Below are 57,671 nucleotides of genomic sequence, written 5' to 3' on the forward strand. Positions count from 1 at the left end.
ACAGGACACCGACACCAACGACCTACCAGCGCTCAGCGCCTAACAACAACGAGGAATCACGCTCAACCGCAAACACCACGTCCAAGGACTTGACCGTCTCCGGGACTCGTCACCGGTTCCCTTCACTCAACCAGTGGGTGACGCGCGGGGCGGGCGTGGGCTTCGGGCCGGCTGACTTTCCGCCCCGCCGCCGAAGGCGGGCGGGGCGGCGGCTCCGCAGGAGCCGGTTACCGCGCCCGGCCCGCGCCGCGCGGAGCGCGCTTGATCCTAAAGAGAGTATTTCGGCAACGTGGTGCCAAGCGGGGCGATCGGCTCCTACGGGCTGGCGTCGATCGTGCGGCGGAGGCGTTCGACTGCTGCGTAGATGGCCTGTTCGGGGCCGGGCCGGCTGGGACGCCATTCCATGATGACCGGGCGGACAACGTCGGCCAGGGTGGCGGCGGCTTCCTCGGTGTCCGGGTTGGCAAGTCGCCCGAGGTCATCGATCGCGCCAAGGGTCGTTGCGTAGCGGTGGCTGTTGGCTGGGGTGTTGCGCCAAGCGGGGTTGTTGCGCCACTCCTGCACGCGCTCGCGCACCTCTGCGGCGGCGGTTCGAATCAGGTCGGCCCGCTGCTGGGGTGTGAGTGCTACTGAATGTGGTCGGTCATCGGTGGGTTCTTGCGGCGGCGTGTCGGCGTCGCGCATGGCGGCGATCGTACCGGCGCCCGGTTAGACAGCTCCGCGCCCGGATGCTCGGGCGGGGTCACGTGGTGACGGGGGTCCACTCCTGGGCGAGGATGGAGTAGAGCAGGGAGTCGCGCCATGCGCCGTTGGTGTGGACGTGGTCGCGTAGCCGACCCTCGTACTGCATGCCGAGCCTTTCGGCAACGGCGATGGACGCGCGGTTGTCGGGGCCGATGGCTGCGGTGATGCGATGAAGCCCCAGCTCCCGGAAGCCGAAGTCAACGATGGCGCCGGCGGCGTCGGTGGCGTAGCCGTGGCCCCAGTGGTCGGCGCTGATGGCGTAACCGAGCTTGGCTGCCTGGTGGCCGGTAAGGCCGAGCCGGGCGAATCCGACCATGCGGTCCGTGGCGTCGGCGACGGCTAGGTAGTACTCGGTGCGGGGAGTGTGCTGGGCACGTTCGATGGTGCCCTCGACCATGGCGACGGCGGCGGCTTGGTCCCGGCTGTCGAAGGAGAGCCATTGGGTGACGCGGTCGTCGCCGACGATTGCCCACGCGTCGGCCGCGTCATCGGAGCGCATGTCGCGCAGGGTGATGACGCGGCCGGGGATGGTGATGGGGTGCATGCCCAGATGGTGCCCTATCGAGGCAGGGCGTTGGCCGGGGTGTGGGTGAAGTGTTCGATGCCGTCGATGAGGTCGCGGGCGTCGCCTGCGTGGCCGGCGCGGGTGATGGCCTGGTGGACGCGACGCACCGAGTGAATGATGCCGTTGATGCGCTGGTCGGCGGGAAGGTCGAGCACCGGGGCCAGCGCATCCGCTGCCGCCTCCAGCTCGCCACCGGCAACCCGAGCGATGGCCAGGTTGGCGTGTGAGCCGGCCTGGTCGCCGAACGCCCATGCGGGGTCGTTGGGGTCGGCGTATGCCTGGGCGGCGCGGAGGGCGTATCGCTCGGTGGTGGTGGCCTCGCCGGGGAGCCAGGCGAGGGCATCGCTGGCGTAGTAGAGGGTGCGGGGCTGGTTGAAGGTGCAGATGCCGCCCATCTCGTCCATCTCGTCGGGGCGTACGCGGGACCAGGCGTCCTCGGCCTCGGCGATGGCGGCCTTGGCCTGTTCGGCGTTGCCGAGGGCGGCGTAGGCGCGGGCGGCGCTGGCGGGCAGCCAGACGGCGGAGGTGCCGCCGGCCTGGGTGGCGTACTGGCGGCCGGCCTCGGCGTAGCGGACCGCCTCGGCGTGACGGCCGGCCCAGTAGGCGACGAGGGATTGCAGGCCGCGCAGCCACGCCTGTAGTCCGGGGTGGCCGGCCTGCTCGGCGCAGAGGACGGCGGTGCGGGCCTGGAGCATGGCCGAGTGCGGGTCGGCCATGTCGTGGGAGACCTTGGCGAGCAGGCCGCTGGTGATGCCGGCGAGGAAGTGCAGGTCCCTGGACTGGTTCGGGGCCTGGCGGCGTTCGAGCAGGGTGAACAGGGTGTCCTGTGTCTCGACCAGGTCGGGCAGGACGTGGCTGACCGGACGCTGAGGATAGGCCAGCGCGAGGCGCTGCACGTCCTCGGCGAGCTGTTCGATGGCCGCCGGGCTGGTGGACTCGGCGGCGAGCATGGCGTATTGGCGGGCGCGTTGTGCGGCCATGGCGAGGAGGTTCCTTTCCGGGCCGGCGCCGGTGGGGTCGACAACAAGGTGTCGCACCGGCGCAGGGATCAACTGGTGGGGAGCCCAGGGGCGTTGCAATTCGTCGATTGACTTGCTGAACATGACCTGTAGTGCCCGCCGGGTTGCGGGAGTCGAGGAGGCCAGGTCCCGTTCGCCGCGTGCCAACCGCCCGAGATGCCGGGCGCTGATCGCCGCCCGGGGATCCATCCGGGAGAACTCGTCGGCCAGTTCCTCGTACGTGCGGTCACTCTGCTGGATCAGGTACTCCAGCAACGTGCGAGGTTCGCGGCGTTCTCGTGCCATCCGTCGCTGCCTTCCTGATGGGCTGTCTCCACGCTCACCCGGATGAGGTCCTTCGGACAATGCAGGTCCTCATGGTGTCCGCTCGATGTCCGCCAGAGGTGTAGTCACGGGTCCTCGATCGGTCCCGCAGGTCCCGGGCAACCTCTCCTACATGGACGGCTCACCCACCGCAATTGTGCATGTGCACCCCGTTGATGCACATGGGCAACCGCGTCGGCACGGACAACGCGAATTCGGCTCAGTGATGGGGGGCACTGAGTCGACCGGAGTCCGGGTCGTGCGCTGTGTGAATGGGTCGCTCCCGCAGCGGGGGTCACACCGGTCCTCGCCGTCGACGCCGGTTGCGTGTCCCGCGTGCGAGGGGCGGGGCTGGAAGATGGCCAGCCCTCGGCGCTCGCTCCGGGCACCGGGTGACCCGAACCGGCTGCAACGGCGCGACTGTCCCGACTGCGCAGGCACCGGCACACATGGACAGCGGGCGGGGCTGGCGGCTGTCGCCTTGAGGTGACGGCCACCGCCCTCCGACTACAACGCGGCCTCGCGGCTGCGTCCCGCGAGGGCCCGGGGCGGCTGACGGTGACTTCGGTGTCGGCCGTGATCGTGAACCCGCCCGTCCCGGTGCCATCTCATTCGACGTACGGAAGGCAGGCGTCCGTGGTGCCAGAGCCGGGAGACGTGCTGTACGTCAATCGGGATGCGTCGGTGCAGTTCAGCGGCGATCGCGCGTTGATCTTCCGGGTCATCAAGGTCTCTGATCAGCCCACCTACCACGGCTGGGTCTGGCTCACGGGCTACGTGCTCGACCAGACGGGGAACGCTCTGGATCGCCGAGAGATCTACGTCCGGAAAACGGGCCTCCGGAAAGCGGCCAGACCGCCAGCGATGGTCCGACAACCCAAACCAGCGGCTCGTAAAGCGGCCAGGAACGCACTACGACGGTGAGTACGTGCGGCGGCTCGATTGGAGGGTTCGATGGCAGTGGCAATCGTTCGATCGGCCTCACGGATGGCCCCGCTGATCCCCGACCAGGTACGGCGCCTGCGGTTCCGGCGTACCCGGTTCGGCCGACGTGGGCTGGCCGAGGAACCCGTCTACGCCTTCCTGCACCGCGTCGTTGACGAGCTGACCGCGAGGGACGCCGTCGAGGCCAGCCTCAGGGAAGAAAACGCCCGGCTGAAGAACACTCTCCGTGAATGGCAAGGCCAGTTCACGCCGAAGCCTGGTCACTGAGCCGACAGCGCCTGGACAGGTGATCAGCAGCGAAGATAGCCTGTTGACAAGCCGAGTTGTCGTCTGGAGTGAAACGGTGCCGATCGAGGTTGCGCCGCCCAAGTACGTGGTGATCGTCAACGCGGTCCAACAGGGCATCGAGGATGGCACCTACCCGCCGGGCTCGATGCTGCCCAGCGAAACCGAATTCATCCGCAAGTTCGGCGCGTCCCGACCGGTCGTGGTCAGGGCGTTGGATCTGCTGCGGCAGGGCGGCTGGATCGAGAGTCGCCAGGGCAAGGGCCGCTTCGTCCTCGGCCGTCCAGGCGGCACCGAGCAGCGCTCCCGGGAACGCAGGTACGCCTTGCTTGACGATGACGAGCGAGCCGGATCAACTGTGCTGGCGGCTGGCACCGTTGCCGCTCCACCGCGAGCGGCTGTCGCCCTGGGCCTGGAGCCGGGAACCCCGGTCGTGGCACGTCGGCGCCTCATCACCGTGGACGGGATCGGCCCGGTAGAACTGGGCACTGCGTTCCTGCCCGTCAAGCTTGCCGAGGGCACCAGCGTGGGCACCAAGGACGTGATGCCGGAAGGGCTGCTACGGCATGTCGCTGCCCGGAAGCTACTGAAGTTCGACCATGTGAGCGAACGAATCTCGGCACGGCTGCCCAGCAAGGAAGAGGCCGAACTGTTGCAGGTCCGCGAGAGCGATCCCCTGCTGACGGTGCTCCTGGTCATCTGCGATCGGAGCGCCACGCCACTACTGGTGGTGGACGCCCTCCTTCCCGCCGCTCGTCACGATCTGGAAGACGTGTACCCGGTCGACTGACCTAAGTGGATCCATTACTTGACAAGTCGAGTTCGCAGTGTCTACCTTCGATTTGACTTAACAAGTCGACTGGTTGAGTTGTTTTGTGGATCTGGAGGTCTCTCGTGATTCCGATGACGTTGAAAGTGCCGGTCCCGGTCGTCGGGTGACTGCCGGTCCCGGATGGCGTACTCGCTCCGGCGACCGCGATCCGTCCGGCGTCGGCCGTTCCCGGTGTGGTGGCGGCCTGACCGCTGCTGGTGCTTGGCGCGCGGGGCGGGTCGTTTCCCCGCCAAGAGTCCCGACCCGTCCCGCGCTCTCCCATCCCTCATCTGGTGAAGGAGGGCGTGATGCCCACCGTAGTTCCCCCTACCCTGATCGCCGCTGTGCCCCTACTCGTCGGCGCGGCCCTGCTACTCACCCGCGCCCGCCTGGCCGGCTTGCGCCACGCCTACCGGGAGACGGAGGCCGTCCTCCGGTCGGCGCTGCGGTTGCCACCGGCTGCGGCCCGGGTGTCCACGATCCGCTGCCCGTACTGCTGCCGGTGGGTGAAGCCGCGTCGGTTCGACCTGCGACGGATGTCGTGCCGGGCGTGCATTGCGACTCTGGGTCGTCCGAGGCGGGGTGGTGACCTGTGCCTCTGATCAACATGACCCCGGGAAAAGATCCCTCACTGGACGGACGGGGTGCCGGTCAGCGTGGTGCGGAGGGTGGCCGGGCACGAGAAGGCGTCGACGACGCTGGACCGGTACACGCACACGCCTGAGGACTACGCCGACCGGGTCCGGCTGGCCTTCCCTGACGATTCGCCGACTTTCCGGCTGTCACCCCGGCCAGCCGAGCCGGAAGACGTGCCTTCACCCTGGCCGGGAGCGCTCCACCGGAAAAGGGACGACCCCCGTCGGGGGGAGACGGGGGTCGTCGTGAGGTTCGGCTCCGGGGGGGTTGAGCCGAACCCGCTCGGCGGCCACGGGGGGTGCGACCGCCGAGGGTCTATCAGCTTTCCGGGACGTGAATGCTTGTCTTGCGGACAAGTCTGCCCGAGCGGAGTGTTCACGTCGAGTGGTGTCGACCCCACTCCCTGCGAAATTGTGATCGCTTCGTGTGACCGCCATCACGTTGAGTTCCGGTCTTGGGAGTGCTCCCGCAGGTCGAGTGGGGTGTTGACCCCGGGCACCCGCCGACCCTAGACCATCGGACTAGACTTTCGCGCCGTGGGCCGAAGTGCCGCTTTCTTCGATCTGGACAAGACCGTCATCGCCAAGTCGAGCGCCTTGGCATTCGGTCGGCCGTTCTACCGGGACGGGCTGATCACCCGACGGGACGTCGTCAAGTCGGCGTACGCGCAGCTGATGTTCCGGCTGGGCGGCACCGACGAGCAGACCATGGCCAGGACCAGGGACTATCTGGCCGCGCTCTGCAAGGGTTGGCAGGTGGAGCAGGTCCGCCAGATCGTCGCGGAGACACTGCACGAGCTGATCAACCCCTACGTGTACGCCGAGGCCGCCGCGCTGATCGAGGAGCACCAGGCCGCCGGGCGGGACGTCGTGCTGGTCTCCGCCTCCGGCGAGGAGATGGTCCGCCCGATCGGTGATCTGCTCGGGGTGACCGACGTGATCGCCACCCGGATGACCGTCGAGGACGGCCGCTACAGCGGCGAGGTGGAGTTCTACGCGGCCGGGCCGAGCAAGGTCGACGCGGTCAGCGAACTGGCCGCCGCCCGGGGCTACGACCTGGGTGACTGCTACGCGTACTCCGACTCGTACAGCGACCGGCCGCTGCTGGAGTGCGTCGGGCACCCGTCCGTGGTCAACCCGGACCGGACGCTGCGCAAGCTGGCGGTGGAGAACGCCTGGCCGGTGCTGGAGTTCCGGCACCCGATCCCGCTGGGTCGCCGGCTCCGGGGGCGGCCCGCCGTCCCGGTGGCCGCTGCCGCGCTCGGCGTCGGCGTCGGCGTGGCGATCGGCATCGCCTGGTACGGCCGGCACCGCCGGACCCGCTCCACCCAGATCGCCTGACCGACACCACAGGGGCCACCCGGCGGCGGCGTGCCCGTTGATCAGACACCCCTGGCCGCCCCCTGGCTCGCGGCGCGCTGACCCCGAGCGCCGGCCGGCGCGGCTCGGCCCACCCCCTGACCGACCCCTCATCCGTGGCCGCCGCGCACCACACTCCGTCGGCGGCCGGCATCCACCCCTGACTTTCCCGGTCGGACGCGAGCCCCCTTCCTGATGCGCGGCGACGTGCCGCACCGACGTGGTCGAGACGACAGCCGCACCGCCGGCCGGCGACGCCCACCAGCCCCAACCACAGCGACGCCCCCAGCACCGGCTGGAGCACCGACCGCAGCGCCGATCGGTGTTTGAGCAATCGCTCAAACGGGCCTATGCTCCCACTTGAGCAGACGCTCAAAATCGGGGAGGCGGGCATGTCGGAGCAGGACCAACAACGACCTAGGCGGACCACCGCCAACTGGGTGCTGGCCGGGCTGATCACGCTCTTCGGCCTGGTGGTCTTCACCGTGACGGTGCGCGATGGGCGGGCGGACAGCGCCCTGCTCTTCGTGGCCCTCCCGGTGATCCTCGCGGCGGCCCTCGCTCTCACGCCCGGCCGTACGACGCACGGCCGGGTCTTCGTGGTCACCACGATCGCCCTGCTGCTCGCGGCGGTGGCGCTGCACGAAGGGGCGGTCTGCGTCATCCTCGCCGCTCCGCTGGTCTACGCGGTGGCCCACGGGACCACCGCGCTGATCCGCGCGCTGCGCGACGCCTCCCGCGCGTACGCCGTGTTCGCGGTGCCGCTGCTGCTCCTGCCCGGCCTGGAGGGCAGCGGAATCGGGCCACGGGTCGCACCGGACCACTCCGTCGAGGTGGTCCGGGTGGTGGCCCTCCCCGCCGACCAGGTGGCCGCCCGGCTCGCCGCCGGCCCCCACCCGGTCACGGTCCGGTCCGTGCCGCTGCGGGTGCTCGGCGTACCCACCCCGGGTCAGGTCAGCGGGGACGGGCTCGACCCGGGCGACCGCTGGATGTTCGGCTACCACGGCAGCGCGCACGGGCCGGGCGGGCACCTGCTCGCGGAGGTGGCGACCGTCGCGCCGCAGCGGGTGGGATTCCGGTTCGTCGAGGACAGCTCGATCACCGCGCGCTGGTTCCGTTGGCGGCACGCCGACCTGCGCTGGCGGGCGCTCGACGCGGGGCACACCGAGGTCCGGGTCACCGTGGACTACACCCGGGGGCTCGACCCGTCCTGGTACTTCGGGCCGGTGCAGCAGGTGCTGCTCGGCGCGGGGGTCGGGCACCTGTTGGACATGATGACGCTGCGATGACCACGGCGCGCTACCTCAGCCTGGCGGTACCGCTGCTGGCCGTCCTCGCCGCCGCCCGGACGGACCGGGGTCGCACCGCCCGGGCGGCGGCGCTGCTGGCCTTCGTGGCGACCGGGATCGGCATCGCCGCCCTCCACGAGGTGGCCCGGCGGACCTGCTGGTACACCTTCGCGCAGGTAAACGGGACGTACCGGGGGATGCCGGTCGACCTCTGGCTCGGCTGGGCGGCGTGGTGGGGGCCACTGCCGGTGCTGCTACGCCGGGTGTTGCCCCTGCCAGTGGCACTGGGCCTGCTGCTCTGGGTCGACGTGGTGGCGATGCCGGCGCTGCACCCGCTGGTCCGGCTCGGGCCGGACTGGCTGGTCGGGGAGTTCGTCGGACTGCTCGGGGTGGCCCTCCCGGCCCAGTTGCTCGGTCGCTGGTGCGCCGACCGGCGGCACCTGGTGGCGCGGACGCTGCTCCAGGTCGGGGTCTTCGCCGCCCTGCTGCTGTGGTTCGTGCCCACCCTGGCCTTCGAGGTCGGCGACGGGTCGTGGACCGGGGTCACCACGCTGACCGGAGCTGGACTGCTGATCCTCGCCCAGGTGGCGCTGCCGGTGGCGGCCCTCACCCTCGGCGCGGTGCGGGAGTTCGTCGTCCGGGGCGGCGGAACGCCGTACCCGTGGGACCCGCCGGGCCGGCTGGTCAGCACCGGGCCGTACGCCTATCTGGCCAACCCGATGCAGGTCGGCGCGGTGATCCTGGTGATGCTCGCCGCCGCCGTCACCCGCAGCGGGACGCTGGTCCTGGCGGCCGTGGTGGTGGTCGCCTTCGGCGCCGCGGTGGCCCGGCCCCACGAGGAGCACGACCTCGCCGGCCGGTACGGCGAGCCGTGGCGGGCCTACCGCCGCCGGGTACGGGACTGGTGGCCCCGGTGGCGACCGCACCACCCGGGACCACCCGCCGTCCTGCTGCTCGACGACGACTGCGGGCCATGCGCGGCGACCTGGCGCTTCCTCGCCCACCGGCGGCCGGTGGGCCTGCGGATCCGTCCCGCCGGGGAGCACCACCGGGTGCTGTGGCGGGCGGAGTACGTGGGCGGCGACGGTCACACCGAACGGGGGGTGGCCGCCGTCGCCCGCGCACTCGAACACGTCCACCTCGGCTGGGCTCTGGTCGGCTGGACGCTGCGGCTACCCGGGGTCACCTGGCTCGCCCGGCTGGTGACCGATGCGATGATCGCACCGCCGCACCCGGCGCAGCCGCGAGGAGGACGATGTCCGACACCAAGCAACGTCTCCTGGACGGCGCGCTGGCCGCCGTCCACGAGCACGGCATCGCCGGGGTCTCCGCCCGCACCATCGCCGCCGCCGCCGGGGTGAACCAGGCGCTGGTCTTCTACCACTTCGGCACGGTCGACGACCTGCTCACCGCGGCCTGCCGGGCCAGCACCGCCGAACGGGTCGGGCAGTGGTCGGAGCGGCTGGCCGGGGTGGGCTCGCTGCGTGAACTGCTCGCCGTCGGGCGCGCCCTGCACGAGGAGGAACGCGAGCTGGGCAACGTCTCCTTCCTGGCCCAGATGCTCGCCGGGGCGCAGACCGACGAACGGCTGGCCACGCCGACCGCCGCCGCGCTGCAACTCTGGGTGGACGAGATCGAGTCGGTGCTGGGCCGGCTGCTGGCCGGCTCGCCCTTCGCCGAGATCGCGGACGTGCCCGGCCTGGCCCGGGCGGTCTCCGCCGCGTTCGTCGGGCTGGAGCTCTACGACGGGGTGGACCGGGCCGGCGCCGAGCGGGCGATGTCCGCGCTGGACCAGCTCGCCGTGCTCATCGAGATCGTGGACGACCTCGGCCCGATCGCCCGCCGCGCCCTCCGGTCCCGGGTCAACCGGGCCGTCCGGCGGGACTGACCGTGTTCAGGAGGCGGCGAGGATCTCGTCGCCGATGACGGTGAGCTGGTCGGCGCCGACCTCGACGGCCGCCAGGTAGTGCCGCAGCCAGGAGCGCAGCCCGTCCGGGGTGCCGGTGGCGAAGGCCCCGGCCGCGCCGACGTACTCCGGCTCGCGCTCCCGGTGCCCGACGTCGACGGCGACCAGCCCGCGCGGGTCGAGGCCACGGGACATCAGGACGAGCCGCGCGGCGGCCCGGGCCACCACCCCGGACGGCCCGGCGAACGGCCGCAGGTTCAGCAGCTCACCGTGCACCACGGCGGCGAGCACCAGCGGGGAGACCGTCGTCCCGCCGGCGACCAGGCCGGCCAGGCCGTCCAGCCGGGCGGCGACCACCGGGTCGCTGACCGGGCGGCCCAGCTCGGCCTCGGTCAGCACGTCCCGGGCGGCGAGCACGTGCAGCCGGGCCAGCGCCTGCCGGGGGGCCTTCGGCCAGAGTTCGGTCAGGCCGGGCAGCGCCCCGGCCACCCGCAGCGCACCCTGGAGCACCGGTTCGGTGACGGTGCCGGCGCGGACCGCCTCGCGCTCGTGGTCGTACCCCTCCAGGGCGGCGCTGGCCACCGCGCTGCGGAGGCTGACCTCGGCCGCGACCTGGCCACCCTGCCGGCGCAGGGCGCGGTGCCGCATCGCCAGGTCGACCCGCTCGCGGGCCCGCTCGACGGCGGGGGCGATGTCGGCGAGCGCGAGCAGCGGGGCGAGCGGGTCGGAGGTCACCCCGCCACGCTAGCGACCCCGCCACCCGAGCCGGGCGTCACCCGCCCGGAACGCCATCCCGTACCGGGGGCGGAGCGCCGCCGGGCGCGCGGCGGAGGCCGCTGAGCGCGTCAGCCGGTACCGAGTTGTCGCGGCCGTCACCTGCCCCGACTAACCTCACCCGGGTAGGAGACGCAGGTCACCCCGACGAAGGAGTCACCGCATGAGCGAGGCCTTGGCCAACCTGCTGAACGAGACGCGCCAGTTCCCGCCGCCGGCCGCACTCGCCGCGGAGGCCAACGTCACCGCCGACGCGTACGACGAGGCCGCCGCCGACCGGCTCGCCTTCTGGGAGCGGCAGGCCGGGCGGCTGACCTGGGCGAAGCCGTGGGACGAGGTGCTGGACTGGTCGAACCCGCCGTTCGCGAAGTGGTTCGTCGGCGGCCAGCTCAACGTGGCGTACAACTGCCTGGACCGGCACGTGGCGGCCGGCCGGGGCGACAAGGTGGCGATCCACTGGGAGGGCGAGCCGGGTGACACCCGCACCCTGACCTACGCCGACCTGCACGAGCTGACCTGCCAGGCGGCGAACGCGCTGACCGGGCTGGGCGTGACCGCCGGCGACCGGGTGGCGATCTACCTGCCGATGATCCCCGAGGCGGCGGTGGCGATGCTGGCCTGCGCCCGGATCGGCGCCACCCACAGCGTGGTCTTCGGCGGCTTCTCCGCCGACGCGCTGACCAACCGGATCCAGGACGCCAGCGCCAAGGTGGTGATCACCGCCGACGGCGGCTACCGCCGGGGCAAGCCGTCGGCGCTGAAGCCCACCGTGGACGAGGCGGTGGCGAACTGCCCGTCGGTGGAGCACGTGCTGGTGGTCCGCCGCACCGGCGAGGACGTCGCCTGGTCGGCGAAGGACCACTGGTGGCACGAGACGGTGGAGACGGCGTCGGCGGAGCACGTCGCGCAGCCGTTCGACGCCGAGCACCCGCTGTTCATCCTCTACACCAGCGGCACCACGGCCCGGCCGAAGGGCATCCTGCACACCACCGGTGGCTACCTCACCCAGGCGTCGTGGACGGCGCACGCGGTCTTCGACCTGAAGCCGGAGACCGACGTCTACTGGTGCACCGCCGACATCGGCTGGGTGACCGGGCACTCCTACATCGTGTACGGCCCGCTGGCCAACGGCGTCACCCAGGTCATGTACGAGGGCACCCCGGACACCCCGCACAAGGGCCGGTTCTGGGAGATCGTCGACCGGTACCGGGTCAGCATCCTGTACACCGCGCCGACCCTGATCCGCACCATGATGAAGTGGGGCGAGGACATCCCCGCCGGCTTCGACCTGTCGTCGTTGCGGCTGCTCGGCAGCGTCGGTGAGCCGATCAACCCGGAGGCGTGGATGTGGTACCGCGAACACGTCGGCAAGGGTGAGCTGCCCATCGTCGACACCTGGTGGCAGACCGAGACCGGCGCGATCATGATCTCCCCGCTGCCCGGCGTCACCGCGGCGAAGCCGGGTTCGGCGATGACCCCGCTGCCCGGCGTGGTCGCCGACGTGGTGGACGACCAGGGCCGGTCGGTGCCGAACGGCGGCGGTGGCTACCTGGTGCTGCGCGAGCCGTGGCCGTCGATGCTGCGCACCATCTGGGGCGACGACAGCCGGTTCGTCGAGACGTACTGGTCCCGGTTCGAGGGGATGTACTTCGCCGGGGACGGGGCCAAGAAGGACGACGACGGGCACATCTGGCTGCTCGGCCGGGTCGACGACGTGATGCTGGTGTCCGGGCACAACATCTCCACCACCGAGGTCGAGTCGGCGTTGGTGTCGCATCCGGCGGTGGCCGAGGCGGCGGTGGTCGGCGCGACCGACCCGACCACCGGCCAGGCGATCGTCGCGTTCGCGATTCCGCGCGGCACGGCCGACACCGCGGGCGAGGCGGGCGAGCGGCTCATCACCGAGCTGCGCAACCACGTCGCGAAGACGCTCGGCCCGATCGCCAAGCCCCGCCAGATCATGCTGGTGCCGGAGCTGCCGAAGACCCGGTCCGGCAAGATCATGCGCCGGCTGCTGCGCGACGTGGCGGAGAACCGGTCGCTGGGGGACGTGACCACGCTCCAGGACTCCTCGGTGATGGAGCTGATCTCCTCCGGGCTCAGTGGCGGCAAGTCCGACGAGGACTGACCACCGGCGTGCCCCCGTCGGTGGGTGGCGGTCCACCCGGGCCGTCGCCCACCGACGTCGTGTTTGCGGATGGAATCGGTCGGTCGGTGGAGACGGGTCGAGCTGAACGGGCAAAGGCGTTCGGTACCCCTGTCGGACCGGAACCTTTCTCATTTAGGTTCAGCCACATCGACCGGACTCGACGTACGGCACGCCGTACGTCCGGCGACTCCTCTCCCATGCCCGAGAAACGGAGCGGCATGAACACATTTCCGCAATCCGGGGCACGCCGACGCCTACTCGTCGCGCTGCCCGCCATCGCCCTGGTCGCCACGTCACTGACCGTGACAGGCAGCGCGGCGGCCCAGACGGCCGGTCCGGCACCCGCCCGGATCGGGTCCGACGAGTTCTACATCAACTACGCGGAACCGGAGGTACAGCCGGACACCGCCGGCAAGGAGGTCAAGGGAGCCGACGGGATCCTGACCCCGGCGGCGGACGAGGCCCGGGCGTACGACCGCAAGTTCGCCGGCGGCAACCCGCTGGCCGCCCGGGAGCTGGCCCGCAACGAGGCCAAGGCGATCCGGACCGGGCTGAGCCCGCGCAAGTTCAAGAAGGCCAAGAGCACCCAGACCGCCAAGCTGCTCACCCTACTGGTGGAGTTCAACGACCAGGCCAACGACGACTTCACCAACGTGATGGTCCCGCAGACGGTCTTCGAGGACCGGAGCTGCGTGCCCGGCACCGTGCAGAACGGGCCGAAGCACAACAACATCCCGAACCCGGCGACCCTGCCGCACAAGGACAACAACTCGATGTGGGTGCCGGACTTCTCGCCCGCGCACTTCGACAAGATGCTCTACACCAAGAAGGGCATCACCGAGCGGGTCCGCAAGGACCTCAAGGGACCGGACGGCCGGGCCGGCATCGACCTGTCGGGCCGCACCATGCACAACATGTACCTGGAGATGTCGAAGGGCGCGTACACGGTGGACGGGCAGGCCAGCCCGTGGATCACCGTGCCGCACTCGGAGGGGTGGTACGCGGCCTCGCGCTGCTTCCAGGACGAGAACGGCAACTGGGTCGCCGGCCGCCAGCAGTCCATGAACGGCCACCCGGACAACCCGCAGGGCGCGGGCCGGCTCGCCACCGACGCGATCGACGCGCTGGCGGCGGCGGACCCGAACTTCCCGTGGGCCGACTACGACATCGAGGACCAGGGCGACCGGGACGGCGACGGCAACGTCAACGAGCCGGACGGGGTGATCGACCACCTGGTGCTGGTGCACGCCGGGCAGGGCAAGTCCCGCGGCGGCGGTGACCAGGGCGTGTACGCCGTCTGGGCGCACTCCTCCACGGTCGCCGGTGGTTACACCATCCCGGGCACCAACCTGAGGGTGTCCAACTACATCGTCCAGCCGGAGGACGCCGGGGTCGGGGTCTTCGCCCACGAGTTCGGTCACGACCTGGGCCTGCCCGACCTCTACGACACCTCGGGCAACGCCGACTCGGACGTCGACTTCTGGGACCTGATGGCGTCGGGCTCGCACAACGGCGAGATCTTCCAGGCGTTGCCGACGCACATGGGCATCTGGGACAAGTGGGTGCTCGGCTGGGCCGACCCGCTGACTCTCGCCCCGGGCGCGAACGCGCGGACGGTGCAGCTCGGCCAGACCTCCCGTACGCCGGTGGGCACCCAGGACGGCATCAAGATCGACCTGCCGAACAAGGTGATCACCCTGGCGCAGCCGCACAGCGGCAGCAACATGTGGTACAGCGGGGCCGACCAGAACTGGGCGGACGTCAAGCTCAGCCGGGAGGTGGCCGTCCCGGCCGCCGCCGACGCGAAGTTCTGGATGTGGAACAACTTCGTCATCGAGGAGGACTGGGACTACGGCTTCGTCGAGGTCTCCACGAACGGCGGCACCACCTGGACCGAGCAGAAGGTCTACAACGCGGCCGGGGCGCTGGTCTCCACGAACGACGGCTACGCCGACCCGAACGGCCGGATGGTCGACTACGGCAACAAGAAGTACGGCCTGACCGGCAGCACCGGCGGCTGGCGGCACGACTGGATCGACCTGTCGCCGTACGCGGGGACGACCGTCCAGGTGCGACTGCGCTACGCCACCGACGAGGCGTTCGTGGAGCGGGGCTGGTTCGCCGACGACCTGTCGGTGACCGGCGGCGGCGTCACCACCTTCAGTGACGACGTGGAGAGCGGTGCCAACGGCTGGACCCGGACCGGTGGCACGTTCACCGACACCACCGGCGCCGGCTGGTACACCGACGCGGGCACCCAGTCCAAGGCGCAGTACTACCTCGCCGAGTGGCGGAACTTCGACGGCTTCGACAAGGGCCTGAAGTACGCCTACGACACCATCTACTCGCACGAGGCGTGGAAGGTCGACCGGATCTCGTACAACGCGCCGGGCATGCTGGTCTGGTACCGGGACACGGTGCTGGGCGACGTCAACCACGTCACCGCGCAGATGACCGCGCTGCCGAGCTACGGCGCCAAGGGCGGTCTGCTGATCGTCGACTCGCACTACGACCCGTACCGCCGGCAGGGCGAGGCGGCGACGAAGGACCCGTCGGTGCTGGACAACCTGCCGAGCCGGCCGCAGTCGGCCAACGCGGCGTTCTCGCTGGGCAAGACGTACCCGTTCAAGGAGTGCCTGGAGGCGGCGGACGAGCCGTACAGCGAGTACTGCACCAGCTTCGGCGCCCAGGCCCCGGTGTCCACCTTCACGGACGCCAAGGGCTGGTACCCGGGCATCGAGATGCGCGACGGCGCGGCGTACGCCCGGGACAACGACGCCTCGGTGGTCGTCCCGTCGAAGGACAACGCCCGGTACACCACCCGAGTGGTCAACCCGGACGGCAGCCCGGCGACCGCCTACTACGGCGGGACGCTGGGCGGCGGGGCGATCGTGCTGGGCACGGGCAACCCGGGTGACCAGGGAGTCCGCTACGGCGTCTCGATCAGCATCCTGCGGGCCGCGGGGGACAACTCGTACGCCACGGTCCGGGTGACCCCGGCGACGAACTGATCCGGCCGGGGCACCGTCTCGGCGATGCGGTGGTAAAGGTCAGCTACTGACCGATTGGTGAACAGTGGGGCCGATGGCGAAGAGGCCACCGGCCCCAACTGTTTCCCCACATCCCGGCAATCCAATCGAAATACATCACTACGATTCCCCGCGCTAGGCGTCCCCGCTGCTCACGACCGTTGATGAACAGCAGGGGTGTGACGGGGAAAAGCATCCTCATCAAAATCTTGCAACAAATCGACGCGGACGTCTTCCCAGCTGTCGCGGCAGTGTCTATGTTCACCATGGGTCCCACTAGTGGGACGTCTTTACACCGGCCCGTACCCCCGTTGGGCCGGTTCCCTCACACCGGAGGTACCACGTGCGCAAAGTCGCAGTGGGTCTGCTCGGGCTCTCGCTGACGGCGACAGGTCTGCTGACGGGCACGTCCGCCAGCGCCGCGCCGACGCCGAAGCTCCCCGCGGCCGCCCCGTCGGTCGCGGAGCCCGCCCAGGCGGACCACGATCTGCCCAACCCGCTCGAAACCAAGCGGCGGGCGCTGCGCCAGGAGGGCCTCAGCGAGGTCCTCTCCGGCAAGGCGAAGGCGGAGAAGATCAACGGCAGCACGGTCGTCAAGGTCGGCAAGACCCAGGCTGCGGGGCAGAATGCCCGGACGACCGCCAAGGGCGTCGCCCAGACCCAGGACCAGTACGTCGAGCTGTCCCGCGAGCGGACCGACAAGATCTTCGTGATCCTCGCGGAGTTCGGCAACGAGCGGCACCCGAGCTACCCGGACCGCGACACCGCCCCGGCCATCCCGGGCCCGACCAAGTTCGACGGGCCGCTGCACAACGAGATCCCGGCCCCCAACCGGGCGGTGGACAACTCCACCGTCTGGCAGCCGGACTACAACGCCGACTACTTCCGCAAGATGTACTTCGGCACCGGGCAGGGCGACGAGTCGCTGAAGCAGTACTACGAGGCCCAGTCCTCGGGTCGCTACAGCGTCGACGGCGAGGTCACCGACTGGGTCAAGGTCCGGTACAACGAGGCCCGGTACGGCCGCTCCAACGGCTACCCCTGCGCCTCGAACGTCTGCAGCAACACCTGGAACCTGGTTCGGGACGCCGCCAACCAGTGGGTCGCCGACCAGAAGGCCGCCGGTCGCACCGACGCCCAGATCGCCGCCGACGTCAGGTCGATGGACGAGTGGGACCGGTACGACTACGACGGCGACGGCAACTTCAACGAGCCGGACGGCTACATCGACCACTTCCAGATCGTCCACTCCGGCGGCGACCAGGCCGACGGTGACCCGATCCAGGGTGAGGACGCCATCTGGAGCCACCGGTGGTACGCCTTCGCCTCCGACCAGGGCAACACCGGCCCGTCGACCTTCCCGGGTGGTGGCACCCAGATCGGCAACACCGGCGTCTGGATCGGCGACTACACCATCCAGCCAGAGAACGGTGGCCGGAGCGTCTTCTACCACGAGTACGGCCACGACCTCGGTCTGCCGGACGACTACAACGTCACCAGTGGTGGGGACAACAACAACGAGCACTGGACCCTGATGGCCCAGAGCCGGCTCGGTGCCAAGAACGATGGTGGCATCGGTGACCGGGGCGGCGACCTCGGCGCCTGGAACAAGCTCCAGCTCGGCTGGCTCGACTACGAGGTCGTGGTGGCCGGCCAGAAGAAGACCCTGGAGCTGGGCCCGCAGGAGTACAACACCGACAAGGCCCAGGGCGCCGTCGTGGTGCTGCCGCAGCGGGAGTACGTCTTCCAGAACGGCAAGCCGTTCGAGGGGACCAAGCAGTTCTTCTCGGGCAACGACGACGACCTGAACACCACGATGACGCGGACGATCGACCTCACCGGGAAGACCAGCGCCGCGCTCACCATGAAGGGTCGCTACGCCATCGAAGAGGATTACGACTACCTCTTCTTCGAGGCCAGCACCGACGGTGGTCAGACCTGGATCACCCTGCCGGGTACGGCCAACGGCAAGGCCCTCAAGGAGCTCTCCCCCGGGCGCTTCGCCCTGGACGGCTCCAGCAACGACCAGTGGGTCGACGTCAACATCCCGCTGAACGCCGTGGCCGGCAAGGCCGCGCAGTTCCGGCTGCGCTACCAGACCGACGGTGGCGTCTCCGAGGGTGGCTTCTACGGTGACGCGATCACCGTCACCGCCGACGGGCAGACCGTGCTCAGCGACGGTGCCGAGGCCGGTGCCGCCGGCTGGACCCTGAGCGGGTTCAGCGTGGTGGCCGAGACCTACATCCGCAAGTTCGACAACTACTACATCGCCGGCAACCGGTCGTACGTCTCGTACGACCAGTACCTGAAGACCGGTCCGTACTACTTCGGCTACGCGAACACCCGCCCGGACTACGTGGACCACTACGCGTACCAGGAGGGTCTGCTGATCTCGTACTGGAACCTCCGGTTCGCCGACAACGACACCTTCGCCCACCCGGGTGAGGGTCGGAACATGATCATCGACGCGCACCCGCAGCCGATCTACAACCTGACCGGCAGCGCCTGGCGCTCCCGCGTCCAGGTGTACGACGCGCCGTTCAGCCTGAAGAAGGCGGACTCGTTCACGCTGCACATCAACAGCGTGCCGCAGTACGTCCGCGGCCAGGCCGCGCAGCCGCTGTTCGACGACACCAAGCAGTACTGGTACGCGGAGCTGCCGAACCACGGCGTCAAGCTCCCGGCCACCGGCACCAAGATCCGGGTTGTGGAGCAGAACGGCACCTCGCTGAAGATCCGCTTCTCCTGATCCGCTGATCAGCGCACCACCCGCACCACGCGATGCCCGGGCAGGTCTCCTGCCCGGGCATCGCCCTTTCCAGGCCGGGCGGGCACCGGCACCGCCCGTGCCCCACCGCCCCGCCGGGAACGGAGGCCCCGTGTCCGACGACCCGACCACCCCGCCCGCCACCTCCCCACCCGACACCCCGCCGGCAACCGCCTCCGGCGCCCCGGTACCACCCGCCGACCGTCCCACCGGGCTCTCCGCCACCGCACTGCCCACCCGGCGACCCCCCACCGCCCCGCCGAACCACCCCACCGACCAGCGCAAGCCCCACCTCCTCGCCGGCCGGATCACCCGCGGCGGCTCCGGCCCGTGCTACGGCCTGGTCACCGACGACGACCGGGAGTACGCGCTGCACGGCCCGGGCATGGGCACCTTCGCCGCCGGCACCACCGTGCTGGTCACCGTCGGACCGGCCGACCCCGCCGCCTCCTGCGGCCCCGGCACCCCGGCCAGCATCGTGAAGATCAGCCCGGTCGGCTGACCACGACGCGCCGGTCCCGGCCCTCCCCAGGGGTCGGCGGAACGGCCGACCGGCACCGGGGTCCTAGGCTGTGCCCCATGACCGAGCAGCGTGGCGGACCCGTCGACGAGTCCTGCGTCCTCACCGAGGGGCCGTGGACGCACCGCTTCGTCGGCGCGAACGGCAGCCGGTTCCACGTCGTCGAGGCGGGCACCGGCCCGATGGTGCTCTTCCTGCACGGCTTCCCCGAGCACTGGTGGGCCTGGCACGAGATGCTCCCGGCCGTCGCCGACGCCGGCTTCCGGGCCGTCGCGGTGGACCTGCGCGGCTACGGCGCCAGCGACAAGCCACCCCGGGGGTACGACGGCTACACCCTCGCCGCCGACGTCGCCGGCCTGATCCGGGCCCTCGGGGAACGCTCCGCCACGGTGGTCGGCAACGGATCGGGTGGGCTGATCGGCTGGACGGCCGCCTCGTTCCACCCCGCCCTGGTCCGCCGGCTGGTGGTGCTCGGCGCGCCGCACCCGCTGCGGCTGCGCGCCGCCATCTTCGCCGACCCGCGCGGGCAGTTCGCCGCCTCCACCCCGGCGCTGAAGTTCCAGCTCCCCCGGTACGAGCACGTGCTCACCCGGGACGGCGCCGTCGAGGTGGCGGAGATGCTGCGCCGCTGGGGCGGGCCGCGGTGGGTGGCCGGCCCGGAGTTCGCGCCGTACGCGGAACGCTGCCGGGAGGCGATGTTGATCCCGCAGGCCGCCTTCTGCGCCCTGGAGGGCTACCGGTGGGCCTTCCGGTCGGTGCTACGGCTGCACGGCTACCGCTTCGTCCGGCTTATGCAGAAGCCGCTGGTCACCCCGACCCTGCAACTGCACGGGGATGCCGACGTCGCCTCGCTGCCCCGCACCGCGCAGGGCTCCGGCCGGTACGTCACCGCCCCCTACGAGTGGCGGCTGCTCGACGGGGTCGGGCACTTCCCGCACGTGGAGGCCCGCGACGTGGTGCTCGGCGAGATCCTGCGCTGGACGAAGTCGTGACCGCCGGTCGGCGCTCGATCGCCGGCCCGGCTCAGACCCGCTGCTCGCGCAGGTCGGCCACCTCGGCGGCCGGCGCCCAGCCCTGGTAGACGCCGAAGTCGAAGACTTCCAGCCCCATCGCCCGGGCCACCGGCCAGCGGCCACCGGTGTACTCGACCCGCAGCCAGCCGTCGTGCTCGCCGAGCACGATGAACGGCTGCCCCTGCCAGGTGCAGGTGGTCCGCACGTACGCCAACTCCTCGACCTCGGCGGCCGGGACGACCCGGACGTGCCGGCCGGGGCGTACCTCCTCGAAGCCGTCCGCGGGCTCCGGCTGGTAGATCCGGACGTCGTCGCCGTCCGGGCTGCCCTGGTACTCCCGCCCGCGCCACCGGGCCACGTAGCCGTCCCGCGTCACGACTCACCCACCTGTCGCCAGAGCAGCGCGTCGGTGTCCAGGACGGCGATCACCCGTTCGGTGCCGTCCGCCCCGATCCGCCAGAGCTGCGCGCCGTGCGGCAACCGGGCGCTGTCCACCTTGAACTCGGCCACCACGTCGCTGCTCTCCCCCGGGGCGAACCCGTTGCCCCGGAACGGCGCGCGTTCGATCACCCAGCCCTCCATGGCCCGCATCGCCGCCTCGTTCTGGCCGCCGTACGGGATCCGGTAGAGGCTCGGTCGGTACGCCGGCCAGCGCAGCACGTAGGTCGCCTCGGCGTCCCGGGCGAACGGCGAGTCCGGGTAGCCCAGGCCGAGCGCGTCGTGCAGCTCGGCCGGGGTGGTCAGGTGGGCCAGTTCGCCGGCCCGGTGCACGAAGCCGGAGACCCGGTCGTAGCCGCGCTCCAGGTAGTAGGCGAGCTGGCTCGGGGCGATCGCCTTCTGCATCACCACCGGGCGGGACGGGTCGACGACCGGCGGGGCGTACCGGGTGCGCTCGGCCGGGGCCTCGGTCCGGGCGGCCTCCGGCTCGACGTCCGCCTCGTCGCCGAGCCCCACCTCGGCGGCCCAGTTGGCCAGGGCCATGATCTGCTCGCCGGGCAGCTTCGCGCCGACGGGAGTGCCGGGGTTGACCGCGAACGACCAGCTCGGGTCCGACCAGCGCCGGATGAGCTGGACGAACCGGACCTCGATCGTCTCGACCGGTGGTACGTCGTGGTCGGCGAGCCGCTCCGGCGAGGTGTAGACCACCACGTACGTCTCGCCGTCCGTCGTCCCGGTGCGCCACTCGAAACCCGGCTCGCCGGGGCGGCTGCCGGACGCCGAGTCGGGGTGCACCGGAAGCAGCACCCGGGCCAGCAGCAGGGTGGAGAGGAACGTGTCGGTGCTGCCGGTGCCCGCCGCCTCCAGCAGGTTCTCCTCCACCGCGTTGGCGGGCTGGAAGGGCTCCTCGGCGGGGGCGGGGGGCGTGACGCCGGGCGGGTCGGCCACCGGGGCGGACGCCGACCCGGGGCGGTCACCGGGAAGCGGGAGCGTCGGCTCGGCACCGGTCGCCGGGTCCGGCACCGCCGGGTCGGTGACCTGGACCGTCGGTGTCGGGTCGACGGTCGGCGGGGCCGTCGTGGGGACGTCCGGCCGGGACACCGTCACCGGTTCGCCCGCCACCGCCGGGGCGGCCGGGCCGGGGCCGGCCGCGGACGGCGGTGCGGGGTCGGTCGACGGTCGCGGCGCGGGCCGGGGATCCGCCGGTGCGGTGGCCCGGGGGGCGTCGGCACCCGGGCGCGGGCCGGTGGCCGGGGTGACCGTGACCCGCTCGGCGGCCGGCGTCCAGAGGTCGTCGGGGGCGGGACGGGGTGGCCCGGGCGGCTCCGCTGCGGCCGGCGGTGGGGCCGGCCGGGACGTGCCCGTCGCGGGGCGGACGGGGGTGAACAGGTCGGCGTTCCCGTTCAGGTTGACCGTGTCCTCGGCGTCCGACCGGTCGGTGGGCGGCCCGGGCGGCGGCGCGACCGGCAGGTCACGGGACTCCAGGATCACCCCCTCTATCACGATGGGCGTGAACCCCCGCCGTGCGGCGGGCGGCCCGGAGACCGGTTCGGCGGCGGACGGGGGTGCGTCCGCCGCCTCGTCCACGGGCCTCGGGGCCTTTGGTCGGGCGGTCGGTTCGGTCAGCCGCCGGTCCTGCTCCGCCGGCGGGTCGGCCGGGGCCGGGCTCCGGCGCGGCAGCGCCTGGCTGGCCTCCTCGGCCGGTGCCTCCACCCGGAACGCCCGGGTGGGCTCCTCGGCCAGCCGGTCCGGTCGCTGGCCGGCCGTCGCCCCGCCCGGGCCGGGGATCGGCTGGGTGGGCTGCTCGTCCGGCCCGCCGACCCGGAATGCCCGGGTGGGGTCGTCGTCGACCGGCTGGCCGGACGCCGGACGACGCCGGGGGAACGGCTGGCCGCCCAGGCCGGGCCGGGTCGGTGGGGCGGCCCGCTCGCCGCCGCGCAGCGGGTTGTCCCGCAGTGACCGGGCGGCACCCCGGACAGCGGACGGTTCGAAGAACGAGGTGCGCCCGTTGGCCGGTCCGGCGGCGGACTCCTCGCCCAGCAGCCGGCGGCGGGACACCGTCGGCCAGCCGGCGTTGGCCGGGCCGGGAGCGGTGGGGTCGGCGGCCGGGGTGGCGGCGGTCGGTCCCGCACCGGCCTCGGCCGGGACGGTGTCGGGCTGCGACGTCCGCGCGGCCGGGCGGCTCCGCTCCTCCGGTGTCGGCGTACGGGCCGGTCGGGCGACGCCGTGGGCGATGCCCCCGGCGGACGGGCCGGCGTCCGGAACAGCGCCGACGGCGGTGGACTGCGGCACCGGGCGGGACTTCACCCAGGGGGCCACCGGTGGGGCGGAGAGGTCGGCCGTCGGTTCGGCACCGGGCGTCCCGTCGGCCGGGTTCCGGGCGGTGGCCTCCGCGCGTTCGAGCCGGGCCCGGGCACCCATGGTGCGACCGGGCAGCCGGACGTCGCCCCGGGAGAGCTGGGAGACGAACCAGGCGGGCAGGTAGCCCTCGATCGGCAGGCCGGGGTTCACCGCCAGCCACCACTCGTGGTTGGGCCACTCGGCGGCCAGCTCGGCGTAGCGGCTGCGCCGGCTGGGGCCGGCGGTGGCGCCCAGGCAGACGTGCATCGCGGCGGCCGAGGTGAAGGCCAGCACGTGGGTCCGGCCGCCGGTGCTCCAGGTGCCCCAACCCATCGGCACCTCACCGGCGAGGGCCTGGGCGGAAACCGGGAGGAACAGGTCGGTCCGGGCCAGGATCCGGAAGTAGAGTTCCTGGTCGTTGGCGCGTAGCGCGTCCCGCAGCGCGGTCTCGGCCTCGGTAGCCGGCTCCCAGTCGGTCACGGCCACCTCTCCTCCCCGGTCATCAGGCCATCGCGTACAACCTACAAGGTGAAAACAGGATCACAATGGGCTGGCCATCGGCGGCCCGCCCGCCGCCGGCCGAAGCGTTAACATCCCGTTCCGGAGTCGACACGATACGGAGGCGGTCGATGTCCCGACCCGGCACCCGACCGGCCCTCGTGGCCCTGGCGGCGGCCCTGCTCACCGCCCTGCCGGCCGGCATCGTGTCGTCGGTCACCCCGGCCCGCGCCGCCCCGGCCTGTGCCACGCCGCCCGCCCCGGCCCGGCCGGTCGCCGCCGCCCCGTGGCCCCAGCGGCGGTACGCCCCGGAGCGGCTCGCGCCGCTCGCCACCGGCACCGGGGTCACCGTGGCGGTGGTCGACTCGGGCGTCGACCGCCGGCACCCGCAGTTGCGCGGCCGGGTGCTCGACGGCGCGGACTTCCTCGACCCGGGGGGCGACGGCACCCACGACTGCGCCGGCCACGGCACCGGGGTGGCCAGCATCATCGCCGCCGGGGAGACCTCCGGCGTGGCCTTCCGGGGGCTCGCGCCCCGGGCCCGCATCCTGCCGGTACGGGTCAGCGAGCAGCAGGTCGTCGACGGGCGGGAGTCGGGACGTACGGTCAGCGCGACCGGTTTCGCCGAGGCCATCCGGTGGGCGGTGGACCACGACGCCGACGTGCTCAACCTCTCCGTGGTGCTGTACGCCGACGACCCGGCGGTGCGGGCGGCGGTCGACTACGCGGTCCGGCGGGACGTGGTCGTGGTGGCCGCCGCCGGCAACCTGCACGACAGCGGCGACCCGCGCCCCTACCCGGCGGCGTACGACGGGGTGCTCGGCGTCGGGGCGGTCACCGCGCAGGGCTCCCGCGCCCCGTTCTCGCAGACCGGCCCGTACGTCGACCTGGTGGCCCCGGGCAGCGACGTGCTGATGGCCGCCCCGGGGCAGGGGCACCAGCGGGCCGAGGGGACCAGTTACGCCGCCCCGTTCGTGGCGGCCACCGCGGCGCTGGTGCGGCAGTACCGGCCGGAGTTGACCGCCGCACAGGTGGCGCGGCGGATCGTCGGCACCGCCGACCCGGCACCCGGCGGCGACCGGGGCGGCTACGGGGCCGGGGTGCTCAACCCGTACCGGGCGGTGGTGGAGACCGGTGCCGGTCCGGTGCCGGCCGCCCGGCCGGTGGCGGCGCTGCCGGCGGACCGGCCCGACCCGGCGGTGCTGGCCCAGCGGCACCGGCGTGCGGCGGCCCGGGACCGGGCCCTGCTGGTCGCCACGGTCACCGGCGCGGTGGCGGCGGTGGCGGTCCTGCTGGCCGTGGTCCTGCCGTGCGGTGCCCGCCGCCGCTGGCACCCGGCCGGCCCGGCCTGACGGTCACCTCCGGCGTGGACCGGTCGACCCGCGGCCGAACGGACGCCGACGGCGGCGGCCCGCCGACGGCGTCCGCCGGGGATCGCCGGGGATCGCCGGTGGCGCCGGGATCACCCCGGCCGACCCGGCCCGGATCCGGCTCGCTCACTGGAACAGGCCGACGTTCCGCTTCTCGGTGTTGAGGTAGTCGGACGCGGAGTCGTCCACCGCGAGCTTGATGTCGCGCAGCATGGCCTGGAGGTCCTGCGAGGCCGAGCGCCACCGCGCCTGGCGCTGCTCGTACGCCTGCCGGGCCTCGCCGTCCCAGCCGGCGACCAGCGGGGCGGCGTCCCGCTCCAACTGGCCGAGCTGCGAGTCGAGGGTGTTCAACGCCTTCTGGATGTCCGCGCCGGCCTGCTGAAGCGCGGCGAAGTTGACGACCAGCACACCGTGGTCCATCGGATGCTCCCCTCCCCGGGATCTGGTTACAGCGGCAGTTGGATGCCGCGGTTGGTGCCGGCGACCCGGCCGGCGGCCTCGGTGTCGGAGACGTCGTACTGCCGGCCGGCGGTGCGGAGCGCCGACGCGGTCTCCCGCAGGGCCCGCTGAAGGGCCGCCTGGTCCTGCGCCCACTGCTGCTTGACCTGCTCGAACGAGCGCCCGCCGGCACCCCGCCACGCCTGCTGCAACACCTCCAGCTCGGCCATCAGGCCGCTCAGCATGGTCTGCAACGACTGGTCAACCTGCTCGAACTTCGCGGCGGTCTGCTGCATCACCGCGGCTTCTGCCTGGGTCTGGGACACCCGGACGTCACCTCGTCTCCTTGGTCGTGGCTGACCACCGGCCGTCCACCCCGGACGGCCGGCGCCGATCAGGGGCGCGGACCCGCTGGTGGCCCCGGTCAGCGGAACTCGTCGCTGACGGTAGTCGCCTGGTCCCGGTTGTGCTACCCCGACGCTCTCCCCTGTGGACAACCACGGTCACCACCGGACCCGCGAGCCCACTACCATGGGTCACCCCGCCGTCGCAGTGCGGTCCACCTCCGGTGTGGACCCCGGGTGGCGGCCCGACAGGTGGTACGGAGGAGGCGCGGTGACCGCGAGCACGACCGGCCACCCGGCCCGACGTCAACCGTTGCCACCACAGTGGATCCCGTCGGGGCCCCGGCCGGCGACCGTCGTGCGTACCGGTCAGGTGGTCGCCGCGCAGGTCGCGGTGGCGTTGCCCGCCGCCGCGTACGGCCGTGGGGCCGGGCCGACCGTGCTCGCCGTGGTCGCCGCCGCCACCCTGGCCGGCGTCACCTGGGGCCGCTGGCGCGGGCGCTGGCTGTTCGAGTGGCTGGGCACCGCCGCCGGGTACGTCACCCGACGCCGCGCGCTGCCCGCCGACGCCGGGCCGGCGACGCTGTTGGGCCTGGTGCTCCCCGGAGCCGCGCTGTGCCCGATCGAGCTGGCCGGCGGCCCGGCGGGCGCCGTTGACGACCGCACCGGGCTGACCGTCCTGCTCGACCTCGGCGATCCGGGTGACCTGCTCGGTGACGGCCCGCAGACGTTGCCCGCGCCCGCCACCCTGCTGCCGCCGGCCGGGCCGGAGCACCCGCCCGCCCGTATCCAACTGCTGCTGCACGCCCTCCCGGCACCGGCTCCCGGCACGGCCGGCGGCACGGCGGGCACCTCGTACCGGCAGTTGACCGAGGGGCGGCTGCCGGGGCAGGAACGGGCCCTGCTCGCCGTCCGGGTGCTGCGGGTGCCCGGCTGGTCCGACGCCGAGCTGCGCCGGGCGCTCGCCGGCACGGTGCGCCGGATCGTCCGGCGGCTCGGGCCGGTCCCGGCCCGTCCGCTCGGCGAGCACGCCGCGCTGCGCGTCCTGTCCGAACTCGCCCACCACGACGGCGGCCGGCCGGTACGGGAGAGCTGGTCGGCGGTGCGCGTCGGCGGCCTGTCCCAGGCCGGCTTCCGGCTGGTCCGCTGGCCCGACGCCCGCGCCGACCCCGGCCGGCGACTGGTGACGCGGCTGCTGGCCCTGCCGGTGACGGCCACCAGCGTGTCGCTCTGCGCCGGCCCGCGCGCCGACACCGGGCCGGCACCCACCGAGCTGACGGTACGGCTGGCCGCCTGGACGCCGGCCGAGCTGGAGCTCGCCGCCGAGGGGCTGCGCCGGCTCGTCGTCGACGCCGGCGGGGAGCTGCGTCGGCTCGACGGCGCGCACCTGCCCGGCTTGGCCGGCACGTTGCCGCTGGCGGTGTCCGGCGTGGTCCCGGCCGCCGGGCCGGGGGCCGAGCCGCCGGAGTTGACCCTGGGCGGGGCCGGGCTGATGGTGGGCGCCAACCGGCACGGCGGGGCGGTGACCGTGCGGCTGTTCCGCGCCGAGGGCACCCGGCTGGTGCTGGTCGGCGGGCTGGCGGCGGCGCAGTTGCTGGTGCTGCGGGCGCTGGCGCTGGGTGCGGGGGTGGTGGTGCAGACCGGTCGGCCGCGCGCCTGGGAGCCGTTCGTCCGGGGGGTGGGTGGTCAGCAGGGCGGCGTGGTGGTGGTCCCGCCGGGGCGGCCGGTGGGGGTCGACGGCTCGCCGCTGCGACCGCTGCTGGTGGTGGTCGACGCGGGCGCGGCGGCCGACGAGCCGTCGCCCGGGCCGGGCTGGGTGTCCACTCTGGTGGTGCGGGACGAGCTGACCGCCGCGGACGCCGACACCCTGGGCCGGTCCGACCTGGCAGTGCTCCAGCCGCTCGGCCCGCAGGAGGCCGCCCTGGCGGGCGCGGCGCTGGGCCTGGGTGGTTCGGCGGAGTGGCTGACCCGGATCCGGGACGACATGGTCGCGGTGGTGAACCGCCGGGCGTTGCGCTGGGCGCTGCTCTCGCCCACCCCGATCGAGTCGCAGTTGGTCGGCCGGCCCGGCCGCCGCTGATCCGGGAGGTCGCGGAGGGTTCCCCGGGTGGATCCCGCGTGGCACGATCCCGGCCATGGGTTTTCTGAAGGGTCTTCTGATCCGGCTGGCTTCCACGGCGGTGGCCTTCTGGCTGGCGACGTTGCTCATCCCGGGCATCTCCCTGGACACCGGCTCGGCGGTCGAGGCGGTCACCACTCTGGTGCTGGTCTCGGTGATCTTCGGGGTGGTCAACGCGGTGCTCCAGCCGATCATCAAGACCGTCGGCTGCGGCTTCTACCTGCTCACCCTCGGTCTGATCGCGCTGGTCGTCAACGGGCTGCTCTTCCTGCTCACGAGCTGGATCGCGGATCAGGCCGACCTGCCGTTCCACGTCGACGGGTTCTGGCCGGAGGCGGTGCTCGGCGCCCTCCTCGTCGGCATCGTGACCTGGCTCCTCGGCGCCATCCTCGACCGGGACTGACCCGGCGACCGCCCGCGAAGCGGGTATGCCGCCGGGTCATGTTCGTGCCGTGGCGGTATGCCGTACTAGCGTGGCGGGGTGCTCTCTCTGACCCACCCCGACGGCCATCAGCTCAGCACCGACCCGGCCCGGATCGACCTGGACCGGGTGCACCGCTGGCTCTCGACCGACGCCTACTGGGCCCTCGGCCGCAGCCGGGAGACGGTGGCCCGGGCCTTCGCCGGGTCGATCCCGTACGGCGTCTACCGACCCGGGGACGGCGCGCAGGTCGCGGTCGCCCGCGCGGTCACCGACCGGGCCACCTTCGCCTGGCTCTGCGACGTCTACGTCGCGCCCGAGGCGCGGGGGTACGGGCTGGGCACCTGGCTGGCCGGGGCGGTCCGCGACCACCTCGCCACGTTCGGCGTACGCCGGATCGCGCTGGCCACCCACGACGCCCACCAGGTGTACGCGAAGGTGGGCTTCGCCCCGGTACCGCCGGATCGGTGGATGGAGTGGGAAAACGGCCGGTGACCCCGCTCACCGGAAAGGATCCTGAGCCCACCTCACCCCTTACGGTGGAGGGGTGACCCCGCTCCGGCTCGGCTACCTCTACGGCATCGGCGCGTACCTGCTGTGGGGGTTCTTCCCGATCTACCTGAAGCTGCTCCGCCCGGCCGGGCCGGTGGAGATCCTGGCGCACCGGATCATCTGGTCGGTGCTCTTCGTGGCGCTGCTGCTCGCCGCCCTGCGTAACGTCGGCTTCCTGCGGGCGCTGGCCCGCCGCCCCCGGACGCTGGCCGGGATCGGCCTGGCCGCGGCGCTGATCGCGGTGAACTGGGGCACCTACATCTACGGGGTGAACTCCGACCGGGTGGTGGAGACCGCCCTCGGCTACTTCATCAACCCGCTGGTGTCGGTGCTGCTCGGCGTCTTCGTGCTGCGGGAGCGGCTGCGTCCGGCGCAGTGGGCGGCGCTCGGGGTCGGCGCGGCGGCGGTCGCGGTGCTCACCGTCGACTACGGCCGGCTGCCGTACCTGGCGTTGACCCTGGCCGTCAGCTTCGCCGGGTACGGGCTGGTCAAGAAGCGGCTCGGGCTGCCCGCCGCGGAGGGGCTCTTCGTCGAGTCGGCCGTGCTGGCGCTGCCCGCCCTGGCCTACCTGGGCTGGCTGGCGAGCCGGGGCGGGTCGACCTTCGGGCACGGCTCGGCCGGGCACACCGCGCTGCTGGTGGCGGCGGGCGCGGCGACCGCGATCCCGCTGCTGCTCTTCGCCGGCGCGGCCAACCGGCTGCCGCTGACCGCGCTCGGCATGCTCCAGTACGTCGCCCCGATCCTCCAGCTCGGCTGCGGTGTGCTGATCTTCCACGAGCCGATGCCTCCGGCCCGGCTCGCGGGGTTCGCCCTCGTCTGGGGCGCGCTGGTGATCTTCACCGGGGACGCGCTGCGGCACGGCCGGCGTACCCGGGCCGCCACCCGCGCCGCCGCGCCGCTCACCGCCGCCGCCCGCTGAGCACCGCCGCCCGCCCGGCGGCAGGCGACGGGTGCGGGTCGGGACGTTCGGTGCGCCCCACCGATCCGCCGGGGTCAGCGGACGTCGTAGCCGAGCACGGCGGTGCCGTCGGCGCGGAGCAGCTCCAGCCGGACCAGCTCCGCGCCGGTGAACCGGGTCGAGCCGGTGAGGTGCACGTCGTCGCCGGGCGCGGCCAGCCAGGAGGCGATCTGCTCCGACGCGTCGTCCGGGCCGTACGCCACCAGCCGGAAGGTGTACGCCTTGCCGTAGCCGGCCGTCGCGTCGTACCCGCAGTGCATGGTGACCTCGGTGCCCCAGCCGGTGCCGGTGAGCCCGATCTCCGCGCGTACCGCCGGGGTCCGGGCCGACACCGGCTGCATGGCGACCATCCGCACCGCCTGCACGGTCGGTGCGGGCGGCGTGGCCGGGCCCAGGGCGGTCGCCCCGCCGTAGCCCACCACCAGGGCGAACGCGGCGGCGACGAGCGCGACCAGGGCGTACCGGCGATGCTGGCGGGACCGCTCGCGTCGCCGGCGGTCCCGGGCGACGGCGATCAGGTCGGGCACCCGGCTGGACTCCGGCGGGGGCGGCAGGAACTCCTCCAGCGCGGCCGGATCGAGCCGACCCAGCAGGCCCGGCAGCACGGCGATCTCGGCGACCGCCTCCCGGCAGGCCGCGCAGCCGGCCAGGTGCCGTTCGTACGCGGCGCGGTCGGCGGGGGCGAGCGCACCCAGCACGTACGCGCCGTCGTCGTGCGCGAACTCACAGCGGGTCATCCGGTCACCCCCATCTCGGCCAGGACCAACCGTAGTGAGCGCAGCGCGTAGTGGGTGCGGGACTTGACCGTCCCCGCCGGCACGCCCAGCCGGGCAGCCGCCTCGGCCACCGAACGGCCCTGGTAGAAGCACTCGACCAGGACCTCCCGGTGGGTGGGGCTGAGCCGGTTCAGTGCCTCCGCGACCGTCCACGCCTCCACCGCGCGCTCCGCTTCGTCGACCGCCTCCGGCGGCTCGGGCAGGTCGTCGGTGAACACCTCGCCGACCCGGGTCGACCGCCGCCGCCAGGCGTCGATCGCCAGGTTCCGGGCGGTCGTGAAGAGCCAGGCACGGACCGAGCCGCGTCGCGGGTCCAGCGACTCCGGGTGCCGCCAGGCCCGCAGCAGGGTCTCCTGGACCAGGTCCTCGGCCCGCGTACGGTCGCCGTTGACCAGCCGCATCGCGTGCGCGAACAGCGCCTCCGCGTGCTCGTCGTGCAGCGCGCGCAGCAGTTGGGCGTCATGGTCGCTGATGGCGATCTCCTCGCTCTCCGCGGCGACTCCGGCGAAGGTGTCCGCCCGTGGATACGCGCCGTGCCGTCGATCGGTTCACCTGCCACTGCTGTTCACACACGGTTCACATCGAGTCCGGTGGCCGCTCACCCCGCCCTGGCAGCGTGCGGCCGGTACGCACGTCGATCAGGTGAACGGCGTGCCACCGACCTTGCTTCCAGGAGGCTCCTTCCATGAGCGACCGTCCTCGGCTGCTCCCGCTGCTCGGTGCCACCCGGCACGGCAGCCGCGATGCGATGACCTGTCTCTACCGCTGCGGCAACGCCTGCGATCACCCCGTCCCCAACACCTCCGACAACGCGTACTTCGGTGACCTGGTCGAGACGGAGGTGTCCCGGCGTGGCGTGGTCCGCGCCGGCGCCGTCGGCGCGCTGGTGCTCGGCTTCGGCGGTGCCGCCGCCGGCGCGCTGGCCGGGGCCGCCCCGGCCGGGGCCGCGCCCGCCACCCCCGTGGTGCCGGAGGTCGCCGACCCGACCGCGCCGCAGCGCGGCGTCGGCAGCGGCGCGCTGACCTTCAAGCCGATCCCGCCGAACCAGCTCGACACCCTGGTCGTCCCCAACGGGTACGACCACTCCGTGGTCATCCGCTGGGGTGACCCGGTGCTGCCCGGCGCGCCCGCGTTCAACCTGCACGGGCAGACCGCCGCCGCCCAGGCGAAGCAGTTCGGCTACAACAACGACTTCGTCGGGGTGCTGCCGCTGGACCGGCGGGGCAAGCAGGCGCTGCTCGTGGTCAACCACGAGTACACCAACGAGGACCTGATGTTCCCCGGCTTCACCGGCCTGGACAACCTCACCGTGGAGCAGCTCCGTACGGCGATGGCCGCGCACGGGATGTCCGTGGTGGAGCTGGAGCGGGTGGACGGCACCGGGCAGTGGCGGCCGGTCGCCACCGGCCGCCGGCCGTACAACCGGCGGATCACCGCGCTGAGCACCAAGTTCGACCTGACCGGCCCGGCCGCCGGCGCCACCTGGCTGCGTACCGCCGCCGACCCGAAGGGTCGTACGGTGGTCGGCACGCTGAACAACTGCGCGGGCGGGGTCACCCCGTGGGGCACCGTGCTCTCCGGCGAGGAGAACTTCAACCAGTACTTCGTCGGCGGCGACGCGGTCTCCGAGGCGGAGAAGGTGAAGCTGGCCCGCTACGGCATCACCACCACCGCCCGCTACCCCAGCGGCAGCCGCAAGTGGGAGCGCGCCGACGAGCGCTTCGACCTGGCGAAGCACCCGAACGAGGCGAACCGGCACGGCTGGATCGTCGAGATCGACCCGTTCGACCCGGAGAGCCGCCCGCGTAAGCACACCGCGCTGGGCCGGTTCAAGCACGAGGGCGCCAACGTCATCGTGGCCGCGAGCGGGCACGTCGTGGCGTACATGGGTGACGACGAGCGCTTCGACTACCTCTACAAGTTCGTCTCGGACAAGAAGTACATGCCGGGCGACTCGTGGGTGGCCCGCAAGCACAACCTGACGCTGCTGGAGTCGGGCACCCTCTACGTGGCCTCGTTCGCGCAGACCAGCGCGGCCGAGATCGACGGCTCCGGCAAGCTCCCCGCCGACGGCGCGTTCGACGGTCGGGGCCGCTGGATCAAGCTGGTCAGCGGCAACAAGTCGTACGTCGACGGGATGACCGCGGTCGACGTGCTCACCTTCACCCGGCTCGCCGGCGACAAGGTCGGCGCGACCAAGATGGACCGTCCGGAGGACGTCGAGCCGAGCCGGCTCACCGGCAAGGTCTACGTGGCGCTGACCAACAACACCGACCGGGGCAAGGCCGGCAAGGCCCCGGCCGACGAGATCAACCCGCGCAACCTCAACAAGCACGGGCAGATCCTGGAGCTGGTCGAGGACCGCGCCGACAACACGGCGGAGACCTTCGCCTGGTCGCTGCCGATCGTCTGCGGCGACCCGACCGACCCGTCGACCCACTTCGCCGGGTACGACAAGAGCCGGGTCTCGCCGATCTCCTGCCCGGACAACGTCGCCTTCGACGCCACCGGCAATCTCTGGATCGCCACCGACGGCAACGCGCTGGGCAGCAACGACGGCCTCTTCGCCACCGCCGTCGAGGGTCCGGAGCGGGGGCACCTCAAGCAGTTCCTCACCGTGCCGTTCGGCGCGGAGACCTGCGGCCCGTTCATCACCGGCGACAACCGGTCTGTCTTCGTGGCCGTGCAGCACCCCGGCGAGATCACCGGCGCCTCGGTGGAGAAGCCGGCGTCGACCTGGCCGGACGGCGACTACGCCAAGCCGGGCGTGGTGGTCGCCTGGCGGCTCGACGGCGGCCCGATCGGTAGCTGACGTTCCGCACGGCGGTCCGGCGTCGGACCGCCCACGAAGGCCCCCTCCCTGCACGGGGAGGGGGCCTTCGGCCGATCTGCGCGAGCGCTCAGGTGTCGGCGGCGATGCCGTCGGCGACGGCGCGGGCGACGGTGAGCAGCTTGGCCCGGACCACCCGGGCCGAGGTCATCATCTCGCTGGCCGGCAGGGCGCAGGCCAGCACGACCCGACGCTCCAGGTCCTTGTCCGGGGTGACCAGCACGGCGGCGCAGGCCACCCCCTGCCGGAACTGCCCCAGCTCCAACTGCATGCCCCGCCGGTCACCGGCGGCCAGGTCGGCCTCGAACGCCTCGACGGTGGTCAGGGTCGCGCTGGTGAACGGCCGCATGCCGTACTCGCGCAGGTAGCGGAAGCGCTGCTCGGCGCTGAGAGTGGCCAGCAGCGCCTTGCCGAGGGCGGTGGCGTGCGCCCCCTCGTCGAAGCCGGGGACCAGATCCTCCAGGTACGGCGAGCGGGCCCCCTCGGCGACCGCCGTGACGGCCACCTGCCCGCCCACGAACCGGCCCAGGTAGTGGCTCCACCCCGTGTCGGCGGCGGCCCGCCGCAGCGCTTCCCCGACGGCGGCCGGACCACGGAACGCCGTCACCAGCTCCCGGTACCGGTCGGCGATCTCCAGACCCACGATGTAGGTGCCGTCCTCCCGGCGGATCACGTAACCCTCGTAGGCCAGCGTGCGCACCAGGTGGTAGGTGGTGGCGACGGTCAGCTCACAGCGCCGGGCGATCTGCTTGACGGTCAGCCCCTTGGGGGCACGCCCGACCGACTCAAGCACGCGTAGCGCGCGGGAGACGCTCCGGATCAGGTCCGAAGGCTCCGCCAAGGGGTCACGCACAACCACCTCCGCAGCCGGGGACTTACACCATATGAAAAACCAGCCTGGGACGGAACGCCCGTTCGGGTCGAGGATGCCAGATCAGGCGGTATCCGGCGTGTCGTCGTGGCACACGCCGACGGCTGTCGGGATGCGGACTCGCGTAGGTTGGCGAAACGATGACCGACACCGCGCTCAGCCCCGCCCCGAGCCGGCCGTCCGTACGCCCCCTGCGGGCCGGCGCCGGTGCCGTCGCGACCACCATCGCCAGCGTCCTGCCCGTCTTCCTGGTCGGCGGGCTCGCCGTGCAGATGGGCGACGACCTGGGCTTCTCCCCCGCCGGGCTGGGGCTGGCCGTGTCGGTCTACTTCGGCGTCAGCGCCGTCGCCTCGGTGCCGTCCGGCCGGCTCGTCGAACGGGTCGGCCCGGCGGTGGTCGCCCGCGTCGGGATCCTGCTCGCCGCCGGCTGCCTGCTCGCCATCGCCGTACTGGCCCGGTCGTACCCGGTGCTGGTCGGCCTGCTCGCGCTGAGCGCGACCGGCAACGCGCTGGGCCAGTTGGCCAGCAACGCGACGCTGGCCCGGCACGTGCCGCCCCGGCGGCAGGGCCTCTCGTTCGGGGTGAAACAGGCCGCCATCCCGGTCTCCACCCTGCTGGCCGGCGCGGCGGTGCCGGCCATCGCGCTCACCGCCGGCTGGCGCTGGGCGTTCGTCGCCGCCGCCGGTGCCGCGCTGGCCGCGCTGCCCGCCGTACCGCCGGGGGAGGCCGGACCGGCGCGGGAGCGTGCCGTCGGGCGCGGTGGGCGGGCCACCACGGCCCTGGTGGTGGTCGGCCTGGCGGCCACCCTCGCGGCGGGGGCCGCCAACGCGCTGGGCACCTTCGTGGTGGACTCCTCGGCGGCCCGGGGGCTGGCCCCCGGGCCGGCCGGCCTGGTGCTCACCCTGGGCAGCGCGGTCTGCGTGGCCGCCCGGGTCGGCGCCGGCTGGCTCGCCGACCGCCGGGAGAGCGGCCACGTCGCGCTGATCGCCGGGATGCTGCTGGTCGGGGCGGTCGGCCTGGGGCTGCTCGCCGTGGCCGGCGCGGCGCCGCTGACCGCCGGGGTGGTGCTCGGCTTCGGGTTGGGCTGGGCCTGGCCCGGCCTGATGAACTTCGCGGTGGTCCGGCTGCACCCGCAGGCCCCGGCCGCCGCCACCTCGATCACCCAGACCGGGGTGTACGCCGGTGGCTGCCTCGGCCCACTCGGCCTCGGCGCGCTGGCCGGCGCGGCCGGCTACCCGGCGATGTGGCTCACCGCGGCGGTGGCCATGCTCGCCGCAGCGGCCCTGATGCTCACCGGCAGCCGGATGCTGGTCCGCCGCCCCTGACCGGCCGCCCGGCGGGGTGCCGGTGCCGACAGGTCAGCTCGTGCGGTCGGCGATGTAGTCGCAGAGGGATTCCAGGGCACGGCGGGCCGGGCCCTGCGGGAGCGGGGCGAGCTGCGACCGGGCGTCCTCGGCGTAGCTGCGGACCGTCTCCCGGGCCCGCTTGAGCGCCGGGGACTCCCGCAGCAGGCCGAGCCCCTCGGCGTGCAGCGCGTCGTCGACCAGCGGGCCGGTGGCCAGGATCTCCCGCAGCCGCACCGAGGCGGCGTCGGAGTCGTCGCCGGCCAGGGCGTACAGCACCGGCAGGGTCGGCACCCCCTCCCGCAGGTCGGTGCCGGGCGTCTTGCCGGACTGCACCGACTCGGAGGCGATGTCGAGCAGGTCGTCGGAGAGCTGGAAGGCCACCCCGATGGTCTCGCCGTAGCCGGCGAGCGCCTCGGTGTGCTCGGTGGACGCGCCGCCGAACATGCCACCGAAGCGGGCCGACGTGGCGATCAGCGAACCGGTCTTGTCGGCGATCACCTTCAGGTAGTGGTCGACCGGATCCTCGGTCCGGGGGCCGACCGTCTCGGCGATCTGACCGTGCACCAGCCGGGCGAAGGTGCGCGCCTGGAGACGCACCGCCTCCGGGCCCAGGTCGGCGGCGATGTCGGCGGCCCGTGCGAAGAGGTAGTCGCCGACCAGGATGGCCACCGAGTTGGTCCAGCGGGAGTTGGCGCTCGGGGCGCCCCGCCGCACGGCCGCCTCGTCCATCACGTCGTCGTGGTAGAGGGTGGCCAGGTGGGTGAGCTCCATCACCACGGCGGCCGGCACCACCTGCCGGCCCGCCGGGTCGCCGAACTGGGCGCCCAGGGCCACCAGCAGCGGACGGAACCGCTTGCCGCCCGCCTCGACCAGGTGCCGGGCGGCCTCGGTGACGAGCGGGTCGGCGCTGGCCACGCTGGCCCGCAGCTCGACCTCGACGTCGTCGAGCAGGCCCAGCACGGACGCCTCGACGCGCGGATCGGCGAGGTGTACGCCGAGCGCGCCGACCTGACCCGTACCCGCCCGGCCCCGACGCCCGCCGGAGCCGACGGCACCTGAACGCTCGCCCGCCGGAATCACCACGCCATCAACCATGCCACACCCGTCCGACCTGCTCCGGGGCGGGGATACGGACGCGGGGCCGGTGCGCCCCCGCGCACCGGCCCCGCGTCCGGAAAGAGTGGATCACCGTACGAACGCTGCGGCGTCCGTTGCCAACTCCAGCAGCGGTGCCGGGGCCACCCCGAGGATCAGCGTGGCGGCCACCCCGATCATCAGGGCGGTGGCGGTCAGCCCACCCGGCACCGCGACGGTCGGGGTGGAGTCGCCCGGCTCGGACAGCCACATCATCACCACGACCCGCAGGTACGGGAAGGCCAGCACCATGCTGGTCAGCACGCCGGCCACCACCAGCCAGGCGTGCCCGCTCTCCAGCGCCGGGCCGAAGACCGCGAACTTGCTGGTGAAGCCGCTGGTCAGCGGGATACCGGCGAAGGCCAGCAGGATGAAGGTGAAGACTCCGGCGTAGAACGGCGACCGGCGGCCCAGCCCGGCCCAGCGGGACAGGTGGGTGGCCTCCCCGTCCGCGTCCCGGACCAGGGTCACCACGGCGAACGCGGCGAGCACCGAGAAGCCGTACGCGGCCAGGTAGAACATCGTGCCGGAGACGCCCTCCCCGGTGGGGGCGAGCACCCCGACCAGCAGGTAGCCGGCGTTGGCGATGGACGAGTACGCCAGCAGCCGCTTGATGTCGGTCTGGGTGACCGCCAGCACCGCGCCGACCAGCATGGTGAGCACCGCGACCGCGCCCAGCACCGGGGTGAAGTCCCAGGCCGCCTGGTCGAACGCCACGTGGAAGACGCGCAGCAGGGCGCCGAACGCGGCCACCTTCGTGCAGGCCGCCATGAAGCCGGTGACCGGCGTCGGTGCGCCCTGGTAGACGTCCGGCGTCCAGACGTGGAACGGTGCGGCGGCGGCCTTGAAGAGCAGGCCGATGGCGAGCAGCGCCATGCCGGCGAAGAGCAGCAGCTCACTCGACGGGGACTCGCTCACGGCGGCGTGCACGGTGGCGAAGTCGACCCCGGCGGCCCGGTCCGGCATCCCGGCGGTGAAGCCGTACACCAGCGCCACCCCGAACAGGAAGAACGCCGACGCGTACGCGCCGAGCAGGAAGTACTTCATGGCTGCCTCCTGGCTCAGCAGCCGCCGGCGACGGGCCAGCGCACAGAGCAGGTAGAGCGGCAGGGAGAAGACCTCCAGCGCGATGAACATGGTCAGCAGGTCGTTCGCCGCCACGAAGATCAGCATGCCGCCGATCGCGAAGGTGGTCAGCGGGTAGACCTCGGTCGCCCCGTTGCTCCCCTCGGCCTGCCGCCGGTCGTCGGCCGACTCGGCGGTCACCGCGGCCTGGGCGACGAACGCGCCGCCGCGCTCCACCGTGCGGTCGCCGATCAGCAGCAGGGCCATCGCGGCGAGCACCAGGATGGCGCCCTGGAGGAAGAGGGTGGGGCCGTCCACGGCGATCGCGCCGCCAGCGGTGATCAGCCGGTCGTCGGCGTTCAGCACCACCATCACCAGCGCCGCGAGCACCGCCAGCAGGGCCAGCGTGAGCTGCACCAGGTGCCGGCGGCGGCGGGGCACGAAGGCCTCCACCAGCACGCCCAGCAGGGCGACCCCCAGCATGATCAGGATCGGAGCGAGCGCCGCGTAGTCGATCGACGGCAACTTGAGCTCGGTCACTTCGCAGCCTCCTGGACGCTGCCGACCTCAGGGGCGGGATCGGTCTTGCCGACGTCCTGCATGGTCGCCTGGACGGCGGGGTTGATGACATCGGTGACCGGCTTCGGGTAGAAGCCGAGCAGCACGATCAGGGCGATCAGCGGGGCGACCACGACCTTCTCGCGCAGGCTGAGGTCGCGGCGCATCGCCTCGACCTCGGTCAGCTCCGGGTTGAGCGTGCCCTGCGTGGTGCGCTGCACCATCCACAGCACGTACGCGGCGGCCAGGATGATGCCCAGGGTGGCGATCACCGCGACCGGCTTGTTCACCGTGAAGGTGCCGATCAGCACCAGGAACTCGGAGACGAACGGCGCGGTGCCGGGCAGCGCCAGCGAGGCCAGGCCGGCGAAGAAGAGCACCCCGGCCAGCAGCGGCACCAGCTTGCCCGCCCCACCGAAGTCCTTGATCAGCGACGAGCCCCGGCGGGCGATGAGCATCCCGACCACCAGGAAGAGCAGGCCGGTGGCGAGCCCGTGGTTGAGCATGTAGAACACCGCGCCGGTGCCCGCCTGGGTGGTGAAGGCGAAGATGCCGACCCCGATGAACCCGAAGTGCGCGATCGAGGTGTACGACACCAGCCGCTTCAGGTCGGACTGACCGACCGCCAGCAGCGCGGCGTAGATGATGCCGATCAGGCCCAGCGCCAGCGCCCACGGGGCGAACCACTTCGACGCCTCGGGGAACAGCGGCAGGCAGTAGCGCAGGATGCCGAACGTGCCGACCTTGTCCAGCACACCGACCAGCAGCGCGGCGGCGCCCGCCGGGGCGGCCCCACCGGCGTCCGGCAGCCAGGTGTGGAACGGGAAGAACGGCGCCTTGATCGCGAAGGCGAGGAAGAAGCCGAGGAAGAGCCAGCGCTCGGTGCCGGTGGAGATGTCCACCTGGGTCAGCGCCTGCCAGTCGAAGGTCTTCCCGCCGACCACCCACAGGCCGATCACCGCGGCGAGCATGAACAGGCCGCCGACCAGCGAGTAGAGGAAGAACTTCACCGCCGCGTACTGCCGCTGGTGGCCGCCGTAGCTGCCGATCAGGAAGTACATCGGCACCAGCATGACCTCGAAGAACACGTAGAACAGGAAGACGTCGGCGGCGGCGAAGACGCCGATCATCGTGCATTCGAGGACGAGCAGCAGGGCGAAGTAGACCGGCACCGACCGCTTCGACGACTCCGCGTCGTGCCAGGACGCCAGGATCACCAGCGGCACCAGCACCGCGATCAGCATCAGCATGACCAGCGCGATGCCGTCGACGGCGAAGGTGAAGTTGACGTCCCAGGTCGGGATCCACGGGTACGACTCGCGGAACTGGAGCCGGTCACCATCGGCCTGGAAGGTGACCCACATGACCACGGAGAGCGCCAGCACCAGCAGCGACCAGCCGAACGCCACCTGCTTGGCCAGCTCGGGCCGGCGGCGCGGCAGGAAGGCCACGACCAGGGCGCCGACCAGCGGTGCCACGGTCAGCACCGAGAGGAACGGGAAGTTGGACATTATGCGGCCTTACCTCCGTCGTCACTGCGTGGTCCGCCGGCGGGGGCGGCCGGGAAGAGGTCGATCACGCCAGCCACCCCGCCTGCACCGCCAGGAACGCCGCCACCACGAGCAGCGCGCCGGTCAGGATCGAGGTCGCGTACGACCGGACGAAGCCGGTCTGCAACCGCCGGAGCCGGCCCGAACCGCCGCCGACCGCCGCGGCCAGGCCGTTGACCAGCCCGTCGATGCCCCGGTTGTCGAGGAAGACCAGCGCCCGGGTGAGGAAGACGCCCGGCTTCTCGAAGACCACCTCGTTGAAGGCGTCCGTGTAGAGGTTGCGCCGGGCGGCGGTGACCAGCACCCCGGCCGGCTGCGGCGCGGTGGCCGTGCCGTTGCGGAACAGCACCCAGGCCAGCCCGGCACCGAGCACCGTGACCAGCAGCGACAGCGTGGTGAGCAGCCAGTGCGGGAGGACCGCGTCGTGCTCCGCGTGCTCGCCGCCCAGCCCGGCGGTGGCGGTCAGCCAGTCCGGGACGGAGGTGGCGAGTAGGAAGCCGGCCCCGACCGAGCCGACGGCCAGCAGGATCAGCGGGATGGTCATCAGCTTCGGAGACTCGTGCGGGTGCGCGATGTCCTCGGTCCACCGCTTCGGGCCGTGGAAGGTGAGCACGAAGAGCCGGGTCATGTAGAACGCGGTCAGCCCGGCGCCGAGCAGCGCCGCGCCGCCGAAGAGCCAGGCCGTCCAGTCCTCCCGCTCGAACGCGGCCACGATGATCGGCTCCTTGGAGAAGAAGCCGGAGAACGGGAACATGCCGATGATGGCGAGCCAGCCCATCATGAAGGTGATCCAGGTGACCTTCATGTACTTCGACAGCCCGCCGAAGCGCCGGATGTCCACCTGGTCGTTCATCCCGTGCATGACCGAGCCGGCGCCGAGGAACATGTTGGCCTTGAAGAAGCCGTGCGCCAGCAGGTGCACGATGGCCAGCGCGTACGCCGCGCCGCCGAGGCCGACGCCGAGGAACATGTAGCCGATCTGGCTCACCGTCGACCAGGCGAGCACCCGCTTGATGTCGTCCTTGGCGGCGCCGATGAGGCAGCCGATCAGCAGGGTCAGCGCGCCGACGCTGACCACCACGAGCTGGAGGGTCTCGTTGGCCGAGAAGATCGGGTTGGACCGGGCGATCAGGTAGACGCCCGCGGTGACCATGGTGGCCGCGTGGATCAGCGCCGACACCGGGGTCGGGCCCTCCATCGCGTCCGGCAGCCACGCCTGGAGCGGGAACTGGCCGGACTTGCCGGTCGCGCCGAGCAGCAACAGCAGGCCCAGCACCAGCACCGTCCCACCGGCCAGCTCGCCGACGTGGTTGAAGACCTCGTCGTACTGGGTGGTGCCGAGGGTGGCGAACATGATGAAGATGCCGATCGCCAGGCCGGCGTCGCCGACCCGGTTCATCAGGAACGCCTTCTTGCCGGCGGTGGCCGCGCTCGGCCGCCCGTACCAGAAGGAGATCAGCAGGTACGACGCCAGGCCGACGCCCTCCCAGCCGAAGTAGAGCATCACGTAGTTGTTGCCGAGCACCAGCAGCAGCATCGCGGCGACGAAGAGGTTGAAGTACGCGAAGAACCGCCGCCGGCCCTCGTCGTGCGCCATGTACTCGACCGCGTAGAGGTGGATCAGGAAACCCACCCCGGTGATCAGCAGGACGAAGACCGCGGCCAGCGGGTCGAAGAGCAGACCGAAGTCCACCTTCAGGTCGCCGACCACGATGAAGTCCCAGAGGCTCAGCTCGACGGACTTGTTCTCCAGCCCACGGAGCTGGACGAACGAGGCGAGCCCCAGCACGAAGGCGACGCCGATCGCGGCCACCCCCAGCCAGTGCCCCCAGCGGTCGGCCCGCCGGCCGAGCAGCAGCAGGATCACCGCGCTGAGCAGCGGGATCGCCACCAGCAGCCAGACGCCGCTCAGCAGGTCGCTGGCCGGAGCGTAGGCGACGGTGCCGACTGGCTCTGCCTGGGCGTACGTCAGAATCTCATCCACCGCAGGGCCCCTCAGTACTTCAGCAGGTTGGCGTCGTCGACGCTCGCCGAGCGCCGGGTCCGGAAGATCGACATGATGATCGCGAGCCCGACCACGACCTCGGCCGCCGCCACCACCATCACGAAGAACGCCATGATCTGGCCGTTGAGGTCACCGTTGATCCGGCTGAAGGTGACCAGCGTCAGGTTCGCCGCGTTGAGCATCAGCTCGACACACATGAACAGCACGATCGCGTTGCGTCGGACGAGCACGCCGACGGCGCCGATGGTGAAGAGCACCGCGGCGAGGATCAGGTAGTAGTCCGGGGTCACTTCTCCGTCCCCTTCAAACTGGTCTCCTCGGCGGTCAGCTCCCGCTGCGGGAGGATCGCCGGGGTGCTGCGGTCGGTCAGCCGACCGTCCGGCAGGCGGGCCGGGGTGGCCACCGAGGACGAGGTGGCGAAGATGCCCGGACCGGGCTTCGGGCCGGGGTAGTTGCCGGGACGGAACCGGGCCTTCATCGTGGCCACCTGGTCCATCTTGTCTTCCTTGCGCCGTTCGACGTGCGCCAGCACCATCGCGCCGACCGCCGCCGTGATCAGCAGCGCGGAGGTCAACTCGAAGGCGAAGACGTACTTGGTGAAGAGCAGCCGGGCGATGCCCTGCACGTTGCCCTCCGCGTTGGCCTGCTCCAGGCCGACCGCGGTGACCCCGTGCAGCGCCCGGTAGAGGCCGGTGCCGACCAGCCCGGCGAAGCCGAGCCCGAGCACCACCGCGGCGACCCGCTGGCCGCGCAGCGTCTCGATCAGCGAGTCGGAGGCGTCCCGGCCGACCAGCATCAGCACGAAGAGGAAGAGCATCATGATCGCGCCGGTGTAGACGATGATCTGCACCATGCCGATGAACGGGCCGGCCTGGAGCACGTAGAACACGCCCAGGCAGAGCATGGTGAGCACCAGCCAGAGCGCCGAGTGGACGGCGTTGCGGGCCCACACCATGCCGATCGCGCCGATCAGCGCCAGTGGGGCGAGGATCCAGAAGGTGACCGCCTCACCCCCGGACACCTGGCCCGCCGTGGCGAGCACCGTAGACGAGGTCATGCTCCCGCTCCCTTGCCCGCCGACCCGTTGGCCGCCTCGGCCCGCTGGGCCGCCTGCTCGGCGCCCGGGAAGGTCACCCCGGGGTGCTCGTCCACCCGGTAACGCCCGGGACCCATCGGGGACTGCTCGGCGCCGGCCGAGGTGCCCGGGTTGGTCAGCGCGCCGACGTAGTAGTCCTTCTCGCTGTCGCCCAACCGCATCGGGTGCGGCGGCTGCTCCATGCCTTCGAGCAGCGGCGCGAGCAACTGCTCCTTGGTGAAGATCAGGTCCTGCCGGTTGTCCCGGGCCAGCTCGTACTCGTTGCTCATGGTCAGCGAACGGGTCGGGCATGCCTCGATGCAGAGCCCGCAGAAGATGCACCGGGCGTAGTTGATCTGGTAGGTGCTGGCGTACCGCTCACCCGGCGAGAAGCGCTGCTCGTCGGTGTTGTCGCCACCCTCGACGTAGATCGCGTCCGCCGGGCAGGCCCAGGCGCACAGCTCGCAGCCGATGCACTTCTCCAGGCCGTCCGGGTGCCGGTTGAGGATGTGCCGCCCGTGGTAGCGCGGCGCCGACACCGGCGGCTTGAACGGATAGTCGGTGGTGACGACCTTCCTGAACATGTGCGAGAAGGTGACCCCGAAGCCCTTGAACGTTCCGGTGATCGCGCCCACGTCACACCTCCCTGGATTCCGAGCCGGTGGCGATGTTGGCCGGCTCCCGCTCGGCGACCACGCGCTTGGTGCGCGGGCTCGGTGGTACCTGTAGATCCAGCGGGGGCAGCGGGAAGCTGCCGTACGGCCGGCTGTCGGCCTGTTCCTGGGGGTTCGGCTTCGGGGCCGGCTTGCGGCTCGGCCAGAGCAGCGTCGCCAGCAGCAGCACGCCCGCGCCGACGGCGGTGGCGAGCAGCCGGTCCCGCGACTGCCAGTCCTCGATGGAACGCAGCCCGGCCAGCACCAGGATCCAGACCAGGTTGATCGGGAGCAGGACCTTCCAGCCGAAGCGCATGAACTGGTCGTAGCGGAGCCGGGGCAGGGTGCCCCGGAGCCAGACGAAGACGAAGACCAGGATCAGCACCTTGCCGAAGAACCAGAGCATCGGCCACCAACCGGAGTTGGCGCCCGCCCACAGGGTGATCGGCCAGGGTGCCCGCCAGCCGCCGAGGAAGAGCGTCGTGGTGACCGCGGACATGGTCACCATGGCGACGTACTCGGAGAGCATGAAGAGCGCGAACTTCAGCGAGCTGTACTCGGTCATGAAGCCGGCCACCAGCTCCGACTCCGCCTCGGGCAGGTCGAACGGCGCCCGGTTGGTCTCACCGACGGTGGCGATGAAGAAGATGATGAAGCTGGGCAGCAGCAGGATCGCGTACCAGCCGGGGGCCGGGATCTCGGTGCCGGCGATGGTCAGCCGGGTGGCGTCCCCCTGGGCGGCGACGATCCCGCTGGTGGACATCGTGCCGGCGGTCATGAACACCGCCACGATGCTCAGCCCCATCGCGACCTCGTACGAGATCATCTGGGCGCTGGAGCGCAGACCACCGAGCAGCGGGTACGTCGAGCCGGAGGCCCAGCCGCCGAGCACGATGCCGTAGATGCCCATCGAGGAGCAGGCCAGCAGCACCAGCACCGCCACCGGCACGTCGGTGACCTGCAACGGCGTCTGGTGGCCGAAGATGCTCACCATCGGGCCGAACGGCACCACCGACAGCGCGGTGACCGCGCAGATCACCGAGATGGTCGGCGCGAAGAAGTAGACGACCTTGTCCGACGCCTTCGGGAGGATGTCCTCCTTGAAGGCCATCTTCAGGCCGTCGGCGAGGGTCTGCAGCAGGCCGAACGGGCCGACCTGGTTGGGGCCGGGCCGCACCTGCATGTAGCCGACCACCCGGCGCTCGAACCAGACCCCGAGCAGGGTGGCGAGCAGGCCGAAGACGAAGGCGAAGACGACCTTGATGAGAACCAGCCACCACGGGTCCTTGCCGAAGTCGGCCAGCGTCGGGTCCTGCGCGATGAGGACGTTCACCGTGCACCTCCGGAGATCCGTACCACCGTGCCGGACGTGGCGCCGAGGCTGCGCCGGACGGTCGAACCGGGCGAGTTGGTCGGCAGCCAGACGACCCCGTCCGGCATCTCGGTGATCGCCGCCGGCAGGGTGACCGCACCCCGGTCGGTACCCACCGTGACCGGGTCGCCGTCGGCCACCCCGATCGCCTCGGCGGTGCCCTTGCCCAGCCGGACCACCGGCGGGCGGGCGGTGCCGGCGAGGTGCTCGTCGCCGTCGGTGAGGCTGCCCAGGTCGATCAACTGGTGCCAGGTGGCGAGCACCGCCTCGCCCGCGCCCGGCGCGGGCACCGCCGCCGGGGCGACCGACGGCACGGCCGGCCGGTCCGCCCGGGTCGACGGCAGGCCACCCAGCTCGCGGCGGACCGCCGGCACGTCGCCGGTGCCCAGCCGGACGTCGAGCTGCGCGGCGATCGCGTCCAGCACCCGCCCGTCGGTCATCGCGGCGGTGTGCAGCACCGCTTCGAAGGTACGCAGCCGACCCTCCCAGTCCAGGAAGCTGCCGGCCTTCTCCACCACCGGGGCGACCGGGAAGACCACGTCCGCCCGGCGGGCCACCGCCGAGTTGCGCAGCTCCAGGCTGACCAGGAAGGGCACCGCGTCGAGGGCCTGCTCGGCCAGTCGCGGGTCGGCCAGGTCGGCCGGGTCCACCCCGGCCACCACCAGGGCACCGAGCTGGCCGTTCGCGGCGGCCGTCAGGATCTGGTCGGTGTCCCGACCGGCCTGGCTGGGGATCACCCCGGCCGGGATGTCCCACGCCTCGCCCAGCTCGGCCCGGGCCGACGGCTCGGTCACCGGACGTCCGCCGGGCAGCAGGTTGGGCAGGCAGCCGGCGTCGACCGCGCCCCGGTCCCCGGCGCGGCGCGGCACCCAGGCCAGCTTCGCACCGGTACGCCGGGCGACGTCCGCGGCGGCGGAGAGGCCGCCGGGCACGCCCGCCAGCCGCTCGCCGACGAAGAGGATCGCGCCCTCGGCGCTCAGCGCCTCGGCCACCGTGTCGTGCTCGGCGAGCACGCTCGCCTCCTCGCCCGGCACCACCCGGGCCAGCTTGGCCCCGAGCTTCTCCAGGCCCCGGGTGGCGAACGGGGCGATCGCGTAGACCGTGAGCGTCTTCTTCAGGTACGCCTTGCGCAGCCGCAGGAAGAGGATCGGGCACTCCTCCTCCGGCTCCAGCCCGACCAGCACCACCGTGGACGCCTTCTCCACGTCGGCGTAGGTCACCTCGGTGACCCCGGCGACCGTGCTGGCCAGGAAGTCGGCCTCCTCGCGGGAGACCGGCCGGGCCCGGAAGTCGATGTCGTTGGTGTTCAGGGCGACCCGGGCGAACTTCGCGTACGCGTAGGCGTCCTCGACGGTGAGCCGGCCACCGGTCAGCACCGCCGTGCCGCGACCCTCGTCGCGGGCGGCGCGCAGCCCGTCGGCGGCCCGGGTCAGCGCCTCGCTCCAGGACGCCTCGCGCAGCTCGCCGGACTTCTCGTCGCGGACCAGCGGGGTGGTGAGCCGGTCGAAGGCGCGGGTGTACTGGAAGCCCCACCGCCCCTTGTCGCAGTTCCACTCCTCGTTGACCTGCGGGTCGTCGCCGGCCAGCCGGCGCAGCACCTTGCCCCGCCGCCAGTCGGTGCGCTGCGCGCAGCCGGCCGAGCAGTGCTCGCAGACGCTCGGGCTGGAGACCAGGTCGAACGGGCGGGCCCGGAACCGGTACTGCGAGCCGGTGAGCGCGCCCACCGGGCAGATCTGCACGGTGTTGCCGGAGAAGTACGAGTTGAACGGGACGTCCCCCTCGTCGCCCTCCTCGCCGTACGCCTCGTCCCGGTAGATGTTGATCTCCTCGGCGGACGACCGGCCCATCAGGTCGATGAACTTGTCGCCGGCGATCTCCTCGGAGAACCGGGTGCACCGCTGGCAGAGCACGCAGCGTTCCCGGTCGAGCAGCACCTGGCTGCTGATCGCCATCGGCTTCTCGTACTCCCGCTTGTGCTCGTGGAAGCGCGAGTCGCTGCGGCCGGTGGACATCGCCTGGTTCTGCAACGGGCACTCGCCGCCCTTGTCGCACATCGGGCAGTCGAGCGGGTGGTTGAGCAGCAGCAGCTCCATCACCCCCTCCTGCGCCTTCTTGGCGACCGGGGAGCTGAGCTGGGTGCGGACCACCATGCCGTCGGCGACGGTCTGGGTGCAGGAGGCCACCGGCTTGCGCTGCCCCTCCACCTCGACCAGGCACTGCCGGCAGGCGCCGGCCGGGGCCAGCAGCGGGTGGTCGCAGAACCGGGGGATCTCGGTGCCGAGCTGCTCGGCGACCCGGATCAGCAGGGCACCCTTGGGGGCGGTGACCTCGACGCCGTCGATGGTGAGGGTGACGGTCTCCGGGGCCTTGACGACATCAGTCATTAGTGGGCTCCCACCAACTGCTTGTCCGACAGCTTCGGCGCGGTACGTCCCTCGATGTAGTCGAGGTAGTCCTGCTTGAAGTACTTCAGCGACGAGGTCACCGAGCTGGTCGCACCGTCACCCAGGCCGCAGAACGAACGGCCGAGGATGTTGTCGCAGGTGTCGAGCAGGGTGTCCAGATCCTCGTGGGTGCCCTGGCCGGCGAGGATGCGCCGGTAGACCCGGACCATCCAGTAGTTGCCCTCCCGGCACGGGGTGCACTTGCCGCACGACTCGTGGTGGTAGAACTCCAGCCACCGGTAGGTCGCGTAGACCGGGCAGTCCTGGTCGGAGAAGATCTGGGTGGCCGTGGTGCCCAGGATCGAGCCGGCCGCCGCCACCCCCTCGAAGTCCAGTGGCACGTCCAGGTGCTCGGCGGCGAGCAGCGGCGTCGACGAGCCGCCCGGCGTCCAGAACCGCAGGTTGTGCCCGGGCTGCATGCCGCCGGCCAGCTCGATCAGCTCGCGCAGCGTGACGCCCATCGAGCACTCGAACTGGCCGGGGTTGGCGATCCGCCCGGAGAGCGAGTAGATCATCGGCCCGGAGGACTTCTCCGTGCCCATGGTCCGCCACCAGTCCGCCCCACCCAGCACGATGTACGGCACGCTGGCGATGGTGCCGACGTTGTTGACCACCGTCGGGCTGGCGTACAGGCCGTGGGTCGCCGGGAACGGCGGGCGCAGTCGGGGCTGGCCCCGGAAGCCCTCCAGCGAGTCCAGCAGCGCGGTCTCCTCGCCGCAGATGTACGCCCCGGCACCGGAGTGCACCACCAGTTCCAGGTCGAATCCGGAGCCGAGGATGTTCCGGCCGAGGTAGCCCTTGGCCTGGGCCTCGGCCACCGCGTTGCGCAGCCGGCGGGCGGCGTGCACCGCCTCGCCCCGGATGTAGATGTAGGCGCGGTTGGCCCGGATCGCGTACGACGCGATGATCACGCCCTCGACCAGCGAGTGCGGGTCGTGGGTCATCAGCGGCAGGTCCTTGCAGGTGCCCGGCTCGCCCTCGTCGGCGTTGACCACCAGGTAGTGCGGCTTGCCGTCGCCCTGCGGGATGAACCCCCACTTGAGACCGGTGGGGAACCCGGCGCCACCCCGGCCACGCAGGCCGGAGTCCTTGATGAGCTGGATCAGGTCGTCCGGGTGGGCCTTGATCGCCTTGCGCAGCGCGGCGTAGCCGTCGAGCTTCTCGTAGGTGCCGATCCGCCAGGCGTCCGGTGAGAGCCAGCGCTTGGTCAGCACCGGCGTCAGCTTGGCCAGGGTCTCCGGCCGGGGAGTGGTCACTTCTGGACCCCCGTCTCGCTCGCGACAGCGGAGCCCGCGCCACCGGCGCCCGTTCCCGCCTCGGCTTCCTTGAGGTTGCGCGCCTGCATCCCGGCCCCGTCGCCGGCGGGCTTGCCGTCGCTGGCCGGCGGGTTCGCCGCCACGCCGGCGGCCTCCGCCGCCTGCGCGTCGCGGGGTGCCGGCGGCGTGGTGTCCGCCGGGACCGTGCTGCCGGGTGCCGGCTTGGCGGGCTCGGCCTTCGCGGGCTCGGCGGCCTTCGCCTGCGCGGCGGCCCGGTCGGCCTCGGCCTTGCTGCGGATCGGGGTGTTCGGGTCGAAGCCCGGCACCGAGATGCCGTGCTGCTCGGCCAACCGCAGGCCGCGCAGGGTCGGCTCGCCCGGCCCGCCGTCGGCTACCGCGCCCTCGCGCTCGTCGGCGAAGCCGGCGAGCTGTACCGCCATCTCCTTCAGCGTGCAGAGCCGGGCACCCCGGGTCGGCATCGGCCGACCCCCGGCCCGCAGCTCGTCGACCACGCCGAGCGCGGCCTGCGGGTCGACGTTGTCGAAGAAGTCGTAGTTGACGGTCATCACCGGGCCGTAGTCGCAGGCCGCCAGGCACTCGGCGTGCTCCAGGGTGATCTTCCCGTCGGCGGTGGTCTCGTCGTGCCCGACGCCGAGGTGCTCGGTCAGGGTGTCGTAGACCTCCTGGCCGCCGAGCACGTTGCACATGGTGTTGGTGCAGACGCTGACCAGGAAGTCACCGGTCGGCCGGCGCTTGTACATGGTGTAGAAGGTGGCCACCGCGCCGACCTGGGCCTTGTTGAGCCCCAGCACCTCGGCGCAGAACTCGACGCCGGCCGGGGAGACGTAGCCCTCCTCGGACTGCACCAGGTGCAGCAGCGGCAGCAGCGCCGACCGGGACCGGTCGGCCGGGTAGCGGGCGATGATCTCCCGCGCCCGGGTCCGGGTCTCGTCAGTGAAAGTCGTCATCAGAGTCGCCTTCCGTTCGCGACTGGGCGTGCCTCGGCCCTCGACTGCGGGGCTCGCTCCGCTCTCTCCTCGCGCGGGCGACTGGGGCTCGCCAGCTCGGTCCTCGCGCTCACCGGTCACATCCCCCCATCACCGGGTCCAGCGAGGCGCCACCGGCGATCACGTCGGCGATCAGGCCGCCCTCGGCCATCGCCGGGAGGGCCTGGAGGTTGACGAAGCTCGGCTCCCGGTAGTGCACCCGGTAGGGCCGGGTGCCGCCGTCGGAGACCGCGTGCACGCCCAACTCGCCCCGGGGCGACTCGATGCCGACGTACACCTGGCCGGGCGGGACCCGGAAGCCCTCGGTGACGAGCTTGAAGTGGTGGATCAGCGACTCCATCGACTGACCCATGATCTTGGCGACGTGCTCCAGCGAGTTGCCCATGCCGTCCACGCCGATGGCGAGCTGCGCCGGCCAGGCGATCTTCTTGTCGGCCACCATCACCGGGCCCGGCCGCAACCGGTCGAGCGCCTGCTCGACCAGCTTCAGCGACTCCCGGATCTCGGCGAGCCGGACCAGGTAGCGGCCCCAGACGTCGCCGTCCGGATGGGTCGGCACGTCGAACTCGTACGTCTCGTAGCCGCAGTACGGCATGGTCTTGCGCAGGTCCCAGGCCAGGCCGGCGGAGCGCAGCACCGGGCCGGTGACGCCGAGCGCGAGGCAGGCGGTCACGTCCAGCACCGCGACGTTCGTGGTCCGCTCGATCCAGATCGGCTGGCCGGAGAGGAGGTCCTCGTACTCCTTGAGCTTCTTCGGCATCATCGTGAGGAAGTCGCGGATCTTGCGGATCGCCTCGTCCGGCACGTCCTGCGCCACCCCGCCCGGACGGACGTACGCGTGGTTCATCCGCAGGCCGGTGATGGTCTCGAAGATGTCGAGGATGTACTCCCGCTCGCGGAAGCCGTACAGCATGATCGAGATCGCGCCCAGCTCCATGCCGGTGGTGGCCAGCCAGACCAGGTGCGAGGAGATCCGGTTCAGCTCCATCATCAGGACCCGGATGGTGTTCGCCCGCTCGGTGACCTCGTCGGTGATGCCGAGCAGCTTCTCCACCGCGAGCGCGTACGCCGTCTCGTTGAACAGCGGGGCGAGGTAGTCCATCCGGGTCACGAAGGTCGAGCCCTGGACCCAGTTGCGGTACTCCAGGTTCTTCTCGATGCCGGTGTGCAGGTAGCCGACGACCGAGCGGGCCTCGCGGACCGTCTCGCCCTCCAGCTCCAGGATCAGCCGGAGCACGCCGTGCGTCGACGGGTGCTGCGGACCCATGTTGACGACGATCCGCTCGTCGTTGATCGGGTCGGTACCGGAGACGACCTGGTCCCAGTCCCCACCGGTGACGGTGAAGACCCGGCCCTCGGTGGTCTCGCGCTCGGTCGCGTAGTTGGAAGTGGTCACTGGTACGACCTCCGGCGGTCCGGCGGCGGGATCTCCGCGCCCTTGTACTCGACGGGCACGCCGCCGAGCGGGTAGTCCTTGCGCTGCGGGTGGCCCTCCCAGTCGTCCGGCATCAGGATCCGGGTCAGGTTGGGGTGGCCGTCGAAGACGACGCCGAACATGTCGTACGCCTCCCGCTCCTGCCAGTCGGCGGTCGGGTAGACGGCGGTGACGCTCGGCAGGTGCGGGTCCTCGGCGGGGACGGCGGCCTCCAGCCGCACCCGACGCCGGTAGGTCATCGAGGTGAGCTGGTAGACCACGTGCAGCCGGCGCTCGTCGGCGCCCAGGTAGTCCACCCCGGAGACCGAGGAGCAGAGCTCGAAGCGGAGCGCCAGGTCGTCCCGCATCACCTGGCAGACCTCGGCGATCCGCTCCGGGCGCACGTGCAGGGTCAGCTCGCCCCGGTCCACCACGACCTTCTCGATCGCGTCGCCGAACTGCGGGTACGCCTCCTCCAGCGCGTCGCGCACCTCGTCGAAGTAGCTCCCGTACGGCCGGGGGGCCTCCTCGACCGGCTTGCGCTGGCGGACCAGGCCGCCGTAGCCGGAGACGTCACCCGTGCCCTGCATGCCGAACATGCCGTGCCCGGCCGGGCTGGACGGCGGGTGTTCCGCCGGAGCGCCGCTGGTGGCGCCCGCCGGGGTCACCGGTACCGGCACCCCGCCGTTGCTGGTCCTGTCGTTCGGTGCGGTCACTTCGGGCCCCCGTGCGGCTGGAGGTGGTTCTGGGCGTTCATCCAGTTCTCGATCCGCAACTGCTCCTCGCGCCCCTCACGGACCGCCTTGGTCCACTCGGCACGCCGGGCCTTGTCGTTGCGGTACGAGGACGGCATCGAGCCGTACGGCACCACCGGCACGTCGCCGCGCTCCCGGCGGGCCTCCAGCATCTTGCGGCCGTTCGGGCCCAGCGGCTCGTACATGATCTTCTCGCGGAGCTTGAGGATCGCGTCGATCAGCATCTCCGGCCGGGGCGGGCAGCCCGGCAGGTACATGTCGACGGGCACCACGTGGTCGACGCCCTGGACGATCGCGTAGTTGTTGAACATGCCGCCGCTGCTGGCGCAGACGCCCATGGAGAGCACCCAGCGGGGCTCGGCCATCTGGTCGTAGATCTGGCGCAGCACCGGAGCCATCTTCTGACTCACCCGGCCGGCCACGATCATCAGGTCGGCCTGGCGCGGCGAGGCCCGGAAGACCTCCATGCCCCAGCGGCCCATGTCGTAGTGCGGGCCGCCGGCCGCCATCATCTCGATGGCGCAGCAGGCCAGGCCGAAGGTGGCGCCCCAGACGGACGACTTCCGCGACCAGTTGACCAGCTTCTCCACGGAGGTGAGCAGGACGCCGGCGGGGAGCTTCTCCTCGATGCCCATCTGACGTACCTCCCTCAGTCCCAGTCCAGGCCGCCGCGCCGCCACACGTAGGCGTACGCGACGAAGACCGCGACGATGAACAGGACCATCTCCACGAAGCCGAAGATCGGCAGGGCGTCGAAGGAGACCGCCCAGGGGTAGAGGAAGATGATCTCGATGTCGAAGACGATGAAGAGCATCGCCGTCAGGTAGAACTTGATCGGGAACCGTCCGCCGCCCACCGGCTGCGGGCTCGGCTCGATCCCACACTCGTACGCCTCGAGCTTGGCCTTGTTGTAGCGCCGGGGACCGGCGAAGCGGGCGGCGGCCACGGAGAACAGCGAGAACGCCGCGGCGAGGGCGAACAGCCCGATGATCGGTGCGTAAGGCGAGAGCGACATCTTTTCTCCTGCTCGTCCTTCCCCTGCCCCAGGTGCTTGACAAAAATCACACTATTCACGTCCCCCGTGACGGCTGCCAGCGGGGGTCGATCTCTGTCGTGCCCGGGGCCCTCGTCGGCCCCGGACCCGGCGGTCTACACGGCCGGTGCCGCCTTCGTCATCGCGTTGATGACCCGGTCCATCGCGTCCCCGCCACGCGGGTCGGTCAGGTTGGCCAGCAGCTTGAGGACGAAGCGCATCAGCGTCGGGTGCGGCATGCCGTGCCTGGTCGCCATCCGCATCACCTCGGGACGGCCGATCAGCTTCACGAAGATCCCGCCGAGCCGGTAGTAGCCGCCGAAACGGGTCTTCAGCTCCTGCGGGTACGCCATCAGGGCCCGCTCGCGCTCCGCGCCGGCCGGGCGGGCCAGCGCCTGCACGGCGACCTCGGCGGCCAGCTCGCCGGACTCCATCGCGTACGCGATGCCCTCGCCGTTGAACGGGTTGACCATGCCACCGGAGTCGCCGACCAGCAGCACCCCGCGGGTGTAGTGCGGGACCCGGTTGAAGCCCATCGGCAGCGCCGCACCGAGGATCGGGCCCTCGGCGTTGGCCTCGTCGGTCATCCCCCAGTCCTCCGGGGTGTTGGCGAGCCAGTCGGTGAGCAGCCGCCGGTAGTTCGTCTTGCCGAACGCGGCGGAGGAGTTGAGCACGCCGAGGCCGACGTTGACCCGGCCGTCACCGAGGCCGAAGATCCAGCCGTAGCCGGGCAGCAGCGCGTCGCTGTCCTTGCTGCGCAGCTCCAGCCAGGACTCCAGGTAGTCGTCGTCGTGCTTGGCCGGCGAGCGGTAGTAGCGGCGGACGGCCACGCCGATCGGGCGGTCCTCCCGCTTGGCCAGGCCGAGGGCGAGCGGGAAGCGGCCGGAGACGCCGTCGGCGGCGACCACCAGCGGCGCGCGGAAGGTGGCCGGCTCCTTGTCCGGGCCGACCTCGGCCGTGACGCCGACCACCCGGTCGTCGGCGTCCAGCACCGGGCCCATGACGTTGACCCCGGTACGCAGCTCGGCGCCGGCGGAGACCGCCTGCCGGGCGAGCAGGTCGTCGAAGTCCAGCCGGGTGCGGACCAGCCCGTAGTTGGGGAAGCTGGCCAGGTCGGGCCAGTCCAGTTCGAGGCGTACCCCGCCGCCGATCACCCGCAGGCCCTTGTTGTGCAGCCAGCCGGCCTCGGGCGAGGTGTCCACGCCCATCCGGACGAGCTGCCGCACCGCCCGGGGGGTGAGGCCGTCCCCGCACACCTTCTCGCGGGGGAACTCGGTCTTCTCCAGCAGCAGCACGCGTACGCCGTGCCGCGCCAGGTGGTACGCCGTCGCCGATCCGCCGGGACCAGCGCCCACCACGATCACGTCGGCGTCGTTCTCCACCGAAGTCATCTGCGCCTCCTCCCGCACGCTCGTGAAATGCTTCACAAGCCGATCGGGAAGGAGTCTATGACCGGCATTACACCGGTGCCGGGTGAGGGGTACCTAACTTGCCAGAAACGTGCCGGTAGGCGTCCTCTTCGGCGTCAGTTGCGGGCGGGACTGGCGGCGTTCAGCCCGGCGTCGACCCGGATCGTCTCCGGCAGGTGGTCCCGGAGCGCACCGCCGGCCGCCCGGTCGAGCGCGGCCAGCACCTCGGCGACCACCTGGCGGACGTCGGCGGGATCCGCGCCGGCCAGCTCCCTGAGCTGGGCGACGAGTTCGGCCGCGTCGTCGTCGGTGGGTGCCGGCGAGTCCGTCGGCTCTGCTCCCGTCATGGGAGCGAGCTTAAGGGGCAAAGTAGACTAAAAACGGATATTCACGAAAGCGAGGACTGGTGGCCGGTCACTGGCGGACCGCCCGGTGCAACGCCACCACCCCGCCGGTGAGATTCCGCCAGGCCACCCGGCCCCAGCCGGCCGCACCGACCCGCGCGGCGAGCGCCGCCTGGTCCGGCCAGGCCCGGATCGACTCGGCCAGGTAGACGTACGCCTCGGGGTTGCTGGAGACCGTCCGGGCCACCGCCGGCAACGACCGCATCAGGTACGACAGGTAGACGGTGCGGAAGGCCGGGTTCACCGGGGTGCTGAACTCGCACACCACCAACCGGCCACCCGGCCTGGTCACCCGGGCCAGCTCGCGCAGCGCCGCGTCGGTGTCGTTGACGTTGCGCAACGCGAAGGAGATGGTCACCGCGTCGAAGGAGCCGTCGGCGAAGGGCAGTCGCAGCGCGTCCCCGGCCAGCAGCGGCACGTCGGGACGGACCCGCCTGCCGGCGTGCAGCATGCCCTGCGACAGGTCGGCACCGACCGCGTACGCCCCGGACCGGGCCAACTCCTCGGTCGACACGCCGGTGCCCGCGCCCACGTCCAGCACCCGCTCGCCCGGCCCCAGACCGAGCGCCGCCCGGGTGGCCCGCCGCCACGACCGGTCCTGCCCGAAGGACAGGACGGTGTTGGTCAGGTCGTAGCGGGCGGCCACGCCGTCGAACATCGCGGCGACCTCGTGCGGAGACTTGTCCAGGCTGGCGCGCTGGCCCTGCGGGGTACGGCTCACCCCTCCACTCTGCCAGCCGGGCCGCGTCCCCCGGTCGCTGGGTCCGGCCGGACATGCGCGGCGGGCGGGGTGGTCGCCCACCCCGCCCGCCGACGTACCGCGGATCAGTCGTTCGACTTCTCGTCGCCGGGGGTCACCAGGACGACCTTGCGCCGGCGGGAGAGCACCAGCAGTGCCCCGCCCGCGAGCAGGACGGCACCACCGATGCCACCGATCAGCGTGGCCTGCACGCCGGTCACCGGCAGGCCACCGCCGCCACCGCCACCGTCGGTCGGGCTGGCGCTCACGGTCGGGCCGGCGCTCCCGGTCGGGGTCGCGGACGGGCTGGGCTCCCCGGTCGGGCTCGGGCTGGGGCTCGGCCCGGCGGTCAGGTCGACGAAGACGTCGAACATCGAGAGGTTGTCACCGTCGTCGGTCTCGGTGAAGGTCTTCCGCTGCGCCTTGTTGGGGACCTGCGGCTCCACCTCCGGCGAGCCCTCGGCCGCGTCCAGACCGGCGGCGAAGACGAAGCCGGGGGTGAGCACCTTCTCGGTGACGTCCGCGCCCACCTTCACCCGCACGTCGGCGGTGTAGAACTCGCCCGGCCGCAGCACCGCGCCGGTGTCCTCGCAGTACGCCTGCGCGAAGCCGCCCAGGTCCTGCTCCAGGCAGCCCTCCGGCAACTCGACGAAGCTCACGCCGGCCGGCAGGGAGATGCCGTACGCGATGCCGGTGGCCCGACGGCTACCCGCGTTGTAGATCGCCCAGTCCAGCGGGGCGGTCCCGCCCGGCTTGACGCCGGTGAGACCCGACTCGCCAACCTCGTCCCCGTCGACCACCACGTCCGCGTAGACGTCCTGCACCCAGGTGGTCAGGTCGTAACCGGGCTTGACGACGGTGATGAGGTGCTCCACGGTGTTGTTTTCGGGGTCCGGGTCGGCGGTGGCCGACCTGACGGTGACCACCAGCGTGCCCGCCTTGCCGCGCTTGCCGGTGGAGAAGAGCGGGATGCCGAACTCCTCGCTGGTGCCGCCGACGATGTCGTCGGTGGCGCCGCCCAGGTCGGACAGCGAGCAGGTGAAGGCGGTGCCGTCGACGTCGCAGCCGTCCGGCACGATGACGCCGACCTTGCCGTCCTTGAGGCCCTTGGTCTCGACGGTGATCGTCACGCCCTTGGCATCGGTGCTGCCGCGCAGGTTCTGCGCGGCGAACTTGAACGGCTTGGCCTTGGCCTCCTTGACCCCCTTGGCCAACTCTTTGCTGAGCGGGACCAGTTCGAGGTCCGCCTGGCCGGCGGCCTGCGCCGGAGCGGCCACGGTGGCCAGGCCACCGGCGGCGAGCAGGGCCACGGCGCCGAGGCGGGCCAGAACCGAACGGTGGAACAGAGTCATCGATCCCCCGGGGGGTTAGGGACTTCTGGGAACAGTGGGGCCGGTGTTGCGGACCGAGCGGACGTTATCGGAGGTCGACGCGGGTACGCCAGCCGTGACGTGCGATTTCCGGCCACCCGGAACCGAACGGATGAGGGGCGGGGGCGGGACGGTCACCCGTCCCGCCCCCGTTTTATATGAACGGCCCTCCCGGGCCGATGGAGGACGTGCCCCGGGCTTCCCGTCGCCCGGCGTCACCAGCGCCGTCCGGCGCCGCCGGACGGGTCCCCCCGAGGGAATCGGAGGTACGCCGGGCGCACGTTAGCGGTCCCCCGTCGACCCCGCCACCCCCCGCGCCGAACCGCTCCGACCTGCACTTCTGCGGCTCCCGCACGGGCCGCCCGGATTGCCGGGTCTTGTGGCGGCTGATCCCCGGCCGCCCTCCACCGAACGGCGGGCACGAATGCCGCCCCGGGCGGGCCGGGCGAACCCGTTCGGTCGGTCACCCGGAGCGGCCACCCCGGTCACGGTGGGTCGCCGTCCGCCACGACAGCGGGGCGACGCGGATCGGGGGGCGTCCGGCGTGGACACCCCCCGTCAGGCCGGACCCGGCGCGGGCCCGACTCCGGTCAGCGGGCCTCGACCAGCGGCAGCGAGCGGCCGGCGCCGCCACCGGGCAGGGCGATCGAGGAGAAGTGCGAGACCACCCGCTCGTCGGTCGGGTCGTCGGCGGGGGTGTGGTGCACCGCCAGCCGGCGGTAGAGGGTGTCTCGCTGGGCCGGGATCCGGTCGGCGGAGCGGATCATGCCGATCAGCTCGTGCAGGTTGGAGCGGTGCCGGGCGCCGGCCGAGGAGATGACGTTCTCCTCCAGCATGATCGAGCCCAGGTCGTCCACGCCCATGTGCAGGGCGAGCTGGCCGACGTCCTTGCCGGTGGTCAGCCAGGACGCCTGCAGGTGCGGCACGGTCTCGAAGAAGAGCCGGGCCACCGCGACCAGTCGCAGGTACTCCAGCGTGGTGGCCTGGGTGCGGCCCTTGAGGTGGTTGTTCTCC

At 72.2% G+C, this 57,671-nt stretch carries 48 protein-coding genes and 2 pseudogenes (1 of these 50 running past the window's edge); 19 read left to right on the forward strand and 31 right to left on the reverse strand.

Annotated elements, in window-relative coordinates; translation table 11 throughout:
* Positions 1 to 315: 315 nt before the first annotated feature.
* The 3 genes from ACIQG9_RS10595 to ACIQG9_RS10605 are packed head-to-tail and all read right to left on the reverse strand — an operon-like array spanning position 316 to position 2,613.
* The gene (locus ACIQG9_RS10595; protein WP_400400143.1) at positions 316 to 684 is read right to left on the reverse strand and encodes a hypothetical protein; all 369 of its coding nucleotides are present in this window, start codon (positions 682 to 684) and stop codon (positions 316 to 318) included.
* A 58-nt stretch (positions 685 to 742) separates the two neighbouring features.
* Entirely contained in the window at positions 743 to 1,288 is a 546-nt protein-coding gene (locus tag ACIQG9_RS10600) for a GNAT family N-acetyltransferase (protein ID WP_400400145.1), read from the reverse strand.
* 14 nt (positions 1,289 to 1,302) lie between these two features.
* Positions 1,303 to 2,613 carry a hypothetical protein gene (locus ACIQG9_RS10605; protein ID WP_400400147.1) on the reverse strand — a complete coding sequence of 437 codons (1,311 nt, stop codon included), beginning with the start codon at positions 2,611 to 2,613 and terminating at the stop codon, positions 1,303 to 1,305.
* 585 nt (positions 2,614 to 3,198) lie between these two features.
* Here ACIQG9_RS10605 and ACIQG9_RS10610 point away from each other — a divergent pair.
* The 7 genes from ACIQG9_RS10610 to ACIQG9_RS10640 all read left to right on the forward strand — a co-directional run bounded on the left by ACIQG9_RS10610 (position 3,199) and on the right by ACIQG9_RS10640 (position 9,843).
* Complete coding sequence (locus ACIQG9_RS10610) at positions 3,199 to 3,555, forward strand: hypothetical protein (RefSeq protein WP_400400148.1); 357 nt, start codon at positions 3,199 to 3,201, stop codon at positions 3,553 to 3,555.
* A 63-nt stretch (positions 3,556 to 3,618) separates the two neighbouring features.
* Positions 3,619 to 3,843, forward strand: coding sequence for a DivIVA domain-containing protein (locus ACIQG9_RS10615; RefSeq protein ID WP_400400150.1), 225 nt, complete (start codon positions 3,619 to 3,621; stop codon positions 3,841 to 3,843).
* A gap of 19 nt (positions 3,844 to 3,862) precedes the next feature.
* Entirely contained in the window at positions 3,863 to 4,651 is a 789-nt protein-coding gene (locus tag ACIQG9_RS10620; protein WP_400400152.1) for a GntR family transcriptional regulator, read from the forward strand.
* Positions 4,652 to 5,844: 1,193 nt separating this feature from the next.
* Entirely contained in the window at positions 5,845 to 6,648 is an 804-nt protein-coding gene (locus ACIQG9_RS10625; protein WP_400400154.1) for an HAD family hydrolase, read from the forward strand.
* Between the two features lie 410 nt (positions 6,649 to 7,058).
* Positions 7,059 to 7,955: a hypothetical protein gene (locus ACIQG9_RS10630; RefSeq protein WP_400400156.1), complete on the forward strand. Its 897-nt coding sequence runs from the start codon at positions 7,059 to 7,061 to the stop codon at positions 7,953 to 7,955.
* Entirely contained in the window at positions 7,952 to 9,316 is a 1,365-nt protein-coding gene (locus ACIQG9_RS10635; protein ID WP_400400158.1) for a methyltransferase, read from the forward strand. Before ACIQG9_RS10630 ends, ACIQG9_RS10635 begins: the two co-directional genes overlap by 4 nt.
* Positions 9,211 to 9,843 (forward strand): TetR/AcrR family transcriptional regulator, encoded by a 633-nt coding sequence (locus ACIQG9_RS10640; RefSeq protein ID WP_400400160.1) that lies wholly within the window; start codon positions 9,211 to 9,213, stop codon positions 9,841 to 9,843. Before ACIQG9_RS10635 ends, ACIQG9_RS10640 begins: the two co-directional genes overlap by 106 nt.
* Before the next feature lie 6 nt (positions 9,844 to 9,849).
* Here ACIQG9_RS10640 and ACIQG9_RS10645 read toward each other — a convergent pair whose 3' ends face one another.
* Positions 9,850 to 10,596, reverse strand: a complete 747-nt coding sequence (locus tag ACIQG9_RS10645; RefSeq protein ID WP_400400162.1) for an oxidoreductase — start codon at positions 10,594 to 10,596, stop codon at positions 9,850 to 9,852.
* A gap of 202 nt (positions 10,597 to 10,798) precedes the next feature.
* Between ACIQG9_RS10645 and acs the strand changes: the two genes are divergently transcribed.
* From acs to ACIQG9_RS10670, 5 genes are all read left to right on the forward strand, one after another.
* The gene (gene acs / locus ACIQG9_RS10650; protein WP_400400164.1) at positions 10,799 to 12,763 is read left to right on the forward strand and encodes an acetate--CoA ligase; all 1,965 of its coding nucleotides are present in this window, start codon (positions 10,799 to 10,801) and stop codon (positions 12,761 to 12,763) included.
* 239 nt (positions 12,764 to 13,002) lie between these two features.
* Positions 13,003 to 15,795 carry an immune inhibitor A domain-containing protein gene (locus ACIQG9_RS10655; RefSeq protein ID WP_400400166.1) on the forward strand — a complete coding sequence of 931 codons (2,793 nt, stop codon included), beginning with the start codon at positions 13,003 to 13,005 and terminating at the stop codon, positions 15,793 to 15,795.
* Between the two features lie 376 nt (positions 15,796 to 16,171).
* A complete protein-coding gene (locus ACIQG9_RS10660; RefSeq protein ID WP_400400942.1) occupies positions 16,172 to 18,562 on the forward strand; it encodes an immune inhibitor A domain-containing protein in 2,391 nt (796 codons plus the stop codon).
* A gap of 130 nt (positions 18,563 to 18,692) precedes the next feature.
* On the forward strand, positions 18,693 to 19,082 hold the full coding sequence (locus ACIQG9_RS10665) for a hypothetical protein (RefSeq protein WP_400400168.1): 390 nt from the start codon (positions 18,693 to 18,695) through the stop codon (positions 19,080 to 19,082).
* Between the two features lie 77 nt (positions 19,083 to 19,159).
* A complete protein-coding gene (locus ACIQG9_RS10670; RefSeq protein WP_400400170.1) occupies positions 19,160 to 20,092 on the forward strand; it encodes an alpha/beta fold hydrolase in 933 nt (310 codons plus the stop codon).
* A gap of 31 nt (positions 20,093 to 20,123) precedes the next feature.
* Here ACIQG9_RS10670 and ACIQG9_RS10675 read toward each other — a convergent pair whose 3' ends face one another.
* Positions 20,124 to 20,489 carry a hypothetical protein gene (locus tag ACIQG9_RS10675; RefSeq protein WP_400400172.1) on the reverse strand — a complete coding sequence of 122 codons (366 nt, stop codon included), beginning with the start codon at positions 20,487 to 20,489 and terminating at the stop codon, positions 20,124 to 20,126.
* Positions 20,486 to 23,371 (reverse strand): SseB family protein, encoded by a 2,886-nt coding sequence (locus tag ACIQG9_RS10680; RefSeq protein ID WP_400400174.1) that lies wholly within the window; start codon positions 23,369 to 23,371, stop codon positions 20,486 to 20,488. The genes ACIQG9_RS10675 and ACIQG9_RS10680 overlap by 4 nt, the downstream gene beginning before the upstream one ends.
* Before the next feature lie 149 nt (positions 23,372 to 23,520).
* On the opposite strand from ACIQG9_RS10680, the gene mycP reads away from it, so the two are divergent.
* Positions 23,521 to 24,741 carry a type VII secretion-associated serine protease mycosin gene (mycP, locus tag ACIQG9_RS10685; RefSeq protein WP_400400176.1) on the forward strand — a complete coding sequence of 407 codons (1,221 nt, stop codon included), beginning with the start codon at positions 23,521 to 23,523 and terminating at the stop codon, positions 24,739 to 24,741.
* 144 nt (positions 24,742 to 24,885) lie between these two features.
* Here mycP and ACIQG9_RS10690 read toward each other — a convergent pair whose 3' ends face one another.
* Together ACIQG9_RS10690 and ACIQG9_RS10695 are read right to left on the reverse strand one after the other, a co-directional pair.
* Positions 24,886 to 25,179, reverse strand: coding sequence for a WXG100 family type VII secretion target (locus tag ACIQG9_RS10690; RefSeq protein ID WP_400400178.1), 294 nt, complete (start codon positions 25,177 to 25,179; stop codon positions 24,886 to 24,888).
* 26 nt (positions 25,180 to 25,205) lie between these two features.
* On the reverse strand, positions 25,206 to 25,523 hold the full coding sequence (locus ACIQG9_RS10695) for a WXG100 family type VII secretion target (protein ID WP_400400180.1): 318 nt from the start codon (positions 25,521 to 25,523) through the stop codon (positions 25,206 to 25,208).
* 289 nt (positions 25,524 to 25,812) lie between these two features.
* Here ACIQG9_RS10695 and eccE point away from each other — a divergent pair, with 289 nt between their 5' ends.
* From eccE to rarD, 4 genes and pseudogenes are all read left to right on the forward strand, one after another.
* Positions 25,813 to 27,621 (forward strand): type VII secretion protein EccE, encoded by a 1,809-nt coding sequence (gene eccE, locus ACIQG9_RS10700; protein ID WP_400400181.1) that lies wholly within the window; start codon positions 25,813 to 25,815, stop codon positions 27,619 to 27,621.
* A gap of 55 nt (positions 27,622 to 27,676) precedes the next feature.
* On the forward strand, positions 27,677 to 28,063 hold the full coding sequence (locus ACIQG9_RS10705; protein WP_400400183.1) for a phage holin family protein: 387 nt from the start codon (positions 27,677 to 27,679) through the stop codon (positions 28,061 to 28,063).
* 78 nt (positions 28,064 to 28,141) lie between these two features.
* Positions 28,142 to 28,632, forward strand: a pseudogene (locus ACIQG9_RS10710) (GNAT family N-acetyltransferase).
* Positions 28,629 to 29,552 carry an EamA family transporter RarD gene (gene rarD / locus ACIQG9_RS10715; RefSeq protein ID WP_400400185.1) on the forward strand — a complete coding sequence of 308 codons (924 nt, stop codon included), beginning with the start codon at positions 28,629 to 28,631 and terminating at the stop codon, positions 29,550 to 29,552. Before ACIQG9_RS10710 ends, rarD begins: the two are co-directional and overlap by 4 nt.
* Before the next feature lie 74 nt (positions 29,553 to 29,626).
* Here the strand turns inward: rarD and ACIQG9_RS10720 are convergent, their stop codons facing one another.
* Both ACIQG9_RS10720 and ACIQG9_RS10725 read right to left on the reverse strand, forming a co-directional pair.
* Positions 29,627 to 30,328, reverse strand: coding sequence for an anti-sigma factor family protein (locus ACIQG9_RS10720; RefSeq protein WP_400400187.1), 702 nt, complete (start codon positions 30,326 to 30,328; stop codon positions 29,627 to 29,629).
* Entirely contained in the window at positions 30,325 to 30,819 is a 495-nt protein-coding gene (locus tag ACIQG9_RS10725) for a sigma-70 family RNA polymerase sigma factor (RefSeq protein WP_400400944.1), read from the reverse strand. The genes ACIQG9_RS10720 and ACIQG9_RS10725 overlap by 4 nt, the downstream gene beginning before the upstream one ends.
* 233 nt (positions 30,820 to 31,052) lie before the next feature.
* Between ACIQG9_RS10725 and ACIQG9_RS10730 the strand changes: the two genes are divergently transcribed.
* The gene (locus ACIQG9_RS10730) at positions 31,053 to 33,179 is read left to right on the forward strand and encodes a PhoX family protein (RefSeq protein ID WP_400400189.1); all 2,127 of its coding nucleotides are present in this window, start codon (positions 31,053 to 31,055) and stop codon (positions 33,177 to 33,179) included.
* An 88-nt stretch (positions 33,180 to 33,267) separates the two neighbouring features.
* On the opposite strand, the gene ACIQG9_RS10735 is transcribed toward ACIQG9_RS10730, so the two are convergent.
* Complete coding sequence (locus tag ACIQG9_RS10735; RefSeq protein ID WP_400400190.1) at positions 33,268 to 34,050, reverse strand: IclR family transcriptional regulator; 783 nt, start codon at positions 34,048 to 34,050, stop codon at positions 33,268 to 33,270.
* Between the two features lie 158 nt (positions 34,051 to 34,208).
* Between ACIQG9_RS10735 and ACIQG9_RS10740 the strand changes: the two genes are divergently transcribed.
* The gene (locus ACIQG9_RS10740; RefSeq protein WP_400400192.1) at positions 34,209 to 35,393 is read left to right on the forward strand and encodes an MFS transporter; all 1,185 of its coding nucleotides are present in this window, start codon (positions 34,209 to 34,211) and stop codon (positions 35,391 to 35,393) included.
* 33 nt (positions 35,394 to 35,426) lie between these two features.
* Here ACIQG9_RS10740 and ACIQG9_RS10745 read toward each other — a convergent pair whose 3' ends face one another.
* From ACIQG9_RS10745 to mqnC, 20 genes and pseudogenes are all read right to left on the reverse strand, one after another.
* Positions 35,427 to 36,509 carry a polyprenyl synthetase family protein gene (locus tag ACIQG9_RS10745; RefSeq protein WP_400400194.1) on the reverse strand — a complete coding sequence of 361 codons (1,083 nt, stop codon included), beginning with the start codon at positions 36,507 to 36,509 and terminating at the stop codon, positions 35,427 to 35,429.
* A 90-nt stretch (positions 36,510 to 36,599) separates the two neighbouring features.
* Positions 36,600 to 38,153: an NADH-quinone oxidoreductase subunit NuoN gene (gene nuoN, locus ACIQG9_RS10750; protein WP_400400196.1), complete on the reverse strand. Its 1,554-nt coding sequence runs from the start codon at positions 38,151 to 38,153 to the stop codon at positions 36,600 to 36,602.
* Positions 38,150 to 39,682: an NADH-quinone oxidoreductase subunit M gene (locus ACIQG9_RS10755; protein ID WP_400400198.1), complete on the reverse strand. Its 1,533-nt coding sequence runs from the start codon at positions 39,680 to 39,682 to the stop codon at positions 38,150 to 38,152. The genes nuoN and ACIQG9_RS10755 overlap by 4 nt, the downstream gene beginning before the upstream one ends.
* Positions 39,683 to 39,746: 64 nt before the next feature.
* On the reverse strand, positions 39,747 to 41,705 hold the full coding sequence (gene nuoL / locus ACIQG9_RS10760) for an NADH-quinone oxidoreductase subunit L (RefSeq protein WP_400400200.1): 1,959 nt from the start codon (positions 41,703 to 41,705) through the stop codon (positions 39,747 to 39,749).
* 11 nt (positions 41,706 to 41,716) lie between these two features.
* Positions 41,717 to 42,016, reverse strand: a complete 300-nt coding sequence (gene nuoK, locus ACIQG9_RS10765; RefSeq protein WP_088959269.1) for an NADH-quinone oxidoreductase subunit NuoK — start codon at positions 42,014 to 42,016, stop codon at positions 41,717 to 41,719.
* Positions 42,013 to 42,783, reverse strand: a complete 771-nt coding sequence (locus ACIQG9_RS10770) for an NADH-quinone oxidoreductase subunit J (protein ID WP_400400203.1) — start codon at positions 42,781 to 42,783, stop codon at positions 42,013 to 42,015. Before ACIQG9_RS10770 ends, nuoK begins: the two co-directional genes overlap by 4 nt.
* On the reverse strand, positions 42,780 to 43,436 hold the full coding sequence (nuoI, locus tag ACIQG9_RS10775; RefSeq protein WP_400400205.1) for an NADH-quinone oxidoreductase subunit NuoI: 657 nt from the start codon (positions 43,434 to 43,436) through the stop codon (positions 42,780 to 42,782). The genes ACIQG9_RS10770 and nuoI overlap by 4 nt, the downstream gene beginning before the upstream one ends.
* A gap of 1 nt (position 43,437) precedes the next feature.
* Positions 43,438 to 44,787, reverse strand: a complete 1,350-nt coding sequence (gene nuoH, locus ACIQG9_RS10780) for an NADH-quinone oxidoreductase subunit NuoH (RefSeq protein ID WP_400400207.1) — start codon at positions 44,785 to 44,787, stop codon at positions 43,438 to 43,440.
* Complete coding sequence (locus tag ACIQG9_RS10785; protein WP_400400209.1) at positions 44,784 to 47,210, reverse strand: NADH-quinone oxidoreductase subunit G; 2,427 nt, start codon at positions 47,208 to 47,210, stop codon at positions 44,784 to 44,786. The genes nuoH and ACIQG9_RS10785 overlap by 4 nt, the downstream gene beginning before the upstream one ends.
* On the reverse strand, positions 47,210 to 48,526 hold the full coding sequence (nuoF, locus tag ACIQG9_RS10790; RefSeq protein WP_400400211.1) for an NADH-quinone oxidoreductase subunit NuoF: 1,317 nt from the start codon (positions 48,524 to 48,526) through the stop codon (positions 47,210 to 47,212). The genes ACIQG9_RS10785 and nuoF overlap by 1 nt, the downstream gene beginning before the upstream one ends.
* A pseudogene (nuoE, locus tag ACIQG9_RS10795) lies at positions 48,523 to 49,506 on the reverse strand (NADH-quinone oxidoreductase subunit NuoE); the annotation flags it as partial. The pseudogene nuoE and the gene nuoF, both read right to left, overlap by 4 nt.
* 97 nt (positions 49,507 to 49,603) lie before the next feature.
* Positions 49,604 to 50,929, reverse strand: a complete 1,326-nt coding sequence (locus ACIQG9_RS10800) for an NADH-quinone oxidoreductase subunit D (protein WP_400400213.1) — start codon at positions 50,927 to 50,929, stop codon at positions 49,604 to 49,606.
* Positions 50,926 to 51,663 (reverse strand): NADH-quinone oxidoreductase subunit C, encoded by a 738-nt coding sequence (locus tag ACIQG9_RS10805; protein ID WP_400400215.1) that lies wholly within the window; start codon positions 51,661 to 51,663, stop codon positions 50,926 to 50,928. The genes ACIQG9_RS10800 and ACIQG9_RS10805 overlap by 4 nt, the downstream gene beginning before the upstream one ends.
* Entirely contained in the window at positions 51,660 to 52,337 is a 678-nt protein-coding gene (locus tag ACIQG9_RS10810; RefSeq protein ID WP_400400217.1) for a NuoB/complex I 20 kDa subunit family protein, read from the reverse strand. The genes ACIQG9_RS10805 and ACIQG9_RS10810 overlap by 4 nt, the downstream gene beginning before the upstream one ends.
* 14 nt (positions 52,338 to 52,351) lie before the next feature.
* Entirely contained in the window at positions 52,352 to 52,717 is a 366-nt protein-coding gene (locus tag ACIQG9_RS10815) for an NADH-quinone oxidoreductase subunit A (protein ID WP_067300536.1), read from the reverse strand.
* A gap of 134 nt (positions 52,718 to 52,851) precedes the next feature.
* Positions 52,852 to 54,126 carry a geranylgeranyl reductase family protein gene (locus ACIQG9_RS10820; protein ID WP_400400220.1) on the reverse strand — a complete coding sequence of 425 codons (1,275 nt, stop codon included), beginning with the start codon at positions 54,124 to 54,126 and terminating at the stop codon, positions 52,852 to 52,854.
* Positions 54,127 to 54,260: 134 nt separating this feature from the next.
* Positions 54,261 to 54,491, reverse strand: coding sequence for a hypothetical protein (locus ACIQG9_RS10825; protein WP_400400221.1), 231 nt, complete (start codon positions 54,489 to 54,491; stop codon positions 54,261 to 54,263).
* 67 nt (positions 54,492 to 54,558) lie between these two features.
* On the reverse strand, positions 54,559 to 55,269 hold the full coding sequence (locus tag ACIQG9_RS10830; RefSeq protein ID WP_400400223.1) for a demethylmenaquinone methyltransferase: 711 nt from the start codon (positions 55,267 to 55,269) through the stop codon (positions 54,559 to 54,561).
* A 104-nt stretch (positions 55,270 to 55,373) separates the two neighbouring features.
* Entirely contained in the window at positions 55,374 to 56,639 is a 1,266-nt protein-coding gene (locus tag ACIQG9_RS10835; protein ID WP_400400225.1) for an LPXTG cell wall anchor domain-containing protein, read from the reverse strand.
* A gap of 608 nt (positions 56,640 to 57,247) precedes the next feature.
* On the reverse strand, positions 57,248 to 57,671 hold the 3' end of the coding sequence (mqnC, locus tag ACIQG9_RS10840; protein WP_400400227.1) for a cyclic dehypoxanthinyl futalosine synthase. 767 nt of this gene lie beyond the right edge of the window; the window shows 424 of its 1,191 coding nt (coding positions 768-1,191); the start codon falls outside the window, past its right edge — the gene reads right to left on this strand; it ends in the stop codon at positions 57,248 to 57,250.

The organism is Micromonospora sp. NPDC092111 (assembly GCF_044755745.1).
GTDB lineage: Bacteria > Actinomycetota > Actinomycetes > Mycobacteriales > Micromonosporaceae > Micromonospora.

Excerpts from the sequence above, each read along its gene's own strand:
- ACIQG9_RS10595 (WP_400400143.1), bottom strand. The coding sequence starts at position 684 with ATGCGCGACGCCGACACGCCGCCGCAAGAACCCACCGATGACCGACCA.
- ACIQG9_RS10600 (WP_400400145.1), bottom strand. The coding sequence starts at position 1,288 with ATGCACCCCATCACCATCCCCGGCCGCGTCATCACCCTGCGCGACATG.
- ACIQG9_RS10605 (WP_400400147.1), bottom strand. The coding sequence starts at position 2,613 with ATGGCACGAGAACGCCGCGAACCTCGCACGTTGCTGGAGTACCTGATC.
- ACIQG9_RS10615 (WP_400400150.1), top strand. The coding sequence starts at position 3,619 with ATGGCCCCGCTGATCCCCGACCAGGTACGGCGCCTGCGGTTCCGGCGT.
- ACIQG9_RS10630 (WP_400400156.1), top strand. The coding sequence starts at position 7,059 with ATGTCGGAGCAGGACCAACAACGACCTAGGCGGACCACCGCCAACTGG.
- ACIQG9_RS10635 (WP_400400158.1), top strand. The coding sequence starts at position 7,952 with ATGACCACGGCGCGCTACCTCAGCCTGGCGGTACCGCTGCTGGCCGTC.
- ACIQG9_RS10640 (WP_400400160.1), top strand. The coding sequence starts at position 9,211 with ATGTCCGACACCAAGCAACGTCTCCTGGACGGCGCGCTGGCCGCCGTC.
- acs (WP_400400164.1), top strand. The coding sequence starts at position 10,799 with ATGAGCGAGGCCTTGGCCAACCTGCTGAACGAGACGCGCCAGTTCCCG.
- ACIQG9_RS10655 (WP_400400166.1), top strand. The coding sequence starts at position 13,003 with ATGAACACATTTCCGCAATCCGGGGCACGCCGACGCCTACTCGTCGCG.
- ACIQG9_RS10670 (WP_400400170.1), top strand. The coding sequence starts at position 19,160 with ATGACCGAGCAGCGTGGCGGACCCGTCGACGAGTCCTGCGTCCTCACC.
- mycP (WP_400400176.1), top strand. The coding sequence starts at position 23,521 with ATGTCCCGACCCGGCACCCGACCGGCCCTCGTGGCCCTGGCGGCGGCC.
- ACIQG9_RS10690 (WP_400400178.1), bottom strand. The coding sequence starts at position 25,179 with ATGGACCACGGTGTGCTGGTCGTCAACTTCGCCGCGCTTCAGCAGGCC.
- ACIQG9_RS10705 (WP_400400183.1), top strand. The coding sequence starts at position 27,677 with ATGGGTTTTCTGAAGGGTCTTCTGATCCGGCTGGCTTCCACGGCGGTG.
- ACIQG9_RS10720 (WP_400400187.1), bottom strand. The coding sequence starts at position 30,328 with ATGACCCGCTGTGAGTTCGCGCACGACGACGGCGCGTACGTGCTGGGT.
- ACIQG9_RS10730 (WP_400400189.1), top strand. The coding sequence starts at position 31,053 with ATGAGCGACCGTCCTCGGCTGCTCCCGCTGCTCGGTGCCACCCGGCAC.
- ACIQG9_RS10740 (WP_400400192.1), top strand. The coding sequence starts at position 34,209 with ATGACCGACACCGCGCTCAGCCCCGCCCCGAGCCGGCCGTCCGTACGC.
- ACIQG9_RS10745 (WP_400400194.1), bottom strand. The coding sequence starts at position 36,509 with ATGGTTGATGGCGTGGTGATTCCGGCGGGCGAGCGTTCAGGTGCCGTC.
- ACIQG9_RS10755 (WP_400400198.1), bottom strand. The coding sequence starts at position 39,682 with ATGTCCAACTTCCCGTTCCTCTCGGTGCTGACCGTGGCACCGCTGGTC.
- ACIQG9_RS10770 (WP_400400203.1), bottom strand. The coding sequence starts at position 42,783 with ATGACCTCGTCTACGGTGCTCGCCACGGCGGGCCAGGTGTCCGGGGGT.
- ACIQG9_RS10785 (WP_400400209.1), bottom strand. The coding sequence starts at position 47,210 with ATGACTGATGTCGTCAAGGCCCCGGAGACCGTCACCCTCACCATCGAC.
- ACIQG9_RS10810 (WP_400400217.1), bottom strand. The coding sequence starts at position 52,337 with ATGGGCATCGAGGAGAAGCTCCCCGCCGGCGTCCTGCTCACCTCCGTG.
- ACIQG9_RS10815 (WP_067300536.1), bottom strand. The coding sequence starts at position 52,717 with ATGTCGCTCTCGCCTTACGCACCGATCATCGGGCTGTTCGCCCTCGCC.
- ACIQG9_RS10820 (WP_400400220.1), bottom strand. The coding sequence starts at position 54,126 with ATGACTTCGGTGGAGAACGACGCCGACGTGATCGTGGTGGGCGCTGGT.
- ACIQG9_RS10825 (WP_400400221.1), bottom strand. The coding sequence starts at position 54,491 with ATGACGGGAGCAGAGCCGACGGACTCGCCGGCACCCACCGACGACGAC.
- ACIQG9_RS10835 (WP_400400225.1), bottom strand. The coding sequence starts at position 56,639 with ATGACTCTGTTCCACCGTTCGGTTCTGGCCCGCCTCGGCGCCGTGGCC.